The organism is Gordonia sp. AC31, from assembly GCF_031844505.1.
GTDB classification, from domain to species: domain Bacteria; phylum Actinomycetota; class Actinomycetes; order Mycobacteriales; family Mycobacteriaceae; genus Gordonia; species Gordonia hongkongensis.
Genome location: NZ_JAUZVK010000004.1, coordinates 286,812 through 342,883, shown reverse-complemented (window position 1 = coordinate 342,883; position 56,072 = coordinate 286,812). Strand labels below are relative to the sequence as shown.

Annotated in this window: 57 protein-coding genes and 4 tRNA genes (2 of these 61 cut by a window edge); 23 read left to right on the top strand and 38 right to left on the bottom strand. The window is 69.1% G+C overall.

The window, feature by feature from the left end:
* The 18 genes from ruvB to Q9R39_RS07475 form a co-directional block, all read right to left on the bottom strand.
* On the bottom strand, positions 1-940 hold the 5' portion of the coding sequence (gene ruvB / locus Q9R39_RS07560; protein WP_058250271.1) for a Holliday junction branch migration DNA helicase RuvB. 149 nt of this gene lie to the left of the window's left edge; only the first 940 of its 1,089 coding nucleotides appear in the window; its start codon is at positions 938-940; its stop codon lies beyond the left edge, outside the window.
* Positions 941-1,534, bottom strand: a complete 594-nt coding sequence (ruvA, locus tag Q9R39_RS07555; RefSeq protein ID WP_058250270.1) for a Holliday junction branch migration protein RuvA — start codon at positions 1,532-1,534, stop codon at positions 941-943.
* Entirely contained in the window at positions 1,531-2,100 is a 570-nt protein-coding gene (gene ruvC, locus Q9R39_RS07550; protein WP_058250269.1) for a crossover junction endodeoxyribonuclease RuvC, read from the bottom strand. The genes ruvA and ruvC overlap by 4 nt, the downstream gene beginning before the upstream one ends.
* A 101-nt stretch (positions 2,101-2,201) precedes the next feature.
* The gene (locus tag Q9R39_RS07545; RefSeq protein ID WP_058250268.1) at positions 2,202-2,957 is read right to left on the bottom strand and encodes a YebC/PmpR family DNA-binding transcriptional regulator; all 756 of its coding nucleotides are present in this window, start codon (positions 2,955-2,957) and stop codon (positions 2,202-2,204) included.
* Between the two features lie 156 nt (positions 2,958-3,113).
* Positions 3,114-3,734 (bottom strand): pyridoxal 5'-phosphate synthase glutaminase subunit PdxT, encoded by a 621-nt coding sequence (gene pdxT / locus Q9R39_RS07540; RefSeq protein ID WP_058250267.1) that lies wholly within the window; start codon positions 3,732-3,734, stop codon positions 3,114-3,116.
* Positions 3,731-4,585 (bottom strand): acyl-CoA thioesterase II, encoded by an 855-nt coding sequence (locus Q9R39_RS07535; RefSeq protein ID WP_058250266.1) that lies wholly within the window; start codon positions 4,583-4,585, stop codon positions 3,731-3,733. Before Q9R39_RS07535 ends, pdxT begins: the two co-directional genes overlap by 4 nt.
* Positions 4,586-4,648: 63 nt before the next feature.
* Complete coding sequence (locus Q9R39_RS07530) at positions 4,649-5,140, bottom strand: LuxR C-terminal-related transcriptional regulator (RefSeq protein WP_058250265.1); 492 nt, start codon at positions 5,138-5,140, stop codon at positions 4,649-4,651.
* 170 nt (positions 5,141-5,310) lie between these two features.
* Positions 5,311-6,081 (bottom strand): FHA domain-containing protein, encoded by a 771-nt coding sequence (locus tag Q9R39_RS07525; protein WP_058250264.1) that lies wholly within the window; start codon positions 6,079-6,081, stop codon positions 5,311-5,313.
* Positions 6,082-6,092: 11 nt separating this feature from the next.
* The gene (locus Q9R39_RS07520; protein WP_058250263.1) at positions 6,093-6,959 is read right to left on the bottom strand and encodes a PP2C family serine/threonine-protein phosphatase; all 867 of its coding nucleotides are present in this window, start codon (positions 6,957-6,959) and stop codon (positions 6,093-6,095) included.
* Between the two features lie 131 nt (positions 6,960-7,090).
* Positions 7,091-8,002 carry a pyridoxal 5'-phosphate synthase lyase subunit PdxS gene (pdxS, locus tag Q9R39_RS07515; RefSeq protein WP_058250262.1) on the bottom strand — a complete coding sequence of 304 codons (912 nt, stop codon included), beginning with the start codon at positions 8,000-8,002 and terminating at the stop codon, positions 7,091-7,093.
* 96 nt (positions 8,003-8,098) lie between these two features.
* The gene (locus Q9R39_RS07510) at positions 8,099-8,644 is read right to left on the bottom strand and encodes an NUDIX hydrolase (protein WP_058250261.1); all 546 of its coding nucleotides are present in this window, start codon (positions 8,642-8,644) and stop codon (positions 8,099-8,101) included.
* A complete protein-coding gene (locus Q9R39_RS07505) occupies positions 8,644-9,768 on the bottom strand; it encodes a glycosyltransferase family 4 protein (RefSeq protein WP_058250260.1) in 1,125 nt (374 codons plus the stop codon). The genes Q9R39_RS07510 and Q9R39_RS07505 overlap by 1 nt, the downstream gene beginning before the upstream one ends.
* A 19-nt stretch (positions 9,769-9,787) precedes the next feature.
* Positions 9,788-10,711, bottom strand: coding sequence for a phosphatidylinositol mannoside acyltransferase (locus tag Q9R39_RS07500; RefSeq protein WP_311277268.1), 924 nt, complete (start codon positions 10,709-10,711; stop codon positions 9,788-9,790).
* On the bottom strand, positions 10,708-11,427 hold the full coding sequence (gene pgsA / locus Q9R39_RS07495; RefSeq protein ID WP_058250258.1) for a phosphatidylinositol phosphate synthase: 720 nt from the start codon (positions 11,425-11,427) through the stop codon (positions 10,708-10,710). Before pgsA ends, Q9R39_RS07500 begins: the two co-directional genes overlap by 4 nt.
* Positions 11,428-11,538: 111 nt before the next feature.
* On the bottom strand, positions 11,539-12,102 hold the full coding sequence (locus Q9R39_RS07490; RefSeq protein ID WP_058250257.1) for an HIT domain-containing protein: 564 nt from the start codon (positions 12,100-12,102) through the stop codon (positions 11,539-11,541).
* The gene (gene thrS / locus Q9R39_RS07485) at positions 12,095-14,191 is read right to left on the bottom strand and encodes a threonine--tRNA ligase (protein ID WP_058250256.1); all 2,097 of its coding nucleotides are present in this window, start codon (positions 14,189-14,191) and stop codon (positions 12,095-12,097) included. The genes Q9R39_RS07490 and thrS overlap by 8 nt, the downstream gene beginning before the upstream one ends.
* A 120-nt stretch (positions 14,192-14,311) precedes the next feature.
* Positions 14,312-14,812 carry a TIGR02611 family protein gene (locus Q9R39_RS07480; protein ID WP_083207463.1) on the bottom strand — a complete coding sequence of 167 codons (501 nt, stop codon included), beginning with the start codon at positions 14,810-14,812 and terminating at the stop codon, positions 14,312-14,314.
* Between the two features lie 77 nt (positions 14,813-14,889).
* Positions 14,890-16,287, bottom strand: a complete 1,398-nt coding sequence (locus Q9R39_RS07475) for a glycosyltransferase 87 family protein (protein WP_311277267.1) — start codon at positions 16,285-16,287, stop codon at positions 14,890-14,892.
* 148 nt (positions 16,288-16,435) lie between these two features.
* Between Q9R39_RS07475 and Q9R39_RS07470 the strand changes: the two genes are divergently transcribed.
* Positions 16,436-16,975 carry a hypothetical protein gene (locus Q9R39_RS07470; protein ID WP_211540505.1) on the top strand — a complete coding sequence of 180 codons (540 nt, stop codon included), beginning with the start codon at positions 16,436-16,438 and terminating at the stop codon, positions 16,973-16,975.
* A gap of 43 nt (positions 16,976-17,018) precedes the next feature.
* Here Q9R39_RS07470 and Q9R39_RS07465 read toward each other — a convergent pair whose 3' ends face one another.
* Together Q9R39_RS07465 and Q9R39_RS07460 are read right to left on the bottom strand one after the other, a co-directional pair.
* A complete protein-coding gene (locus Q9R39_RS07465) occupies positions 17,019-17,351 on the bottom strand; it encodes a hypothetical protein (protein ID WP_311277266.1) in 333 nt (110 codons plus the stop codon).
* 203 nt (positions 17,352-17,554) lie between these two features.
* Positions 17,555-17,629: transfer RNA gene (locus Q9R39_RS07460), tRNA-Val, on the bottom strand.
* Between the two features lie 253 nt (positions 17,630-17,882).
* Here Q9R39_RS07460 and Q9R39_RS07455 point away from each other — a divergent pair.
* From Q9R39_RS07455 to Q9R39_RS07445, 3 genes are all read left to right on the top strand, one after another.
* Positions 17,883-17,955, top strand: a tRNA-Gly gene (locus tag Q9R39_RS07455).
* A 22-nt stretch (positions 17,956-17,977) separates the two neighbouring features.
* Positions 17,978-18,051 (top strand) — tRNA-Cys (locus Q9R39_RS07450).
* A 21-nt stretch (positions 18,052-18,072) separates the two neighbouring features.
* Positions 18,073-18,147 (top strand) — tRNA-Val (locus tag Q9R39_RS07445).
* A 51-nt stretch (positions 18,148-18,198) separates the two neighbouring features.
* On the opposite strand, the gene Q9R39_RS07440 is transcribed toward Q9R39_RS07445, so the two are convergent.
* From Q9R39_RS07440 to Q9R39_RS07425, 4 genes are read right to left on the bottom strand one after another with little or no spacing between them, the layout of a single operon-like run.
* Positions 18,199-19,293: a CaiB/BaiF CoA-transferase family protein gene (locus Q9R39_RS07440; protein WP_311277265.1), complete on the bottom strand. Its 1,095-nt coding sequence runs from the start codon at positions 19,291-19,293 to the stop codon at positions 18,199-18,201.
* Positions 19,290-19,934, bottom strand: a complete 645-nt coding sequence (locus Q9R39_RS07435) for a TetR/AcrR family transcriptional regulator (RefSeq protein WP_058250245.1) — start codon at positions 19,932-19,934, stop codon at positions 19,290-19,292. The genes Q9R39_RS07440 and Q9R39_RS07435 overlap by 4 nt, the downstream gene beginning before the upstream one ends.
* Positions 19,915-21,525 carry a class I adenylate-forming enzyme family protein gene (locus Q9R39_RS07430; protein ID WP_058250244.1) on the bottom strand — a complete coding sequence of 537 codons (1,611 nt, stop codon included), beginning with the start codon at positions 21,523-21,525 and terminating at the stop codon, positions 19,915-19,917. The genes Q9R39_RS07435 and Q9R39_RS07430 overlap by 20 nt, the downstream gene beginning before the upstream one ends.
* Complete coding sequence (locus tag Q9R39_RS07425) at positions 21,522-22,160, bottom strand: nitroreductase family protein (protein ID WP_058250243.1); 639 nt, start codon at positions 22,158-22,160, stop codon at positions 21,522-21,524. Before Q9R39_RS07425 ends, Q9R39_RS07430 begins: the two co-directional genes overlap by 4 nt.
* Before the next feature lie 138 nt (positions 22,161-22,298).
* Between Q9R39_RS07425 and Q9R39_RS07420 the strand changes: the two genes are divergently transcribed.
* The 5 genes from Q9R39_RS07420 to Q9R39_RS07400 all read left to right on the top strand — a co-directional run bounded on the left by Q9R39_RS07420 (position 22,299) and on the right by Q9R39_RS07400 (position 28,216).
* Positions 22,299-24,245: an NAD(P)/FAD-dependent oxidoreductase gene (locus tag Q9R39_RS07420; RefSeq protein WP_311277264.1), complete on the top strand. Its 1,947-nt coding sequence runs from the start codon at positions 22,299-22,301 to the stop codon at positions 24,243-24,245.
* A 19-nt stretch (positions 24,246-24,264) separates the two neighbouring features.
* Positions 24,265-25,083 (top strand): sulfurtransferase, encoded by an 819-nt coding sequence (locus tag Q9R39_RS07415; RefSeq protein WP_058250241.1) that lies wholly within the window; start codon positions 24,265-24,267, stop codon positions 25,081-25,083.
* Positions 25,080-25,646: an N-acetyltransferase gene (locus Q9R39_RS07410; protein WP_396275646.1), complete on the top strand. Its 567-nt coding sequence runs from the start codon at positions 25,080-25,082 to the stop codon at positions 25,644-25,646. Before Q9R39_RS07415 ends, Q9R39_RS07410 begins: the two co-directional genes overlap by 4 nt.
* 89 nt (positions 25,647-25,735) lie before the next feature.
* Positions 25,736-26,758 (top strand): cell division protein ZapE, encoded by a 1,023-nt coding sequence (gene zapE / locus Q9R39_RS07405; protein WP_058250240.1) that lies wholly within the window; start codon positions 25,736-25,738, stop codon positions 26,756-26,758.
* A gap of 198 nt (positions 26,759-26,956) precedes the next feature.
* Complete coding sequence (locus Q9R39_RS07400) at positions 26,957-28,216, top strand: HNH endonuclease signature motif containing protein (protein ID WP_058250239.1); 1,260 nt, start codon at positions 26,957-26,959, stop codon at positions 28,214-28,216.
* A gap of 132 nt (positions 28,217-28,348) precedes the next feature.
* Here the strand turns inward: Q9R39_RS07400 and zapE (Q9R39_RS07395) are convergent, their stop codons facing one another.
* The gene (zapE, locus tag Q9R39_RS07395; RefSeq protein WP_058250238.1) at positions 28,349-29,362 is read right to left on the bottom strand and encodes a cell division protein ZapE; all 1,014 of its coding nucleotides are present in this window, start codon (positions 29,360-29,362) and stop codon (positions 28,349-28,351) included.
* Between the two features lie 35 nt (positions 29,363-29,397).
* Here zapE (Q9R39_RS07395) and Q9R39_RS07390 point away from each other — a divergent pair, with 35 nt between their 5' ends.
* The 4 genes from Q9R39_RS07390 (at position 29,398) to msrB (ending at position 33,685) form a co-directional block, all read left to right on the top strand.
* Positions 29,398-30,183, top strand: coding sequence for a pyrimidine reductase family protein (locus Q9R39_RS07390; RefSeq protein WP_058250237.1), 786 nt, complete (start codon positions 29,398-29,400; stop codon positions 30,181-30,183).
* A gap of 79 nt (positions 30,184-30,262) precedes the next feature.
* Entirely contained in the window at positions 30,263-31,873 is a 1,611-nt protein-coding gene (locus tag Q9R39_RS07385) for an alpha/beta hydrolase (RefSeq protein WP_078112451.1), read from the top strand.
* Between the two features lie 58 nt (positions 31,874-31,931).
* The gene (locus tag Q9R39_RS07380; RefSeq protein WP_311277263.1) at positions 31,932-33,212 is read left to right on the top strand and encodes a glycosyltransferase family 87 protein; all 1,281 of its coding nucleotides are present in this window, start codon (positions 31,932-31,934) and stop codon (positions 33,210-33,212) included.
* Between the two features lie 41 nt (positions 33,213-33,253).
* Positions 33,254-33,685, top strand: coding sequence for a peptide-methionine (R)-S-oxide reductase MsrB (gene msrB / locus Q9R39_RS07375; protein ID WP_311277262.1), 432 nt, complete (start codon positions 33,254-33,256; stop codon positions 33,683-33,685).
* Positions 33,686-33,706: 21 nt separating this feature from the next.
* On the opposite strand, the gene hemQ is transcribed toward msrB, so the two are convergent.
* From hemQ to hemE, 3 genes are read right to left on the bottom strand one after another with little or no spacing between them, the layout of a single operon-like run.
* Positions 33,707-34,402: a hydrogen peroxide-dependent heme synthase gene (gene hemQ, locus Q9R39_RS07370; protein WP_311277261.1), complete on the bottom strand. Its 696-nt coding sequence runs from the start codon at positions 34,400-34,402 to the stop codon at positions 33,707-33,709.
* A 57-nt stretch (positions 34,403-34,459) separates the two neighbouring features.
* Entirely contained in the window at positions 34,460-35,866 is a 1,407-nt protein-coding gene (gene hemG / locus Q9R39_RS07365; protein WP_311277260.1) for a protoporphyrinogen oxidase, read from the bottom strand.
* The gene (hemE, locus tag Q9R39_RS07360; RefSeq protein ID WP_311277259.1) at positions 35,866-36,930 is read right to left on the bottom strand and encodes a uroporphyrinogen decarboxylase; all 1,065 of its coding nucleotides are present in this window, start codon (positions 36,928-36,930) and stop codon (positions 35,866-35,868) included. The genes hemG and hemE overlap by 1 nt, the downstream gene beginning before the upstream one ends.
* A 93-nt stretch (positions 36,931-37,023) precedes the next feature.
* Here hemE and Q9R39_RS07355 point away from each other — a divergent pair, with 93 nt between their 5' ends.
* The 3 genes from Q9R39_RS07355 to Q9R39_RS07345 all read left to right on the top strand — a co-directional run bounded on the left by Q9R39_RS07355 (position 37,024) and on the right by Q9R39_RS07345 (position 39,520).
* The gene (locus Q9R39_RS07355; protein WP_058250234.1) at positions 37,024-37,650 is read left to right on the top strand and encodes a DUF3000 domain-containing protein; all 627 of its coding nucleotides are present in this window, start codon (positions 37,024-37,026) and stop codon (positions 37,648-37,650) included.
* Positions 37,647-38,936, top strand: a complete 1,290-nt coding sequence (locus Q9R39_RS07350; RefSeq protein ID WP_311277258.1) for an HRDC domain-containing protein — start codon at positions 37,647-37,649, stop codon at positions 38,934-38,936. Before Q9R39_RS07355 ends, Q9R39_RS07350 begins: the two co-directional genes overlap by 4 nt.
* A gap of 155 nt (positions 38,937-39,091) precedes the next feature.
* Entirely contained in the window at positions 39,092-39,520 is a 429-nt protein-coding gene (locus Q9R39_RS07345) for an SRPBCC family protein (protein WP_068969826.1), read from the top strand.
* A 320-nt stretch (positions 39,521-39,840) separates the two neighbouring features.
* Here Q9R39_RS07345 and Q9R39_RS07340 read toward each other — a convergent pair whose 3' ends face one another.
* The 4 genes from Q9R39_RS07340 to Q9R39_RS07325 all read right to left on the bottom strand — a co-directional run bounded on the left by Q9R39_RS07340 (position 39,841) and on the right by Q9R39_RS07325 (position 46,451).
* A complete protein-coding gene (locus tag Q9R39_RS07340; protein WP_311277257.1) occupies positions 39,841-40,980 on the bottom strand; it encodes a glutamate--cysteine ligase in 1,140 nt (379 codons plus the stop codon).
* Positions 40,981-41,021: 41 nt separating this feature from the next.
* Positions 41,022-42,980, bottom strand: a complete 1,959-nt coding sequence (gene dxs, locus Q9R39_RS07335) for a 1-deoxy-D-xylulose-5-phosphate synthase (protein ID WP_078112449.1) — start codon at positions 42,978-42,980, stop codon at positions 41,022-41,024.
* Between the two features lie 151 nt (positions 42,981-43,131).
* On the bottom strand, positions 43,132-44,439 hold the full coding sequence (locus Q9R39_RS07330; protein WP_311277256.1) for a TRAM domain-containing protein: 1,308 nt from the start codon (positions 44,437-44,439) through the stop codon (positions 43,132-43,134).
* Entirely contained in the window at positions 44,436-46,451 is a 2,016-nt protein-coding gene (locus tag Q9R39_RS07325) for an APC family permease (protein ID WP_078112316.1), read from the bottom strand. The genes Q9R39_RS07330 and Q9R39_RS07325 overlap by 4 nt, the downstream gene beginning before the upstream one ends.
* Positions 46,452-46,529: 78 nt before the next feature.
* Here Q9R39_RS07325 and Q9R39_RS07320 point away from each other — a divergent pair, with 78 nt between their 5' ends.
* Together Q9R39_RS07320 and Q9R39_RS07315 are read left to right on the top strand one after the other, a co-directional pair.
* A complete protein-coding gene (locus Q9R39_RS07320; RefSeq protein ID WP_058250313.1) occupies positions 46,530-47,198 on the top strand; it encodes a TrkA family potassium uptake protein in 669 nt (222 codons plus the stop codon).
* A gap of 22 nt (positions 47,199-47,220) precedes the next feature.
* Entirely contained in the window at positions 47,221-47,883 is a 663-nt protein-coding gene (locus Q9R39_RS07315; protein ID WP_058250226.1) for a TrkA family potassium uptake protein, read from the top strand.
* Here Q9R39_RS07315 and Q9R39_RS07310 read toward each other — a convergent pair.
* Together Q9R39_RS07310 and Q9R39_RS07305 are read right to left on the bottom strand one after the other, a co-directional pair.
* The gene (locus Q9R39_RS07310) at positions 47,864-48,490 is read right to left on the bottom strand and encodes a DUF3159 domain-containing protein (RefSeq protein WP_139104502.1); all 627 of its coding nucleotides are present in this window, start codon (positions 48,488-48,490) and stop codon (positions 47,864-47,866) included. The two genes, Q9R39_RS07315 and Q9R39_RS07310, sit on opposite strands and share 20 nt — an antisense overlap.
* 92 nt (positions 48,491-48,582) lie before the next feature.
* Positions 48,583-48,957: an OB-fold nucleic acid binding domain-containing protein gene (locus Q9R39_RS07305; RefSeq protein WP_004018839.1), complete on the bottom strand. Its 375-nt coding sequence runs from the start codon at positions 48,955-48,957 to the stop codon at positions 48,583-48,585.
* A 295-nt stretch (positions 48,958-49,252) separates the two neighbouring features.
* Here Q9R39_RS07305 and Q9R39_RS07300 point away from each other — a divergent pair, with 295 nt between their 5' ends.
* A complete protein-coding gene (locus tag Q9R39_RS07300) occupies positions 49,253-49,984 on the top strand; it encodes an alpha/beta fold hydrolase (RefSeq protein ID WP_065628891.1) in 732 nt (243 codons plus the stop codon).
* A gap of 24 nt (positions 49,985-50,008) precedes the next feature.
* Here the strand turns inward: Q9R39_RS07300 and Q9R39_RS07295 are convergent, their stop codons facing one another.
* Positions 50,009-50,899 carry a DUF3710 domain-containing protein gene (locus Q9R39_RS07295; protein WP_065628892.1) on the bottom strand — a complete coding sequence of 297 codons (891 nt, stop codon included), beginning with the start codon at positions 50,897-50,899 and terminating at the stop codon, positions 50,009-50,011.
* Between the two features lie 109 nt (positions 50,900-51,008).
* Positions 51,009-51,494 carry a dUTP diphosphatase gene (gene dut, locus Q9R39_RS07290; protein WP_065628893.1) on the bottom strand — a complete coding sequence of 162 codons (486 nt, stop codon included), beginning with the start codon at positions 51,492-51,494 and terminating at the stop codon, positions 51,009-51,011.
* Between the two features lie 22 nt (positions 51,495-51,516).
* Between dut and Q9R39_RS07285 the strand changes: the two genes are divergently transcribed.
* Positions 51,517-52,089, top strand: coding sequence for a DUF3093 domain-containing protein (locus tag Q9R39_RS07285; protein WP_065628894.1), 573 nt, complete (start codon positions 51,517-51,519; stop codon positions 52,087-52,089).
* Positions 52,090-52,186: 97 nt separating this feature from the next.
* On the opposite strand, the gene Q9R39_RS07280 is transcribed toward Q9R39_RS07285, so the two are convergent.
* Entirely contained in the window at positions 52,187-52,486 is a 300-nt protein-coding gene (locus Q9R39_RS07280) for a DUF4193 domain-containing protein (RefSeq protein WP_004018846.1), read from the bottom strand.
* Between the two features lie 410 nt (positions 52,487-52,896).
* Between Q9R39_RS07280 and cei the strand changes: the two genes are divergently transcribed.
* Positions 52,897-53,589: an envelope integrity protein Cei gene (cei, locus tag Q9R39_RS07275; protein ID WP_078112312.1), complete on the top strand. Its 693-nt coding sequence runs from the start codon at positions 52,897-52,899 to the stop codon at positions 53,587-53,589.
* Positions 53,590-53,643: 54 nt separating this feature from the next.
* Here cei and Q9R39_RS07270 read toward each other — a convergent pair whose 3' ends face one another.
* Positions 53,644-54,570 (bottom strand): inositol monophosphatase family protein, encoded by a 927-nt coding sequence (locus tag Q9R39_RS07270; protein WP_078112311.1) that lies wholly within the window; start codon positions 54,568-54,570, stop codon positions 53,644-53,646.
* 169 nt (positions 54,571-54,739) lie between these two features.
* Between Q9R39_RS07270 and ppgK the strand changes: the two genes are divergently transcribed.
* Together ppgK and Q9R39_RS07260 are read left to right on the top strand one after the other, a co-directional pair.
* A complete protein-coding gene (ppgK, locus tag Q9R39_RS07265; protein ID WP_058250218.1) occupies positions 54,740-55,558 on the top strand; it encodes a polyphosphate--glucose phosphotransferase in 819 nt (272 codons plus the stop codon).
* A 56-nt stretch (positions 55,559-55,614) separates the two neighbouring features.
* Positions 55,615-56,072, top strand: the 5' end (the start) of a protein-coding gene (locus Q9R39_RS07260; protein WP_211538848.1) for an RNA polymerase sigma factor. Its footprint extends 1,105 nt past the window's final position; only the first 458 of its 1,563 coding nucleotides appear in the window; the start codon lies at positions 55,615-55,617; the stop codon falls past the right edge of the window.

The following is a 56,072-nucleotide window of genomic DNA, read 5'->3' as shown; positions in this document are numbered from 1 at the left end:
CCGCGCGCACAAGGAACGGCTCGCAGACCTCCTCCACGGTCGCCGGTTCCTCGCCGACGGCCACGGCCAGCGTGGACACCCCGACCGGCCCCCCGCCGAAGGCGCGGATCAGGGCGTCGAGGACCGCCCGGTCCAGACGGTCGAAGCCGAGTTCGTCGACGTCGTAGACCGCGAGCGCCGCGCGGGCGACGTCCACGGTGATCGACCCGTCTCCCCTCACCTCGGCGTAGTCGCGGACCCGGCGGAGCAGCCGGTTCGCGATGCGGGGCGTGCCCCGCGACCGGCGCGCGATCTCGCCCGAGGCGTCGCCGCGGAGTTCCATGCCCAGGATCCCGGCCGAGCGGTGCAGCACCCGGACGAGTTCGTCGGGCTCGTAGAACTCCATGTGCGCGGTGAACCCGAACCGGTCGCGCAGCGGGCCCGTCAGCGACCCCGACCGTGTTGTCGCCCCGACCAGCGTGAAGGGTGCGACGTCGAGCGGGATCGAGGTCGCTCCCGGGCCCTTGCCGACCACGACGTCGACGCGGAAGTCCTCCATCGCGAGGTACAGCATCTCCTCGGCCGGGCGCGCGATGCGATGGATCTCGTCGATGAACAGCACGTCGCCCTCGACGAGGTTCGACAGCATGGCCGCGAGGTCGCCGGCCCGCTCGAGTGCCGGACCGGAGGTCACCCGGATGGCGGCGCCCATCTCCGAGGCGATGATCATGGCCAGCGACGTCTTGCCGAGCCCGGGCGGTCCCGACAGCAGGATGTGGTCGGGGGTGCCACCGCGGCCCTTGGCCCCGTGCAGGACCAGTTCGAGCTGTTCGCAGACCCGCGGCTGGCCGATGAAATCAGCGAGTGACCGGGGACGGAGACCGGCGTCGAGGTCGCCGTCGGAGCGCACCGGCATCGCGCTCACGTCCCGATCGTCGACGTCGTCCGGATCGCCGCCCATCTACGACGCCTTGCCGAGCAGTGACAGCGAGTGACGCAGCGCGGTGGACGCATCGGCGTCGGGATTCTCGGCGAGTACCGTCGTGACCGCCTTCTCCGCGGGGCCCGCGGTGAACCCGAGCCCGACGAGCGCCTCGGCGACCTGCTCGCGAATACCGCCGACGACGGTCACACCGGTCGACGCCTCTCCCGTGGGCCGGTCCACCTTGTCCCGCAGTTCGACGCACAGCCGTTCGGCCACGCGTTTGCCGATGCCGGGTACCGAGGTCAGTGACTTGGTGTCGGATTCGGCGAGCGCGCGTCGCAACGCATCCGGCTCGAGGACTGCGAGGGTCGCCATCGCGAGTCTCGGGCCGACGCCGGTGACCGTCTGCAGCAGCGCGAACAGCGCACGGGCGTCGGGTTCGGTGAAGCCGTAGAGCGTCATCGAGTCCTCGCGGACGATCATCGAGGTCAGCAGCGTCGCCTCGTCACCGCGGCGCAGCCGGGACAGCGTCGCGGGCGTCGCCAGCACGCGGTATCCCACTCCCCCGCAGTCGATCACGGCGTGGTCGAGCGCGATCTCGAGCACCGGTCCGCGGACTGACGCGATCATGCGCGACTCCCCTCTCGTGCCTGGGCCACCCGCGCGCGGTGCCGGGCCGCGGCGGCGTCGGCCTGCTTCTGTGCGGCTGCCATCCGCTCCATCATGGGTCCGCGCCAGCAGTGACAGATCGCGAGCGCGAGCGCATCCGCGGCGTCGGCGGGACGCGGCTTGGTCTGCATGCCGAGAATCCGGGTGACCATCGCGGTGACCTGAGACTTGTCGGCCCGTCCGCTGCCGGTCACCGCCGCCTTCACCTCCGACGGGGTGTGAAAGCGCACCGGTACGTCGCGCTGGGACGCCGCGAGCGCGATGACGCCGCCGGCCTGCGCGGTCCCCATGGCCGTGGACACCTGGTTCTGCGCGAAGACCCGCTCGATGGCCACCACGTCGGGCTGGTGAACATCGAGCCAGTGACACGCGGAGGTGTAGATCGCGAGCAACCGCTCGGCGAGTTCCATGTCACTGGGGGTGCGCACGACGTCCACGTCGAGGGCGGTCACCGTCCGCCCCCGACCCGACTCGACCAGCGCGATACCGCACCGGGTCAGACCCGGATCGACGCCCATGACGCGCACTCGTACCCTCCCAGGCATGGTGATCTGCGAACAGTTGTTCGAGATCTTATCGGGGAGGACGGACAAGTCCGGTGATCAACACACCGGAGAGGCGGCGGCTGTCAGTCGTTCTCGAGTTCGGCGAGGACCTCGTCGCTGATGTCGACGTTGCTGTAGACGTTCTGGACGTCGTCGGAGTCCTCGAGGGCGTCGATCAGCTTGAACACCTTGCGTGCGCCGTCGGCGTCCACCGCGACCTCGACCGACGCGCGGAAGCTGGCCTCGGCGGAGTCGTAGTCGATCCCGGCCTCCTGCAGCGCGCTGCGGACGGCGATGAGATCGCTTGGCTCGCTGACGATCTCGAAGGACTCGCCGAGATCGGTGACCTCTTCGGCGCCCGCGTCGAGCACGGCCATCAGGACGTCGTCCTCGGTCTGTCCGTTCTTCTCCAGCGTCACCACGCCCTTGCGGGTGAACAGGTAGGAGACCGAACCCGGGTCGGCCATGTTGCCGCCGTTGCGCGTCATCGCGGTCCGGACCTCGCCGGCCGCACGGTTGCGGTTGTCGGTGAGGCATTCGATGAGCACGGCGACGCCGTTGGGCCCGTAGCCCTCGTACATGATGGTCTGCCAGTCCGCGCCGCCGGCCTCTTCACCACCGCCGCGCTTGCGTGCGCGTTCGATGTTGTCGTTGGGGACCGAGGACTTCTTCGCCTTCTGGATCGCGTCGAACAGTGTGGGGTTACCCGCCGGGTCACCGCCGCCGGTCCGCGCCGCCACCTCGATGTTCTTGATGAGCTTGGCGAACATCTTGCCGCGCTTGGCGTCGATGGCCGCCTTCTTGTGCTTGGTGGTGGCCCATTTGGAGTGGCCGCTCATGTCCGTCGATTCCTTTCCCGGCGCCGGCACGTGCGGCGGGCCGTGGCCCGCATCCGGCGCACTTCTACCTGTATCCGGTCGCCCTGTTGGTGGTGCGCCCTGTTGGGTTGTTCCCGGCGTGCCGGGCTCGTGGTCTACCGCTGGTTCGGCACGATCTTACCGACGCACCATCTCCACGAAGTATTCATGTACGCGCCGGTCGCCGGTCACCTCCGGGTGGAACGACGTCGCGAGCACGTTCCCCTGACGCACCGCGACGATCCGCCCGGCCGCCGGGCCGCCGGGAACACGCGCCAGGACCTCGACCTCCGGGGCGACGGACTCGACCCACGGCGCCCGGATGAACACCGCGCGCATCGGCGCGGCGCCCTCGGCGTCGGTGATCCCGGTGAACTCCAGGTCGGTCTCGAAACTCTCCACCTGACGCCCGAATGCGTTGCGCCGCACCGTGACATCGAGGGCGTCCAGATGCCGTGCGTCGGGCCGGGTGTCGAGGATCGTGGAGGCGAGCATGATCATGCCCGCGCACGACCCGTACGCCGGGAGGCCGTCGGACAGCTTGTCCACCAGCGGGTCGAACAGGTCGAAGATGCCGAGCAGTTTGCTCATCGTCGTCGATTCACCGCCGGGGATGACGATTCCGTCGACCTCGTCGAGTTCGGCCGGGCGTCGCACCGCCACGGCGTCGGCGCCGGCCGCCTCGAGCGCGAAGACGTGCTCGCGCACATCGCCCTGCAGTGCCAGAACCCCGATCCGCGGCCGGTTCCCTTCGCTCACCGATCGGTCCGGGCGTGCTGGTCGTCGGGCATCACGCGGCCGGTGCGCGCCAGCCCCTCCTGGGTGACCGCCGCGACCAGGCGGCCCTGTCGATCGAAGATCCGTCCCTGGGTCAGGGCGCGACCACCGCCCGCCGACGGCGACGTCTGGTCGTAGAGGAGCCAGTCGTCCGCGCGGAACGGCCGCATGAACCACATCGCATGGTCGAGCGAGGCGACCTGCGGATTGGATTCGGGGTGGGGCACACGCGAGGACCCGAGCAGGGTCATGTCGCTCATGTAGGCCAGCGTGCCGACGTGGAAGACGGTGTCGTCGGGCAGCCGATGGCGGTAGCGGAACCAGACTCGTTGTTGCGCAGCGAAATACGACGATGTGACCATCTTCTCCGGGGGCACGATGCGCAGATCGAAGTTGCGCCACTCCTTGAACACCGCGCGCTCTTCCTCGGCCAGCTCGTCGAGGCGGTCGGTGAGCTCGTCCGGTTGCGGGGCCGGCGGCATCCGGTCCTGGTGCTCGTAGCCCTGGTCGGTGCGCACGTGGAACGACGCCGACATGGTGAAGATGGCCTCGCCGTTCTGGATGCCGGTCACCCGCCGGGTGACGAACGACCGTCCGTCGCGTATGCGGTCGACGAGGAACACCGCCGGACGATCCGGGTCACCGGGACGCAGGAAGTAACCGTGGAGGGAATGGACGTCGAACTCGTCGGACACCGTGCGGGTCGCCGACATCAGGGCCTGACCGGCGACCTGGCCGCCGAAGGTGCGCTGCAGGTGACTCGGGAACGCACCGCCGCGGTAGATGTCGGTCTCGATCTGTTCGACCTGGAGTATGTCCTCGATGGCTGCCACGCAGACCAGTATCGCGCACGGCGCCGGTGGGCACTCCCCTGCCCGCCGAAGCGCGGCCGGCGATCAGAGTTCGTCGAGGGTCATGATCCCGTCCTGGATGGCCCGGGCGACCAGCGATGCCTTCGTCGGGGCGGGACGGCCGATCTCGGCGTACTTGGCCCGGATCCGGGTGAGGTGGGTGTTGACCGTACCGAGCGAAATGTAGAGCTCCTGGGCCACAGCGGGTTTGGAGTCGACGAGCATCCAGGTGCGCAGGACCTCGACCTCGCGCGAGGTGAGATTCGGCTTGGCCCGGTCGGCCGTGGCCTCCGCGACCTCGGGGACCTCGGTGAGCGCGGGAACGGCGACCGCACGGTGCAGGTGGGGGTGTCCCGGACGATGGCCCAGGCCGAGCGGCTGACCCGCGCGCGGCGTCTGGATCTGGTGGCCGGGCAACGGCATCCGGCGAGCCGCCAGACGCGCCAGGGCTTCCTTCCGGCGGGCGATGGCCTCCGCGTCACGACGAGCGCTGACCGAGCGCAGGTGCTGGGGGGCCTGATGGGCGATCGCAGTCATGTGTGCTTCCTCTTCACTCATTCAACCGGTGGTCTTCCGGGTTCTCCCGGCGATGAGATGAAGATTATGGGCTGCGGCCCGGGTGGTCGATGGGGAGAACTCCCCTACCCGTGGGGAGAACTACCCACGGTGAAACCGCAGGTCAGCGACGTGCAGACGCGGCGGCTGACTCAGTCGGCCGCGTTTCGGGCCGCCTCGGCGTCGATGAGGGGGAGATCTTCTCGCGTGACGATGCGTGACGACACCGCGTACTCCACCAGTTTGGTCCGGCGGTTGCTCGCGAGTTTTCCGCCCCCACCGCGCATTCCGCTCACCCCGAGTTGATCGAGTTTGTCGCAGACGTTGTCGAGTTTGCGATTGAACTTGGTCAGCGGCCAGCCCAGCCGGCGCGCCGCCTGCGCCGACGACGGGATGGCACTCGAGCCGGTCCCCTCACGCCGCAGGATCTCCTCGGCCAGCACGATGATGAGCAGTTTCTGGCTCTCGGTAAGCGTCGGCACGCCCTGCGTCGTGTGCCCGCCGCTGTATTCCGGCCGCGTCACCGACTTCACCTGCGGTGCGCGGGCGAACAGACTCAGCTCGTAGGTCGTCGGGCCGGCGGTGAACACGATGGTCGTCTCACCGAAGACGAGCGGCATCCGCGCACCGGGGCCCAGGGTCGCCGAGAACCCGACGTCGCCCGCCGAGACGCTCGCCGACAGGTGCGTGCCGAGATTGGTGAGCCACCAGAGCCCGTTCTCGTTGTGTATCACCAGGAATCGGCGATGAAGATAGGGGTTGTCGTCGATGGACAGATCCGCTTCGCGGCCGATGAAGAACCGTCGGTCGGCGTCGAGCGCGATGCGCTCGCCGCAGTATTCGACGTAGGTCGCCCCGGCGTCCAGCGCGGCGTCGCCGGACTCTGCCGGGGATGTCTCGGCCCGGTCCTGACCCGTGGTCATCAGTCCTCCGATCAGCTCGGGTCGGGGGCCGGAGCAGCTCCGGCGGCCTCTCCCTGCGCCGAGTCGTCGAGCGCGGGCATCGTGAGGGTCGGCACCGACTCGTGGACACTCACGACGATGACGGTGACGTTGTCGTGCGCGCCGAGCGCCAGGGCGGCGTCGACGAGCCGTTCGGCCGCCTGCCGGGAGTCCTCCGCATTGCGCAGGATGTCACCGATCTCCTCGTCGGGCAGCTCCCCGGTCAGACCGTCGGTACACAGCAGCAGCACATCCCCCGGGAATGCCGGCGTACTCGAGTAATCGGCGACCGGGTCGACCATGCCCGCGCCGAGCGCACGCGTGATCACGTTGCGGCGCGGGTCGGTTCGGGCCTGCTCGGGCGTGAGGAATCCGGCGTCGATGAATTCCTGGACCTGCGAGTGATCGGTGGTGAGCTGGTTGAGCGACCCGTTCTGGAAGCGATAGGTCCGCGAGTCGCCGATGTTGAGCACCAGCCAGTGCGGGCTCTGCTCGTGGGTGACGAGCACGATGCCGGTGGCGGTGGTACCCGCGCGTCGCTCGGTCTCGGTGTCGATCTCGCCGATGCGCCGCTGGGCGGCGAGCAACAGATCGTCGAGTTGCAGTTGGGTCGCCTTGAGTTCACCCGCGCTGGTGGCCTCCGACAAGGTGAGCAGTGCGGCCTCGCTGGCCAGTTCGCCGCTGTCGTGCCCGCCCATGCCGTCGGCGAGCAGGTACATCCCCGGCAGCGCGAGTGCCGCGTCCTCGTTCGTCTCCCGGACTCGCCCCACATTGCACGCGGCGGACCACTCGAGCCGCAATTCACCCACGATGTGTGTGCCCGAGACCGAAGCGTCTCGAACGATGGTCGCCGCATCCATGATCAGCAGATACTACCGCCGCGAAGCCCCTGACCCGCCACGCATGTCGACTGTTCGGTCTCCGGCGTGTTGAGACGGGGCGCCGCGGCGGCCGGCGGTCGGTCTGACCACCTACGATTCGGACGAAGCGGTCACCAGCCGCGCTCGGCGAGGCGGTGCGGCTGCGGGATGTCGTCGACGTTGATGCCGACCATCGCCTCACCAAGGCCGCGCGAGACCTTCGCCAGCACGTCGGGATCGTCGTGGAACGTGGTCGCCTGCACGATCGCCGCGGCCCGCTGTGCCGGGTTGCCCGACTTGAAGATCCCCGATCCGACGAACACACCCTCGGCGCCGAGCTGCATCATCATCGCGGCGTCGGCCGGGGTGGCGATCCCGCCCGCGGTGAACAGCGTGACCGGCAGCTTGCCGGCCTCGGCCACCTCGACCACCAGCTCGTAGGGAGCTTGCAATTCCTTTGCGGCCACGTACAGTTCGTCCTTCGGCAACGAGGTCAGACGCCGGATCTCGTCGCGGATCTTGCGCATGTGGGTCGTCGCGTTCGACACGTCGCCGGTGCCGGCCTCGCCCTTCGAGCGGATCATGGCCGCGCCCTCGGTGATCCGGCGCAAGGCCTCACCGAGATTGGTCGCACCGCACACGAACGGCACGGTGAAGGCCCACTTGTCGATGTGGTTGCTGTAGTCGGCCGGGGTCAGGACCTCGGATTCGTCGACGTAGTCCACCCCGAGGCTCTGCAGGATCTGCGCCTCGACGAAATGGCCGATGCGGGCCTTGGCCATCACCGGGATCGAGACGGCGGCGATGATGCCGTCGATCATGTCGGGATCGCTCATCCGCGACACCCCACCCTGGGCACGGATGTCGGCGGGCACCCGCTCCAGAGCCATGACGGCCACCGCGCCGGCATCCTCGGCGATCTTCGCCTGCTCGGGGGTCACGACGTCCATGATCACGCCGCCCTTGAGCATCTCCGCCATGCCGCGCTTGACCCGGGCCGTGCCCTGGCCGACCTCGGGAACGGTCGCGCCGTTGTGACTCACTGAAGATCTCCTCGTGTCGCAGTCCCGACCTGCCGCGTTCGCGGCGGCGGTATGCCCACCAGTCTAGGTGAGGGGCCGAGGGCCCCCGACGAGGGATCAGTCCGCCTGGCCTGGGGTGACGCGCTCGATGATCTCGAAGTACTCCGGGGGTGCCGCGTGGCCGCCGAGCCGCAGCCATCGAACGGGCCGTCGTTGCGCGAGGGCCCTGGTGTCACGCACGGCGTCGTTGTAGAACCGACGCGCCATCATCACCCGCGTCTCGGCGTCGGCGAGTTCGACGACGAGGGCCGCGGACCGACGATTCGGGTCGGTGCGCGCCAGTGCGGCCGACAGCGCGTTCTCGGCGTCCTCACGTGCCGACGGCGCGGCCCGCTCGGCGCGATCGGCCAGCGTGGCGAGCTCTCGCGCCTGGGCGGCGACGCCGTCGTCGACGGACGTGCGGGAGTTCGCGGCGCCGTCGCCGGCGATCATCTCCGCTGACACCGCACGCACGACCACCGCGCGCCGGTCGAGGTTCGATTCGAGCGCCTGGCGGGCGAGATCGACGCGGACGTTGAGCCGGTCGAGGCGGTTGGCCGTGTGGTAGGCCCATCCCGCCACGAGCAGCACGGCCACCACGCCGAGGACGATCCAGGTGGCCATCAGTCCGACACCACGACCGGACCGGCTCCCACGGTGACGGTGTCGTAGACCCGGAGGATCTGGTCGGCCACCCGCGACCAGTCGTACTTGTCGGCCCGAATACGTCCGGCGGCGACGAGGTCGCCGCGCGCCTCCGGGTCGGCGAGGAGTTCGACGAGGCCGGCGGCGAGTTGATCGGGGGAACCCGTCTCGACGAGTCGCCCGGCCCGGCCGTCGTCGAGCACCCGCCGGAAGGCGTTCAGGGAGCTGGCGATCACCGCCGCCCCGGCCGCCATCGCCTCGACCAGGACGATGCCGAAGCTCTCGCCGCCGAGGTTGGGCGCGCAGTAGACGTCGGCGGAGGCCAGCGCCCGCGCCTTGGTCGCGTCGTCGACCTGCCCCAGGAACACCAGGTGTTCGGCGAGTGGACCCGCCCGCCGCCGCAGCGCCGCCTGGTTGCCGCCGCCGACGACCAGGACCCGCACGTACGGGAACCTCTCCACGACCGCGGGCAGCGCACGCATGAGCACATCGATGCCCTTGCGCGGTTCGTCGAAACGGCCGAGGAACAGAATCGTTCCACCCGGGTGCGGATACCCCTCGAGAGGCTCGGCGTCGGCGAAGGACGCGACGTTGATGCCGTTCGGGATCTCGACGGCATCGGAGCCGAGTGACTCCATCTGCCAGCGACGCGCGAGCTCGGAGACGGCGATCTTGCCCGCGATCCGTTCGTGATACGGCCGTAGGATTCCCTGGAACACGCTCAGCCACAACGATTTCGAGGTGGCGGTGTGGAAGGTGGTGACGATGGGCCCGGAGGCCACCATCAACGACAGCATCGAGATGCTCGGCGAATTCGGTTCGTGGACGTGCAGGACGTCGAATCCGTTCTCGGCGACCCAGCGACGCAAGCGCAGGTAGCCCTTGGGACTGAAATTCACCCGGGAGACCGAGCCGTTGTACGGGATCGCCAGCGCGGGCCCCGCCCGGACGACGTAGTCCGGCAGTTCGGTGTCGCGGCCGGCCGGGGCGAGCACGCTGACCTCGTGGCCCCGGTCGAGGAAGACGTCGGCGAGTTCGGTGACGTGGGCCTGTACACCCCCGGGCACGTCGAACGAGTAAGGGCAGATCATTCCGATTCGCATAGCACTCCCCTGGTCGTCGTCATGTCGGCGTCCCGTCCTGCTCCACGCGACCGCGCTGACGGTCGGTCCAGTCGCTCTCCCAGAGCGGCTGCAGCATGTGCCAGTCCGCCGGATGCGCGGCGATATTGACCGCGAAGGCGTCGGCGAGGGCCTGGGTGGCCGTTTCGATCCCACCGGAGACGTCGATCTGCTCCCCGCAACACATCCGGGAGTACGGCGCCTCCTCGAACCAGTGATGGACGGGCATCAGCGCGGCACCGGTCTCCATCGCCAGCCGTGCGGACCCCGCCGGCATGCGGGTTCGCTCGCCGAAGAAGGTCACCGGCACCCCGTGCCGGGCGATGTCGCGTTCGCCGAGCAGGCACACGATGCCGCCGGCGCGGAGCCGGTCGGCCAGCTGCCCGAACGGGGGTTGCTCGCCACCGCTCAGCGGGAAGATCTCGAAGCCGAGCGATTCCCGGTAGGCGACGAACCGGTTGAACAGTGACTCCGGCTTCAGGCGTTCCGCGACCGTCGCGAACCTGCTGTAATGGTGGACCAGCCAGACACCGGCCATGTCCCAGTTGCCGGTGTGCGGCAGCGCCAGGATGACTCCCTTGCCCCTCGCCAGCGCGGCGTCCAGTCGGGCCCGGTCCTCGTCGGGGAGCGTGACGGTGGACGTGACGGTCGCACGATCCTGCGTCGGCAGGCGGAACGCCTCGCACCAGTACCGGGCGTAGGAGCGCATGGCGTCGGCGACGAGGTCGTCGGGCACCTGCGCGGGTTCCACGCCCAGGACACGGGCCAGGTTGTGGCGCAACTGGTCCGGGCCACCGCCACGACGACCCGCGTAGCTGCCGGCACGGTCGAACAGACCCCGCGCGGCGCGTTCCGGAGCCCAGCGAACGGCGGCCCAGCCGGCCCGGTACCCGAGATCGGCGGCCATCGCGCCGAGATCGGTCATCGCTGTCCCGCGGGCGGGGTCTGACCGTCCGAGCCGGACGAGGGTTCGGCATCGCCGTTCTCGGTGTCTGAGGGCCCGGTGTCTGCGGGTTCCGAGGCGATGGGGATGAGGTCCCGCGCACCCGGCGACTGCGCGATCGACCACATCCGCTGCCCGACGGTGATGACACTGGCGACCGCGAGGAACCACATCGCGACGTGGATGGCCCACCACAGGCCGAGACCCGTGAGACCGGCGCCGACGAGCACGATGATCAGCCGGTCGGGCCGCTCGATGAGACCGCCGTCGCCGTACAGGCCGCTCGCCTCCGCGCGGGCCTTGGCATACGAGATGACCTGGGAGGTCACCAGACAGATGAGGGTCGCGACGAGGAGCAGGTCGTGGGGTTCGGTGACCGCGCACCACCAGGCGAGGCCGGCGAAGATGGCGCCGTCGGCGACGCGGTCACAGGTCGCGTCGAGAACGGCGCCGAATCGCGTGCCGCCGCCCCGGGCACGGGCCATCGCGCCGTCGAGCATGTCGAACATCACGAACAGCCAGATGACCAGCGTGCCCCAGAACAGCTCCCCCATCGGGAACAGCGTGAGGGCGGCTGCGACGCCGGCCAGCGTGCCGATCACCGTCACCGAGTCCGGCGTCAGCCCGGTCCGCAGGAGCGCCCGACCCATCGGGAGGGTCACCTTCGAGACCGATGCCCGACCCAGAATGCTCAGCATCGCCGAGTTCCTCCCCCATCTCGCGCCGCGTCGTGGCTCAGCGCTTCCCGATCGCTCTCGTCTGACATCGCCTCACCTGATCGCACCGGCACCCGATCGCTCACAGCGGGGTCAGTCGTCCAGCCGTTGCCAGGCGGTGGCCAGCAGTCCGCGAGTGTCCCGGAGCAACTGCGGCATGACCTTCGTCTCGCCGACGATGGTGATGAAGTTCGCGTCGCCCATCCATCGCGGCACGATGTGCTGGTGGAGGTGCTCGGACAACGAACCGCCGGCCGCGTAGCCGAGATTCAGACCCACGTTGAACGCGTTGGGGTTCGACACCGCCTTGATCGTGCGGATCATCCGCTGCGTGAACGCCATCAGTTCCGCGGACTCCGCGGCGGTCAGATCCTCGAGGTCGGCGACCTGCCGGTACGGCACCACCATGGTGTGCCCCGGGTTGTAGGGGTACAGGTTCAGCACCGCGTAGACGGTGTCACCACGCGCCACGATGAGACCGTCCTCATCGCTCATGGTCGGGATGTCGAGGAACGGGTGCCCCGTCTTCTCGGCCGGTTGCGGGTCGGCGATGTAGGTCATCCGGTGGGGACTCCACAGCCGTTGCAGGCGATCCGCCACACCGACACCCTCGTCTCGGATCTCGCCGGGCGCCTCACCGAACGCGGCGTCACTCATCGAGCGCCCCCGCCACCACGACCGTCTCCACCTCGCCGAGCGCGGCCTCGACCAACTCCTTGGTGGGCGACTCGTTGCGCCTGCTCCGGACCCACTCGACGATCACCGACACCGCATCGGCGACCGGTACGCCGTTGACCTGTGTGCCGTCGCGGAACCGGAAGCTCACCGCCCCGGCCTCGACGTCGCGTTCGCCGGCCAGCAACATGAACGGCACCTTGCCGGTGGTGTGGTTGCGGATCTTCTTCTGCATCCGGTCGTCGGAGGCGTCGACCTCGGCGCGGACACCGGCGGCGAGAAGGTCGGCCACCACATCAAATAGGTGTCCCTCGAACGCCTCCGCGACCGGGATGCCGACCACCTGGACCGGTGCGAGCCACGCCGGGAACGCGCCCGCGTAGTGCTCGGTGAGCACGCCGAAGAACCGCTCGATGGAGCCGAACTTCGCCGAGTGGATCATCACCGGCTGCTGCTTGGTGCCATCGGCGGCGGTGTATTCGAGGTCGAATCCGGCCGGCTGGTTGAAGTCGTACTGGATGGTCGACATCTGCCAGGTACGCCCGATCGCGTCCTTCGCCTGAACCGAGACCTTCGGTCCGTAGTAGGCGGCACCACCCGGGTCGGGCACGAGGTCGAGACCTGATTCGACGCACACCTCTTCGAGGATGGCGGTCGCGGCGGCCCACTGCTCCGCGGAACCGATGAACTTCGGCGAGTCGTCACGGGTGGACAGCTCGAGGTAGAACTCGTCGAGGCCGAAGTCGCGCAGCAGCCCGAGGATGAAATCGAGCAGATGCTTGATCTCGTCCTTGGCCTGTTCCGGCGTCACATAGCTGTGCGAATCGTCCTGGGCGAACCCGCGGACGCGGGTCAGACCGTGCACGACGCCCGACTTCTCGTAGCGGTAGACGTGACCGAACTCGAAGAGCCGCAGCGGCAGTTCACGGTACGACCGTCCGCGCGACCGGAAGATCAGATTGTGCATCGGGCAGTTCATTGCCTTGAGGTAGTAGTCCTGCCCCTGGCGGGTGATCTCCCCTGCCTCGTTGCGTTCCTCGTCGACGTGGATCGGCGGGAACATGCCGTCGGCGTAGTACGGCAGATGGCCAGACAGGTGGAACAGATGTTCCTTCGAGATGTGCGGGGTGCCGACGTACTGGAAGCCGTTCTCGATGTGCTTCGCGCGGACGTAGTCCTCCATCTCGCGCTTGATGATGCCGCCCTTCGGGTGGAAGACCGGGAGTCCCGAGCCGAGCTCGTCGGGGAAGCTGAACAGGTCGAGTTCGGCGCCGAGCTTTCGGTGATCGCGCTTCTCGGCCTCGGCGAGCATCTCCAGGTGTGCGTCCAGCGCCTCCGACGATTCCCACGCGGTGCCGTACACGCGCTGCAGACCGGCGTTGGCCTGATCGCCGCGCCAGTACGCCGCCGAGCTGCGGGTCAGCTTGAAGGCCGCGATGTACTTGGTGGTCGGGACGTGCGGTCCGCGGCACAGGTCGCACCAGATGCGTTCTCCGGTGCGCGGATTGAGGTTGTCGTAGACCGACAGTTCCCCGCCGCCGACCTCCATCACCTCGGCGTCGTCGGCCGCGCCCTTGTCGTCGATGAGTTCGAGTTTGAACGGCTCGCCGGCCAGTTCGGCGCGGGCCTCGTCCTTCGACTCGTACACCCGCCGCGAGAACCGCTGACCCGACTTGATGATCTGCTTCATCTTCTTCTCGAGGGCGGTGATGTCCTCGGGGGTGAAGGGTTCGGCGACGTCGAAGTCGTAGTAGAAGCCGTCCTTGATCGGCGGGCCGATGCCGAGCTTGGCCTCGGGGAACAGCTCCTGGACCGCCTGCGCGAGAACGTGTGCGGTGGAGTGCCGGATCACGCTGCGGCCGGCCTCGGTGTTCGCGGCGACCGGTTCGACATCGGTATCGGCGTCAGGTGCCCACGACAGGTCGCGGAGGTCCCCGCCCGCGTCACGGACGACGACGATGGCCTCCGGGCCCTTGTTGGGCAGCTCGGCCTCGCGCAGTGCGGTGCCCGCGGTCGTCCCAGCCGGCACACGGATCGTGGCGGGGCTGGTCACCTGGACGTCGTCGGGCACGGGGGCGCTCCTCGGGTTGGGGCGGACACGCGAAGACGCGTCCGGGTCGGACGTTTGCGACTCTGATGGTATCCGCGACGGGTCGTCGTGGAGTGCACCCCTACCTTGCGGCGTCGGAGATCAGCCGAAGATGGGACTCGCCAGCCAGCCGTAGTCGAGGCCGACCCACCCGGCGACGGTGTTGAGCGCGCCGAGAACCCACAGGGTGGCGATGACGATGGCACAGGTTGCGAGCCAGAAGACGGCCTGTACCGACCAGTGTTGCCGACCGATCCAGTCCATCCAGGCGTCGTATTTCGCCCGCGCGAACTTCAGCAACCGGTGCGCCCAGTCGAACTCGGACGCCAGGATGCCCAGTCCGAGGAACACGATGAGCCAGCCCGGGCCCGGGTACGGGATCGCGACGATTCCGCACAGCAGGACGATCGTGCCGATGGTCCCGACCGCGATGCGGTACATGCCGTGCCACTTCGGGTTGCTGCGCACGACGTAGCGACGATGGCGTGCGCGGATGCGCAGGCGATGCCGGAGAGACCCGCGGTCCGCGTCGGCCGACGTCCGCGCGCCGCTCGGTGTGGACGTCTCGTTCACTCCCGACTCGCTCGCCCCCGGTGTCGGCATCGTCTCCCACCTCGTTCATTCGGCCCGCTGCGCACTTCGGCCCGGTGTTCGTCTCGGCCTGGAAAGTGACGTCCAGGCTACGCGATGCAGGTGTGGGCCTCCGGCCTCGGCAGGGTGGTCGAGCGGCGCCGTCGCCTCCGCCGCGCGCCGTCGATCAGAGTCGCGGACACGGTGACCGCGAGAAGCAGCGGATAGCAGCCCGAATACAGCACGACGAGCAGATCGCCCACGACGGAGTCGTCACCGTTTCGCGGCATCATGAAAAGCCCCAACGCGATCGCATGGTCGGAGGTGAGGTACGGCCCGCTGTCCCACCAGTGCCGCCACCAGGTGAACGTCAGCGCAGCCACGCCGGCCGGCGCGAGCCAGTACCACCACGTGCGAGCCGCGCTCCCCCGCCGCACCACCAGATCCAGCGCGACGACGAACAGCGGCACGCACCAGACCCAGTGGTGTCCCCACGCGAAGGGCGAGACCGCACACATGGTCATGCCGACAATCGTGGCCGCGAGGAGGTCGCGACCGTCGCGGTGGGCAACCACCGCGGCGAGCAGTCCGAGCGCGGCGACGACCAGCGCAAGCGGGAGCCACAGCCACGTCGGCGCGACGAAGACGGGTCCGCCGGGTGCGGGCTCGGCGAACCGCCCGATGTCGAAGTGCGACAACATCTGCGACACGAATCCGCGCACCGACTGATTGGCCGGCGAGTCGGCCCGGCCGATGCGTTCGGTGTCCGTGAGGTGGCGGGTCCAGTAGGCCCACGAGTCGGCGGGGACGGCGAGGAATCCGATCATCACGGTCGCCGCGAACGTCGCCAGCGCCGTGGCTGCCGCGCGCCACTGGCAGGTCACGAGCAGGTAGACGACGGCGAACAGGGGCGTCAGTTTGATCCCGGCGGCGATGCCGATAGCCACTCCGCGCCATCGAGAGTGCGTCCGGAGGAACACCAGGTCGACGAGGATCAGGATCATCACCAGGAGGTTGACCTGTCCGAGCCAGATGGTGGTTCGGACGGGTTCGAGGGCGGTCGACGAGATCGCGAGCAAGGCGGCGAACGTGATCAGGCGACCGTCGGGCCGGCAGCGCAGGCTGCGAAGGCACATCCCGATCACACCGGTGAGCGCGGCGAAACCGATTGTCCACCAGACGATGTTGGCGACGGCCTCGGTGAGCAGAGCCAGCGGGACGAACACGACCGCGGCGAACGGCGGATAGGTGAAGTGCAGACGCCACAGGACGGGTGCGTCGTACAGCGGACCCGCGTCGAGCACGGTGGCAGCGCCCGCGCGATAGACGCGGGCATCGGTGGCGTTCTCGAAGAGCCCGTAGAACGGGTTGGTGATCGGGAACGCCGCGATGTGCCAGGCGATCACCCCGACCGCGACGACGGCCGCCACGACGGTCGCCGCCGTCGGGATCCGTGCGGGCACAGAACGAGACGACTCCGGCGATTCGACGGCAGTCTTCGCGGCCACGCGGCGAGCGTACGCCCTGTCTGTGAGCTGCATCACGCGCAACGCCGTGGGGCGTGGTCGGTTGTTCGGTGGACAGCTGGATCGCGACGGTCCGTGCCGGACTACCGTTGACCTCGGTGGGTGACGAGATCACCTTGGGGACGACACCATGTCATCACTACGAGCAACCCTCGGCGTCGTACTGGTCATCGCGGCATCGTCGACGCTGACCGTCGCATGCGTCGGGGAAGGCATCGAGCCGGTCGCGATGACGCGCGACACCTCGTCGAGAACTGCCGACGGTCCGGTTCCACCGATCCACATCGCACTCGAGACCCCGTCCGAGGTCGTGCGCCCGCGGCTCGACCCCTGGCCACTCCCCGACGACTCTGCGCTACGACCCGACCAGCGGCGAGTGGCCGACATACTCATCGATCTCTCGACCGGGAACGACGGCGACGAGCTCGCGCAGCGGTCGACCTGCCGCGTTCTCGACGGCATCCAGTCACCGCCGGCCGACGCGCCGGGCTGGCAGGCGCGCATCGTCGCCACGGTGACGATGCGACACGGTTACGCGCTCCTCGCCGCGCCGTTGCAGCGGTCCGCGGACGCCGCGGTCGTCGTGCTGGCCCGGGCTCTCGACGACGTCGATGCGGTTGCGGGACAGCCATACCGGCCCGTGTTCGTTCAGGGATGCAGTCCATACTGACGCAGGTCGGTGATGCCGAACGGACGAAACGCTGGTGCGGCGATTACCACTGCCACCGCAAACCGGCGCTGCTCGACTGGCGGCAGGTGGCGATGCCGTCGGTCTGGTAGACCATCGCGCGAGCACCGAGCTTCGGGCAGGGTGTGCCGATTCGGACCTTGGGCGCACTGGTTACTGCGTAGCTGCGCCAGAACCCATCGCCCTCCGGCGAGCAGTACAGCGTGCCGTCGGCAGAGTCCATGCCGTACTCGTGCTGATAACAGGGTCCGCCTTCGCGCTGAACCGAAGTCGGTGCCGCCGACGCCCCGCCGGCACCCGCTAGCAGTCCTCCGCTCAAAGCCATCGTGACGAGGATTCCGGTGATGAGTCGCTTCATCTTCCCTCCAAGCATGTGCCTGCGGCCGTGACCTCCCGATGACCCAACTGCCGCTGCCGCCGGATCGTAGCGCCGCGAGGCGAGGCGATCGGCAATTCCGAGGCACTGTTCATCCGATCGACCGAACCCCGGGTTCCGGCGAGACGAGCGGGTGAGATCGAACGAAAAAAGCCCCGCCGATGTCGGCGGAGCTTGTGGAACTGTGGTGGTCCCGGCTGGGATCGAACCAGCGACCTTCCCGGTGTGAACGGGACGCTCTTCCACTGAGCCACGGGACCGTGTCGGGCGCCTTCGGTCAGTGCCGGGGGCGCCTGCGCACGAGCCAGAAGATTACACGGGTTGCGCAGAAGTCCCAAATCACCGCGGTGGGCCACGTCACAAACGCCCCTACACGGCACGGGAGCGAATCACACGCTGGGGATTCACTCGCGGCCACGCCCCTGACCAGGCGATTTGGATAGTTCGGAAACCATCGCGTAAGTTTCTCTTCGCACCGCGAGCAGCACGATCCACAAGATCGCTCGTGGGCATGCGGATGTAGCGCAGCTGGTAGCGCATCACCTTGCCAAGGTGAGGGTCGCGGGTTCGAATCCCGTCATCCGCTCGGCGCGAGTCGACTCGCATCTGGTGGTGTGGCCGAGTGGTGAGGCAACGGCCTGCAAAGCCGTGTACACGGGTTCGATTCCCGTCGCCACCTCCACCGCTGCACAATTCCATACCCGCGCGATTAGCTCAGTGGGAGAGCGCTTCCCTGACACGGAAGAGGTCACAAGTTCAATCCTTGTATCGCGCACCACGACAAAACCCCCGGATCGCTCCGGGGGTTTTTCGTTGGCTCATCGGCGTCTCAGTTGCCCGCCGACCACTCGTCCACGATTTCCCCCAACGACGCCGCCGACGGACCTGAGGGCGCCGGCAGCACCGTCCGCGAGAACCGCGGTGCCGGTGCGGGGGCGATCGCGTCGTCGACGCGCACGAAGGAACTGCGTTGCACCGCGACCGGGTCTGCGGCGGCCTCGTCGAAGTCGAGAACTGGTGTCACGCAGGCGTCCACACCGTCGAACACACTCCCCCACTCGTCGCGCGTACGCGACCCGAAGCGGGCTTGCAGTGCCGCGCTGATCACCGGCCACGCGGCACGGTCCCACCGGTCGGGCAGGTCGCCGATGCCGAGGGTGTCGATCAGGTTCCGCCAGAACTTCTCCTCGAGCGCGCCAACGGCGACGAACTTGTCGTCGGCGCACCGGTACGTCGCGTAGAACGGCGCCGAGCCGTCGAGCAGGTTGCCCTGGTCCCGAGAACCCCAGCGTCCGGCGGCCTTCCACGACCACTGCAGCGCGCCGAGCAGTCCGGCACCGTCGACCATGGCGGCATCGATGACCTGGCCCCGGCCGGTCCGCGCGCGGTCGTGCAGAGCGGCCAGCACGCCGACGACGAGCAGCATCGATCCCCCGCCGAAGTCGCCGACGAGCGAGAGCGGTGGCACCGGCGGCGCACCGGCCGGACCCATCGCCTCGAGCACACCGGTGACCGCCAGGTAGTTGATGTCATGCCCCGCGCTCGCGGCACGATCCCCGTCCTGACCCCACCCGGTCATGCGCGCATAGATGAGTTGCGGTGCGTCGGAGCAGATCTCGGGACCCAGCCCGAGGCGTTCCATCACGCCCGGACGAAACCCCTCCACGACGATGTCGGCGCGCCGGATCAGGTCACGGATGCGGGCCACGTCGTCGGGGTCCTTGACGTCGGCGTCAACGGTGCGTCGCGACCGGTACAGACCGGCGTCGGCATCCGGGATACCGTCGGGCCCGGGCAGATCGGGGCCGGGCCGCCGGAGCCGGATGACGTCGGCGCCGAGGTCGGCGAGCAGCATGCAGGCATGCGGGGTCGGCCCGAGTCCGGGCATCTCGACCACCCGCACGCCGGCGAGTGGTCCGCTCACGACGTCGGACGATGGTGGAGAACACCACCGATCGTGAAGTCGACGTAATCGCGGACCAACTGGTCGACATCGTGAGAGTCGTTCAGCCACCAGCTGATCCCGTTCATCAGGTCCAGCACCGCGATCGCCGACTGGTGCGGGTCGCGGACCTCGAACAGCCCCAGTCGGGCGCCGGCGGCGATAACATCGCGAATTCGACGCTGGTAGTACTTCCGATAGTCGGTGACCACCCGTCGGTGCTCGGGTGTCAGCGCCGACAATTCGCGAAGAGCGACAAGGTGTTCCACCCGGTGCCGCGCCAGACGCCGGACGTGGGCCTCGATCAGGTTCGTGAGCCGTTCGACGGGACCGCCCTCGGCATCGAGCAGCAGCAGATCCTGTTGGGGGTCCTCGGTCATCCGCAGCGCGATGGCGTAGAGGATCTCCTCCTTGGACTGAAAATGGTTGTACAGGCTCGCGCCTCGCATACCGACCGCCTGAGCGATGTCACGCATCCCGGCGTTGGAGTAGCCGTGATCGGCGAAGTAGCGGGCCGCGGCCTCGACGATCTCGTCGCGGCGTCGGCGGGGCCGCCGCGCCGGGGGCGTCCGGTGTTCGTCGGTGGCCGCGTCGGCGTCGATCTCAGCCCTGACCGGTTCCATAGGCCTTCCTCAACTCGCGCTTGAGCAGTTTGCCCTGAGCGTCGGTCGGCAACGCGTCGACCACGTGGACCTCCTTGGGCACCTTGTACGATGCCAGGTCGGTCCGGCAGTACTCACGGATGTCGGCGCCGGTGTGTTCCGCGCCGGCGCGGAGCACCACGAATCCGGTGACCGCCTCCGACCAGTACGGGTCGGGCAGCCCGACGACGGCGGCGCGCTCGACGTCGGGATGTGCCTGCAGAACTCGCTCGACCTCTTGCGACGCGACGTTGAATCCGCCTGTCTTGATCATGTCCTTGCGCCGGTCGCGGAAGAACAGGTTGCCGTCGGCGTCGATGCGCACGATGTCACCGGTGTGCACCCAGCCACCCTCGAAGACCTGCGCGGTGCGCTCGGGGTCCTTGTGGTAGCCGAGCATGACCGACGGTGTGCGGCACAGGAGTTCGCCCTCTTCGGCGTCGTTGCCGTCGGCGTCGACGACCCGGACCTCCAGGTGCCCGACCGGTTTGCCGATCCAGGTCGGGTCCTGGTCCGGCACGTCCTCGAGCCGCCGGAACCAGCCGACGGAGCCGAGCTGGGTGAGTTCGGACTGTCCCCAGTAGGTACCCCAGACCGATTCCGGGGTCGCCGCGGCCCACGCGTCGACCGCGTGCGGCGACACCTGACCGCCGTAGGTCAGGCAGCGGCGCACCGAACCGACGGTGTCGGCTCCGAAGTCCGGGTGGTTGGCGAGCGCGATGAAGAAGGTCGGCGTCTGGGCCAGCACCGAGATCTTCTCGTCGCGGATCATCCGCAACGCCGTCGCCGGGTCGACCGCGGCCGGCAGCACCAGGGTGGCGCCCAGCAGCGTCAACGAGGTCAGCGAGCCGATCCCGGCGATCGTGTGGAACGGCATCACGTAGAGCCACACGTCGTCGTTGCGGCAGCGCAGCCCCCACGTGTACGCCGGCGAGGTGGAGATGAGGTAGTTCCGATGGGCGATCTCGACGCCCTTCGGCGTCGACTCGGTGCCGCTGGTGTAGACGATCATCGCGAGGTCGTGTTCGTCGACCTCGCAGTCGGGTTCGGAATCGTCAGCCGCCGCGACGGACTCGTCGAACGAGTTCCACGAGTTCGCCTCGTCGTCGCCGACGACGAGAACCGAGATGCCGAGACTGTCGGCGATGGGGCCGGCCAACGCGGACAGCGGCTGCTCGACGACGAGCACCGTCGGTTCCAGGTGCCGGAGCTGCTGGGCGACCTCGCCCTCCCGGAACATGGGACTGACGCCGGAATACGCGGCACCGACCTTGAGGGCGCCGTAGTAGGTGGCGACCGTCTCGACCCGGTTACGACTCATCACCGCAACGCGATCCCCGCGCCCGACGCCGAGGTCGAGCAGCACATGGGCGACCCGGTTGGCCATCGTGTTCAGCTCCGCGTACGACGTCGACGTACGTCCGCCTTCCGCGTCGTAGGCCACGATCGCCGGGGTCGAACCCTGGGACCGGGCCAGGCGACGCAGCTGGTCACCGATGGTGGCCCGGCCCAGCATCGAGGTCTGAGCGGGAGACAGGGCGCGCGTCGAGGGGTTCACGGCGGGGGCGCTCACGCGAACATCCGGTTGTCGAAGCGGTCGAGGAAGGCGATCTCCTCGACCGGGGTCCGGGACAGCTTGCGGGGGAAGTCGTCACGCGGATAGCCGACGGCGATGTGGGCGGCGGTGAGATAACCCTCGGGGATGCCGAGGAGGTTCTTCACCTCGTTCTCGGCGGCGCAGAGCAGGGTCGTCAGCGCAGTGGCCACGCCTTGCTGCCGGAGCGCAAGGGTGAGGTTCTGGACGCTCGGATAGATCGACGCCCCGCCGACGACGCTGAGCCTGCCCAGTTCGTGGTCGGTCGGGTGCAGTCCGTCCATCTCGGCGCACACCACGATCAGGGCGGGCACCTCGGCGAGGTGGTGCGCGAAATAGTTGGCGCTCTCCACGGTCTTGGGGATGGCGCCGACCTTCTTCGACCCCTCGACGACCGCGGCGTAGTAGCCCTCCCAGAACGGCAGGTACAGGTCGGCGAGAGCCTTCTTGGTCACCTCGTCGCGGACGACGACCCAACGGACGGGCTGGCGGTTGCCGCCCTGCGGGCCGAATCGCGCGTCGTCGAACGCCCGGTACAGCACCTCGTCCTCCACCGGGCGGTCGCTGAAGTAGCGGCAGGTGCCCGTCGTGCGCATTGCCTCGCTGAGATCCATGTCAATCCTCCGTGCTCACTAACCGTTGTTAGTATGACTGAGGACACAGTGACACAGCTCGTTTTCGCCGTCAAGGCCCGTCAGTCCGAGCAAAACGCGGTGTTGACGACGCACTACTAACAGTGGTTAGTTTTATCCATGACATCTGTTTCGCTGCGTCCGGAGACGCGACCGACCACAGCGGAGATCCGGGCAGCCGTGGCCGCGGGCAACATCCCGACCCTGCTCGCGGTCCTCGTGGAGATGACGGGTGACCACCGGTGGATGGCCGATCGATACCGCCCGACGCGGAGCCGAGGCATGGACGACAACTCCTCGGGCGGGCTCGGAGAGGACGTCCAGCAGAAGATCCGCGCGGCGGTCGTCGACGCCCTCGAGGACTGGTACGACCACGGCCGGCCCGCGCGGAAGCCGGCCGACGAGGCACTCGTCGCATCGTTGATGTCGTTCACCGCGGGCGAGCAGGTGGCCCCGGAATTCGCGCCGATGATGACCGAGATCGTCCGTGGCGACCTCCGGGATACGCATCTGCCGGCGTTGCCCGATGATCTCGCCACGTCGATGGACGCGCTGGTCATCGGCGCCGGTGTGGCCGGCATGCTGATCTCCACGCAACTCGCCGACGCCGGTGTCGAGCACACCGTGCTGGAGAAGAACGACGAGGTCGGCGGCTCGTGGTACGAGAACCGCTACCCCGGCGCCGGTGTCGACACGCCGAGCTATCTCTACTCGATCTCGTCCTTCGATCATCCGTGGTCGACACACTTCGGCAAGCGCGACGAGGTGCAGGGCTACCTGCAGGCCTTCGCCGACCGGCACGCGGTGCGCGATCGCGTCCGCTTCGGCACCGAGGTCCTCTCGGCCGCCTACGACGCCGAGACCCAGCGCTGGACGGTCCACGTCCGTAACCGCGAGGGCCACCAGGACACCCTGACCGCCCGGATCCTCATCAGCGCAGTCGGTCTCCTCAACCGCCCGAAGCTTCCCGAGCTCCCGGGAATGGGCGACTTCGCCGGTCCGATCTTCCATTCCGCACAGTGGCCGGATGAACTCGACGAGCCTGGCGCGCTCACCGGCAAACGGGTCGCCATCGTCGGGTCCGGTGCCAGCGCGATGCAGATCGGGCCGGCCATCGCCGATCGGGTCGGATCGCTGACGATCTTCCAGCGCTCGCCGCAGTGGATCGCGCCGAACGACGACTATTTCGCGCCGGTCGGCGACGACGTGCACTGGCTGATGGACAACCTCCCCGGGTACCGGGAGTGGTACCGCGCACGACTGTCGTGGATCTTCAACGACAAGGTCCACTCGACCCTGCGCATCGACCCGGAGTGGCCCGAGCCGACTGCGTCGATCAACGCCGTCAATCACGGTCACCGCGAGTTCTACCTGCGCTACCTGCGCAGCGAACTGGGTGACCGCGACGACCTCATCGACCTGTCGACTCCCGACTACCCGCCCTTCGGCAAGCGGATGCTGTTGGACAACGGCTGGTTTCGCATGTTGCGTCGGCCGAACGTCGGGCTGATTCCGCACGGCGTCGAACGGGTCACCTCCGACGGGCTCGTCGATGGCACCGGCACCGCCCACGACTTCGACATCATCGTCTTCGCCACCGGATTCCACAGCGACCGCTACCTCTACCCCATGGACATCGTCGGACGCAGCGGGCAGAACACCGTCGAGGCGTGGGGTGATCACGACGCGTACGCCTACCTGGGGATCACCGCACCCGACTTCCCCAACCTGTTCATCCTCACCGGGCCGAACACCGCACTGGGACACGGCGGCAGCTTCATCAGCATCCTCGAGTACCAGGTGCGCTATGTCTGCGACGCCCTGCGCGCAATGATCGAGAACCGGCTGGGCGCACTGGAAGTCCGGCGTGACGTCACCGAGGAGTACAACGACGCCGTCGACCGCGCCCACGCGCAGATGGTGTGGACGCATCCGGCGATGACCAACTGGTACCGCAACCCCGACGGACGCGTCGTCGCCGTCCTGCCGTGGCGGATCGTCGACTACTGGGCGCGGACGCGCAGCGTCGACCTCGACGATTTCGTCACCGAACCCCTCGACGACTGACGGGACTACCGTGGCTGTCATGACGCCCCTCATCTCCGCCACCGATCTCGCCGCCCGCCTCGGCGAGGAGAACCTCCGCATCGTCGACGCCACCGTCCATCTGACCTTCGATGCCGACGGCGCACACGTCGCCTCCGGTCGGGAGACCTATCTGGCCGGGCACCTGCCCGGCGCGGTTTTCGCCGATCAGATCACCGACCTCAGCGACCCCGACGGCGAGGCACCGTTCGCCGCAGCAGACTCCGCGCGTTTCGCCGATGCGGTCGGCCGCCTCGGCATCGGCGACGACTCCACCGTCGTCGTGTACGACACCGCCAACGGCATCTGGGCCACGCGACTGTGGTGGCAGTTCGGACTCGAGGGCTTCGACGACGTACTCGTCCTAGACGGCGGATACGCCGCCTGGACCGCGGCCGGCCTCCCGGTCGAGACCGGCGAGGTCACGACCACCCCGGCTTCGTTCACCCCGCGCCGCCGGCCCCAGCGGATCGTCTCCACCGACGAGGTCGCGGCCGCCACCGGCGAGTCCTCCGTCCTGCTGGTCAACGCGCTCGACCGGGAATCGTTCGCGGGCGGCCACATTCCCGGCAGTGTCAACGTCCCGTTCGCCGAACTGGTTGACGACGCGGGTCGGCTCCGGCCGCTCGAGGAGTTGCGCGAACTGTTCGCAGACGCCGGCGCCCTCGATCCGTCGGTACGCCCGGTCACCTACTGCGGCGGCGGGATCGCCGCCACCGCAGCGGCTTTCGCACTGCACAGCCTCGGACGCGACGACGTCGCGGTCTACGACGGATCGATGAACGCCTGGACCGCCGATCCGGCTCGCCCACTGTCGTGACCGATCCCGGTATCGCCGATGTCACCGTCGGGGTCGTGACCGACCCCGCAGCGGCGGCGGGAGTCGCCGAGGTCGCCGCCATCACGTTCCCGCTCGCGTGCCCGCCGCACGCCGCACCGGCCGACATCGAGAATTTCGTCGCCGACAAACTGCGGGAGAACACCTTTCGTGATCACATCGCCGATCCGACTGCAGATGTCCTGGTCGCGCGCGACGGTGTCGGCGGACCGATCCTCGGCTACGCGCTGGTGCTGCATGGCGATCCGACGCACCCCGACGTGTGTGCGGTCGTGACCGAGCGTCCGGTGAGCGAGATCTCGAAGATGTACGTGCTGCGCGACCATCATTCGCGGCAGGGCGCGACTCCGTCGCACCTGCTCATGGGTGCCGCGCTCGATCGCGCACGGTCGCACGGCAGCGCTCTGGTGTGGTTGGGCGTGAACCAACTCAACGTCCGGGCCCAGCGGTTCTACACGAAGATGGGCTTCGAACGCGCCGGCGTGAAGACCTTCACCCTCGGGGACAGCATCGAGCACGACTACGTGTTCACGCAGCGGCTGTGAGCCTTCGGTTCGATCGGACGTCGCACCTGGACTGGTGACTTCGGCCACGCGCTGTCAAGACACCACGCTTTCCGTGTGACCATTCGAGAGTGTCCGCAGAGCGTCATGCAGTAGTCACCGCGATCTCGGCGGCGGCCGCCGACGCCGGGATCGTGCTGGACCCTCAGCAACGGCTACTCGTCGATCGGCTCGCCGTCCTCGTTCCGGAGGGACGCCGGCGGACACGACGCTCGTCGGGCCCGCGCGGGCTTTATGTCCACGGTTCGGCCGGCCGGGGCAAGACGTGGCTGGCCGATGCCTTCTACAACGTGAGCCCCGTACCGAGGAAGACGCGGATCCATTTCCACAGCTTCTTCGAGGAACTCCATCGCCGAGTACACGAGCACCGGCACGACCCGCACTCGCTACGCCTGGGCATGGACGATGTCGTCGGCAACAGCGAGCTGTTGTACTTCGACGAGCTTCACGTGCACGACTCCGGGGACGCACGTCTCCTCATCCGATTGCTGGAGTACGTGCTCGCCCGCCGGATCACCGTCCTGGCGACGTCGAACTACGCCCCGGATGACCTTCTGCCGAACCCCATCTGGCATCACCTCTTCGAGCCCGGCATCACGCTGATCAAGAATCATTTCGACGTCCATCACCTGAACGGGCAGACCGACTACCGCACATCTCCCCGCGGGGACTCCGTCGGCTTCGCCGCGGGAACTTGGATCACAGTGCCGCCGTCAGGTCGCGTGTCCGAGACCACCCAGACAGTCGGGCTCACTGTTCGTGGGCGACGTTTCGAGGTCCACTCCGAGCGTGACGGGTGTCTGCAGGCCTCGTTTGCGCACTTGTGTGACGCGCCGGTGTCAACCATCGAGTATCTGACGTGGGCGCGAATGTATTCCCGATGGACGATCACCGACGTACCGACATTCGATGTCGCCGACGAGGAGGCGCAGCAGCGGTTCGTCAACCTTGTGGACATCCTGGTCGACGAGGACATCGCCGTCACGTTCACCTCGCCCCACTCCTTGCCCGACTTCTGCGCCGCCGCAACGGCCTACCGTCCCGATGCATTTCGTATGACCAGTCGTCTGCGGTTGATCCGCTCGACTCCGTAATCGCGGCGTTCCGCCGTCGTGGTCGAATCCCTGGCGTTTTCTTGAGTCGAACCAACTCAAGTTCGCGCCACATCACGGGACAACCGGATACTCCTGTGACTGAAGGTGCGTTCTCGTGGTAATCACGCCTCGATCCACACTCTCAGAGTGATTGCAGTGCAACAGTATTCATGTGCACAACCCCTGGCGCTCGCCAGGATGTTCGAGTACCTTGAAGGCATGACCGATCTCACACTGCTTCTCGATCAACTGGTCGACGCCGAGTCACCACCTGACGATCCCGCCGGGCGTGCAGCTTTCACCGAGCTGGAGACACTGCGGCTCCTGCGGAACGTGATCGATCACCGGATCGCCATGCGCTCAGCACAACTGGGGCGCCTACGGGTCGCTGAGCGAAACCACTCGACGCTACGGAGACTGCTGATCGAGATGGGCTTCGCGCCCGCTGTGGCCTCGCGAATCGTGCGGATCGTTGACAGACTAGAAGATCTACCCAAGGTTGCCGCCCACGCCGCCGACGGCCGTCTTTCCGCCGAGATCGTCGACGCCGTCGCCCGAGGCCTGGGTCACATCGAGAAGCGTTCGGCCACTGCGCTTGTCGACGACGACCGAGCCGCCTTCGAGACCGAGTTGATCACCCAGGCACTGTCCGGGGCCACGCCCGCAGAGGTGCTGCGACGTGCTCGAGCCCTCGGCAACACGGTTGCCGAGACCAACGGCGGAGTCCCGGCCGCCGAGGATCGGACACTCAATGCCGTCGTCCACAACGTCACCGACGATGGCCGGGTCGAGATCGCCGCCGACTTGACCAACGTCATCGGCGAGAAGTTCATCGCCATGATCGACGAGCGCTCCGTCCCGCGACCCGAACCCGACGGCGCCGGCGATCGCCGCTCGCCCGCAGAACGGCGCGCCGATGCGCTCGAACTGATCCTCGACCAGGCATGCCTGGGCGCCACCGTCCAGACCGCGGGAGCCCCACGCACACAACTGATCCTGACCATCCCCGCCGACGCCACCGACCTCGGCGCCCTGCCATGGACGGGCACCATCACCGACACCACCGCCCGCGCTCTCACGTGCGACGGCACCCTGACCGAGATCGTGGTCGACTCGGCCACCGTGCCCCTCGACATGGGTCGCGAGAAACGGGTCTTCCCACCGGAGTTGCGCAAGGCCGTGGTCGTCCGCGACGCGTGCTGCATCAAATGCGGTGCGCCACCCTCACATACCCAGGTCCACCATCTCGAGCACTGGGCGGACGGCGGAACGACCAGCCTGGACAACGGTTGCCTACTCTGCCAGCGATGCCACACGCAGGTGCACCATCATGGCTGGGACGTCGTCATGGGCTACGACCGACATCCGTGGCTGATCCCACCTGTCGAGGTGGACCCCAACCGAAAGCCGCTACCGGCCTACAACAGACGCACGATGCGCCTCGACGACGCCGCCTGAGTCACCGGACCTCACGACAACCTCGTCCACCTGCTGGTGGCACGTTCCTGCGCGGCCCCGAACCCGGGACCCTGCACGTACATTGAAAACTCCACAGTGTGTGGGCCGCCGACGACGGCCTCTACCCCGAAGTCAGGCCGCCGACTCCGCGAACCGCGAGAGAGCCAGCAGGCGCGACGTGGCGCGTAGGTACTTCTTGCGGTAACCGCCGGCGAGCATCTCCTCGGTGAAGATCTCGTCGAGCTTCGCGCCCGAGACGGTCACCGGGATGTGGGCGTCGTAGAGACGGTCGGCGAGCACCACCAGGCGCAGGGCGACCGACTGGTCCTCGGCCGGGTGCACCCCAGAGATGCAGACCAGGGAGACGCCGTCGACGAGGTCCTTGTACTTCGACGGGTGCAGGGTGCTGAGGTGGTCGCACAATGCGTCGAAGTCGTCGAGGGTCGCGCCGTCGGTGGACTCGGCGATCTCGGTCAGTTCGGACTCGCTGCGCGGCTCCGGCGCCGGCGGCAGATCGCGGTGACGATAATCGGGACCGTCGACGCGGATCGTCTCGAACACCGAGGACAGCTTGCGGATCTCCCGTAGGAAGTCCTGGGCGGCGAACCGGCCCTCCCCCAGCTGGCCGGGGAGCGTGTTGGAGGTGGCGACGATCGACACGCCCTTGGCGGTGAGTTCGGTCAGCAGCCGGGAGACGAGCATCGTGTCGCCCGGGTCGTCGAGCTCGAACTCGTCGATACACAGCACCGTGTGCTGCGAGAGCCGCTCGACGGCGTTCACGAAGCCCAGCGCGCCGACCACGTGTGTGACCTCGACGAACGTGGCGAACGACTTCGGTGCGGGCATCGAGTGGTAGATCGACGCCAGCAGGTGGGTCTTGCCGACGCCGAAGCCGCCGTCGAGGTACAGACCGACCCCTTGGGCCGGCGCCTTCCGGGAGAACAGGCCCTTCTTGCCCGAGCGCGCCTTCGACGCCCGCGCCACGAAGTCGCGCGCCTTGGCCACCGCCTCGGCCTGCGACGGCTCGTTGGGGTCGGGGATGTAGGAGTCGAAGCTCACGTCGTCGAAGGTCGACGGGGGCACCATCTCGTCGATGAGTGCGTCGGGCGAGGTCGCAGGGTTGCGATCGCAGAGTCGGGCCACCATGTGTGGAGAGTAGCCAGGCGCGGAATGATGAACGCATGTTCCACCTGCAGAAAGCGACCCAGGTCACATCCGAGGACGAGCTGGTCCGGCTGGCCGAGCTCTACTCGTACCCCCCTCGATCGTCCACGGATCCGGACGACGGCGCGCCGTTCGTGCGGGCGAACATGGTGTCGTCGATCGACGGTGCGGTCACCGTCGACGGCAAGTCCGGCGGTCTCGGCGGTCCCGGCGACAAAGCCGTGTTCCGCGTGCTGCGAGGGCTCGCCGACGTCGTCCTCGTGGGTGCGGGCACGGCGACCACCGAGGGATATGGGCAACCCGAGCCCGACGACGCCCTCGCCGCAGTCCGGCGATCGCTGGGGCAGGCGCCCGCCCCGGCACTCGCGCTCGTGTCCCGGTCGCTGTCGATACCGCCCGACTTCGAGCCCGTGTCCCACGAGAACACCGTCGTCCTCACCTGTTCGAGCGCGCCCGCCGATCGCCGGCGGGCTCTGCTCGATGCCGGCGCGACGCTGGTGGACTGCGGCGACGACACCGTGTCGACCGCGGCCATCCTGGAGCACTGCGGTGTTCGCGGATGGTCCCGGGTGCTCTGCGAGGGCGGTCCGAGTCTGCTCGGTTCGCTCGTGGCGGCCCATGCCGTGGACGAGCTGTGTCTGACCACGAGCCCGCACTTGGTCGGCGGGAGCGCCGGCCGCATCGCGGTCACCGACGAGGGGACGGCGGTCCTGCGCGCACTGCACCCGGCGTCGATCATGACCGACGACGATGGGTTCGTGTTCACCCGCTGGGTCCGCGACGGCCGCGCGTCCACCCGGTGAGCTGTCCGCTCTCTATCCGGGACTCACCCCGACACCCGGCTCGAGCGTCCTCGCGGATTCGTTGACTACGCTCGCGGACATGCCAAGAGCGCACACCCCGGCCGTCGGCGCAGCACCGAACTCCCGCCCGAGGGCTCTCGCGGGTGTGGTCGCCGGCGTGATCGCGGCGATAGTCCTGTCCTCTTGTGCCGTCGGTCCCGACCGTGGCCCCGACCTGATCCCGGGCGGCGGCGGTCAGGAGGGACCGGCACCGTCGTCGTCGACCGCTCCCCCCGCCCCCGCGCTCGCGGTACCGAAGACCGATCTCGAGTGGAGCGAGTGCGCCGCCGAGACGAGCGAACGATACGGGGTGCCCCGTCCGGACGGCGTGACGATCGAATGCGCCGAATACGACTCGCCCATCGACCGCGACCAGCCCGACGGCGAGGTCGTGTCGATCGCGGTGACGCGCGCCCGGACCGCGGACACCCCACCCGACGCTGCGCCGCTCGTCCTCACCTCCGGTTCCGATCTGCCGTCGTCGCGGACCCTGATGGTGATGACCGCCGGCCAGGGCCGGGCGTTCCTCTCCTCGCACCCCGTGGTCGCGGTCGACCACCGCGGCATCCCGCTCAGCAGCGACATCGACTGCATGACCCGACTGGAACGCACGACGATCGCCAACAACGGCCTCGTCGACCGCGCCACGACGACGGACGCGCGGATCTCGCGCCTGTCCACGGCCGCGTCATCGGCCTCGGACGGGTGCACGGAGACGCTCACCCCCTACCAACTGAGTTTCGGGGCCGCGAACGCCGCCGCGGACCTCGAGTCCCTGCGGCAGCGCTGGGGCGTCGAACATCTCGGGCTCATCGGCACCGGTGAGGGTTCCGACGTCGTGCTCACCTACGCGTCCCTGTACGGCGGACGTGCCGGGCGGATCATCCTCGACACCCCGACCCCGTTCGGCGCGAACGCCCGGGATCGCGCACAGTCCCAGGCGCGGGGCGTCCAGGTGGCGCTCCAGGGCTTCGCACAGCGGTGCTCGGCGTTACCGGGCTGCGCGCTCGGGTCCAACGGGGTCGCGACGATGACCCGCATGCTGGGCAAGGCACGGGCGGGCGACCTCGAGTCGCTCTCCGACACGGCCGCGCTCGAGGCGATCACCACGACCCTGGCCCTGGCGCCGGACCGCCCGCAATCGTTGCTCGACCTCGCAGATGCCATCGCAGCGGCCGACCGCGGACAGACCGCGGCGCTGGTCCGGCTCGCCGATCGCGCCGCGACCCTGCGGCTCCCCGACGGCGCCCTGGTGTCCCGCTGCAACGACGTGACCGGCCCGGTCGGACAGAACGAGGTGCCGGGTCTGGTGGACGCGTGGTCCAAGCAGAACCCCCTCACCGGCGCCAACAGCGCGCTGTCACTCGTCCGGTGCAACGGCTGGGCGTCGGGCAATCCGGTCCGGCCACCCACGTCGCTGCCCGCCGACCCGTTGATCCTCAACGGGACGCGCGACCCGATCAACGGTGGCGAGGGAGCCAATGCTCTGGTGCCGCTGTTCATGAACGCCGAGGCCGAGCCGGTGACCGTCACCTGGGACGGCCTGGGGTATTCGGTCCTGGGACGCAGTGCGTGCGCCGCCGAGGTCGTCGCGGAGTACGTCGATCGGGCACCGCTGCAGGGTCCGACCCAGCGAGGCTGCCCCACCTGAGTCCCCGGACCACGCCGCACTGTTCTGAGCTCGGCGGCGCGCGTAGTACGGTTCGCGGGTGGCCAATCTCGACAGGTATCTCTATCCCCCGATGAGTGCTCAGCGGATCATCCCGATGGTCCTGTGGCCGATCAGCCTGCTCATGGTCGTGCACCGCTCGGTGTTCCTCGGGGTCAACGGTGACCGCACCGACGACTTCAAACCGGTGTACGCCGCGGCCTACAACTTCCTCAACGGCCTGCCGGTCTACGGCGAGAACTATGCGACGGTCGACCCGCACTACCTCTACCCGCCGTCGGGCACCCTGCTGATGGCGCCGGTCGCCGTCATCGACTACGAGCGCGCGCGCTGGGCCTTCATCGCCGCGAGCGTCATCGCGTTGCTGATCTGCGCCTACCTGCTCACCCGGATGTTCGGGTTCGCGTTCAACTCGTGGGTCATGCCGACGGTCCTGTTCTTCTTCTTCAGCACCGAGACCGTCTCGCACACACTGATCTTCACGAACTTCAACTCGTTCGTGCTCCTCGGCCTGCTCGCCTTCCTGATGCTGATGCTCAGCCGGCACGACTGGTGGGCGGGCGTGCCGATGGGCCTCACCCTCGCGGTGAAACCGGTGCTGGCGCCGCTGATGCTGCTGCCGCTGCTCAACCGGCAGTGGCGGGTGTTCGCGCTCGCCATCGTGGTTCCGGTCGTCCTGACGATCGTCGCCTGGCCCCTGTCGGTCGACGCGAACGACTTCATCAGCCGGACCGTCCCGTACCTCGGCGAGGCGCGCGACTACTACAACAGTTCGATCGCCGGCAACGGCGCGTACTTCGGCGTCGCACCCTGGCTGGTACTACTGCTCCGCGTCGCCTTCGTCGCGATGGCCGCGTTCTCGCTGTGGTTCCTGTACCGCTACTACCGCAGGACCAACGAACTGCTGTGGATCACGGCATCGTCGGGGGTGCTGCTGTGCACGACCTTCCTCGTCGGTTCGCTCGGCCAGGGCTACTACTCGATGCTCCTGTTCCCGCTCCTGATGACGGTGCTGCTGCCCGGATCGCCGATGCGCAACTGGCCCGCCTGGCTCGGTGTCTACGGGTGCATGACCTTCGACGGTTTCTACTCCGACCGCTGGACGGCGTTCGGCTGGATGGTCGAGTACAACAAGGTCACCTGGGGTTGGTCACTCCTGATGATCGCGGTGTTCTGCTCGCTGCTGTTCCGCTATCTCGAGATGAGGTCCGACGGGGTGGCCGGCATGGTGCCGCCGGTCCGCTCGGAGACCGACGCGCCGAGCATCCCCGCCACCGAGACCACGACTTCCACGAGCGAGACCGTGGGCCTGTCGAAATAGTGCTGCCAAAGCCGGTCCGGCAGCGCGCTACCGTGGAGGACATGACCGACAGCACCCCGTCGACCGACGCCGAGAATCTCGCCGAACTCACCGACGAGCAATGGCGCCAGCGCCTGACGCCGGCCGAGTACCGTGTCCTCCGCCAGGCGGGCACCGAGGCGCCGTTCACCGGTGAGTACACCGACACCAAGACGGTCGGCATCTACCGGTGCCGCGCCTGCAACACCGAACTGTTCCGTAGCGAGCAGAAGTTCGAATCGCACTGCGGCTGGCCGTCGTTCTTCTCCCCGCTCGCCGGCGACAAGATCATCGAGGTCGAGGACAACTCGTTGGGCATGCGGCGCGTCGAGGTGCTCTGCGCGAACTGCAAGAGCCACCTCGGCCACGTCTTCGCCGATGAGGGCTACGACACCCCCACCGACCTGCGCTACTGCATCAACTCCATCAGCCTGACGCTGGAACCGGCCGAGTAGCGGCCGGTCCCTCGGCGCGGCTCAGGGCAGGGCGTCGATCAGCGCCGGCACCTCGACCCGCGGTCCGGTGAAGAACGGGGTCTCCTCGCGGACGTGCATCCGCGCCTCCGTGGCGCGCAGATCACGCATGAGATCGACGATGCGGTGCAGCTCCGGCGCCTCGAAGGCCAGCAGCCACTCGTAGTCGCCCAGCGCGAACGACGAGACCGTGTTCGCCCGCACGTCCTTGTACGCGCGCGCTGCCTTCCCGTGGTCGGCGAGCATCTTGCGACGTTCCTCCTCGGGCAGCAGGTACCACTCGTAGGACCGCACGAACGGGTACACGCAGATGTAGTTGCCGGGGTCCTCGCCCGCGAGGAACGCCGGGATGTGGCTCTTGTTGAACTCGGCGGGCCGGTGCAGCGCGACGTTGCTCCACACCGCGTTGCACGCTCGTCCCAGAACGGTCTCGCGACGGAACTTCGCGTAGGCGGCCTGGATCGGCTCGACGTCCTCTGCGTGCCACCAGATCATGAAGTCGGCGTCGGCGCGCAGACCCGACACGTCGTAGACACCGCGGACGACGACGCCGGTGTCCTCGAGGGACTTGAAGAAGTCCGCGGCGTCGGATTTGGCCTGATCGCGATCAGCACCCAGTTCACCTGGGCGGACCGCGAACACCGAGAACATCAGGTAGCGGATCGTCGAGTTGAGTTCTGCGTAATCCAAGCGGCTCATGGATGCCATCGTGCCACCGGCGCCCACCCGGCGACCAGGCAGGTCAGCGGAGTCGGGTCACGTCAGATCTGCCAGCAGTTCGGCCGCCGCGCGACCGGCCCGACCGATACAGGCCGGCACCCCGACCCCGGCATACGACGACCCGGCCAAGGCCAGACGCGACGGCCGCGCGGCCAGCACCTGCGACATCGCGGCGAGGTGCCCGGGCGCATAGACCGGCAGTCCGTCGTCCCAACGCTGGACGTATGCGTCGACGACCCGCGACGACACCGGTGCGACACCGGCGGCGCGGCACACCTCGTCGAGGTCTTCGAGTGCCTCACGACGCAGCCGGTCGTCGACGCCGGGTTCGGTCGTCTCATCCGGTACCACCGCACCGAACCTCCCGAACGACGCCCGCACCGAGACCGGCCGGTCCGCATCCGACAGATGCGCCCACTTCTGCGAGCTGAACGTGAAAGCCTTGGCGCGCAATCCTTCTCCGGTCCCCACCAGCACACCGGAGTGATCGGGCAGCTCGGTCCCCGGCGCGAGCGCGATCGACACCACCACCGACGAGGCGCCCCGGACCGCGCGCAACGGCGCAGACAGGTCCGGCGCGGACCGACCCAGGAGCTCCCCCGCCCGCCAGGCCGGCACGGCCAGGAGCACGGCGTCGTACGGTCGCGGGTCGCGAGCCGTACCGAAGTCGAGCACCCACCCGGCCCCCGACGGAGTGACATCGGTGACCGGACAGGAGATCTCGGGTTCGACGCCGGCCGCGGCCCGCAGGGCGTCGAGGAGGACCGCGTATCCGCCCACGAGGGCGCCGAAGACCGGCCCCGAGGCCCCGGCCCCCGCGGCGATGAGGTCGCCGACGGCAGCGGTGAGCGACGGGGCGCCCGCATCGAGGCGCGTGGCCAGCGCCGGTAGCGCCTCGCGGACCCCGATGTCGTCGGCGAGACTGGAGTACACACCGCCGAGCATCGGGTCGACGCTGCGCGCCACCACCGAGGGCCCGAACCTGTCGGCGACCAGCTGCCCGACCGACGTATCGGTCCCGGCTTCCCACCGCATCGGACGGTCGGGTTCACCGGACATGCGGTCGACGTCCTCGGGGTCGGCGAGACCGTCGACGACGGCCGGTCCGGCCGGGATGCCCATCAGCGCCGGACTGGGCAACGGATGCAACCGCTTACCCGACCACACCGCGGGACGGCGCGTCGTCGGCGAGACGATCCGGTCGGCGAGGCCGAGTTCGGTGACGAGTTCGAGCGCCTCGGGTCGCCGGACGATGAACGCCTCGGCCCCGACGTCGACGGCCCGACCGCCCACCGTCGTGGTGTGCAGGACCCCGCCCACCCGTCCGGAGGCCTCGAGCAGGTCGAGGTGCGCGTCGGGCCCGAGCGCACGACGAAGGCGGTAGGCGGCGGTCAGACCGGAGATCCCGCCGCCGACGATCGCGATCCGGACCCGCGGGGACATCAGAGGCCGTGGATCACTTCGACGGCCCGGGTCAGCACGTCCGGGTCGGTGCCGGGCAGCACGCCGTGTCCGAGGTTGAAGATGTGCCCGACCGCCCCGGCGGCGATCGCCCGGTCACCGTCGGCGACGACCCGGCGGACCTCGGCGTCGACGACGTCGGGGCCGGCGAACAGCAGGGTGGGATCGAGGTTGCCCTGCACGGCCTTACCCGGACCCACCCGGCGTACGGCCTCCTCGAGCGGCACACGCCAGTCGACGCCGATGACATCGGCACCGACATGCGCCATCGGGGCGAGCAGCTCACCGGTGCCGACGCCGAAGTGGATGCGCGGGACGCCGTATCCGGCGACCTCGGCCAGGACACGGGCGCTGTGCGGTGCGACGAAACGCTGGTAGTCGGCGGCCGACAGCATGCCCGCCCACGAGTCGAAGAGCTGGATCGCGTCGACCCCGGCCTCCAGCTGGACACGCAGGAACGCGATGGTGATGTCGGCGAGGCGCGCCATCAGCTCGGCCCACGTCTCCGGGTCGCCGTGCATCATCGCCTTGGTCCGCTCGTAGTTGCGGCTCGGCCCGCCCTCGATGAGGTAGGAGGCCAGGGTGAACGGCGCTCCGGCGAAGCCGATCAGCGCCACCTGGTCCCCCAGCTCGCCGAGCAGCAGTTCGATGGCCCGCGCGATCGAGCCGACCGCCGCCGGTTCCAGCCGCGGGATGCGCGACACCGCGTCGGGCGAGCGGACCGGCTCGGCGATCACCGGCCCGGTGCCCGCGACGATGTCGAGGTCGATGCCGGCGGCCTTGAGCGGCACCACGATGTCGGAGAACAGGATCGCCGCGTCGACGTCGTGCCGGCGGACGGGCTGCATGGTGATCTCGCAGACCAGTTCGGCGTCGAAGCAGGACTCCAGCATGCCGTGATCGGCGCGGATGGCCCGGTATTCGGGCAGCGAGCGACCGGCTTGCCGCATGAACCACACCGGACGGCGTGACGGGGTCGCGCCGGTGGCCGCGGCGACGAGCGGCAGGTTCGACCTATGGACCCGGGTACCAGTTGCGTTCGACATCACCGCTTACTCTGCCATGCCCCTCGATCTGCGCACGGGTGGTCCTCGGCGCGCCTCCGCCGTGGCCGGGCACCCCAGCCCTACGGTCGAACGGTGACCTCTTCGGGAGCTCCGGACGAGCCTGCTGATTTCCGCGCGGCGGTGGAGTCGCTGCATGCTGCCCGGGTGCGCCGCGAGATCGAGGTCGGACCGATCCGGCCGCCGCAGCGCCTGGCGCCGTACAGCTACGCCGTCGGTGCCGAGGTGCGCCCGCCCGAGGACCTCGACGTGGTGCCCACGGATTCGCAGGGCAGCGCCTTCGGGCGCCTCATCCTGCTGTTCGATCCCGCCGGACAGGACGCGTGGAACGGCACCATGCGCCTCGTCGCGTTCCTCCAGGCGGAGGTGGAGGCCGCCCTGGCCATGGATCCGCTGCTGCCCGAGGTGGCCTGGAGCTGGCTCAGCGACGCCCTCGGCGTCCCGGTGGGTGCGACCGCCACACCCGACGGTTCCGCCCACCGCGTGGAGGTGACCGCGCTCGGCGGCACCGTCACCTCCACGACGTCGGTCCGGTACGGCGACATCGCCGGACCTCCTCGCGCACATCAGCTCGAGGTGCGCGCCTCGTGGACCGCCCTGAGCTCGGACGGCCTGAACAACCACCTCGAGGCGTTCTGCGACGTGCTCGCCTCCGCCGCCGGCCTCCCCCCGGTCGGGGTCACCGAACTCGGCGCGACGTGAACGACTCCACCCCCGGGGATGCGGCCGAGAACCCGATCGAGCCGGACCCCGCGCCGGAGGTCACCCCGTTGCTCCGGCCGGCCGACGGCGTGCCCCCGGTACTGGCGACCGCCAGCGAATTCGCCGACGCGGCAGCCGCTCTGGCCGCCGGCGACGGGCCGATCGCCGTCGACACCGAACGCGCGTCGGGCTACCGGTACTCGCAACGCGCCTATCTGATCCAGATCAAACGACGCGGATCGGGGAGCTTCCTGCTGGACCCGATCGGTGATCCCGGCGCGCTGGCGCCCGTCATCGACGCGATGCGCGGACCGGAATGGGTGCTGCACGCGGCCGATCAGGACCTCCCGTGCCTCCGCGAACTCGGTTTCGAGTGCGTCGAGCTGTACGACACCGAGCTGGCCGGACGCCTCCTGGGCCTGGCGAAGGTCAACCTCGCCGCGATGGTGGCGGAGTTCCTCGGGCTGGGACTCCTCAAGGGACACGGCGCCGCCGACTGGTCGCGCCGCCCGCTGCCCGACGAATGGCTGAACTACGCCGCGCTCGACGTCGAGGTCCTCGTCGAATTGCGCGACGCCATGGACGCCGCACTCGCAGAGGCGGGCAAGGACGGCTGGGCGCGAGAGGAATTCGCGTACGTCCTGGGCCGGCCACCGGCACCGCCGCGCACCGACCGGTGGCGCAAGACGTCGAACGTGCACACCGTGAAGTCCACCCGCGCCCTCGCCGCGGTCCGCGAATTGTGGACCGCGCGTGAGGAACTGGCGCAGCGTCGGGATGTCGCGCCCGGACGTGTCCTGCCCGACACCGCCATCGTCAACGCCGCTACCGTGAACCCCCAGTCCATCGCCGAACTCACCAAGCTGCCGGTCTTCGGCGGCCCTCGTCAGCGCCGTCAGGCCGGGATCTGGATGTCCGCGCTGCAGCGGGCTCGCGAGATCCCTGACAGCAAGCTGCCCTCGCGGAAGTCGACCGGGCCGGGTCTGCCCCCGGTCAGCCGGTGGGATCAGCGCAATCCGGAGGCCGCGGCGCGGCTGCAGGCGGTCCGGCCGGTGCTCAAACAGATCGCCGAAGACCACACCCTGCCGGTGGAGAACCTCCTCGCACCCGATGTGGTGCGACAGCTGTGCTGGGACGGGTTGCCGGAACCGATCACGACCGAGGCGCTCGATGCACATCTGGCCGCCGCCGGCGCCCGCACATGGCAGCGGGCGCTCTGTGTGGAGGCCCTGACCGAGGCCCTCCTCGACGCCGCCCGACCTGGGCCGACGGCGGCCGCCGAGTAGATCGCCAAGCCCGACGAGACCCCCGGCCATCGCGCTGTGGCGCCGACCTTCGCGTACATTCGGGGGTCACGACCCGAATGCCATCACCCGAGTACGCGAGCCACCGGGAAGTCACCTCCGGTGAGCACACCACCTTCCGCGATGGGAGCAGATCCGTGGCCACAGTCTCCGTCGGCATCGACTCCGACCTCGAACCGAGCGCAGCATGGGCGCTCGCCAGCAACCTCTCGCGCTTCGACGAGTGGATGACCATCTTCGGCGGGTGGCGCTCGCCGGTCCCCGACACGATCGCCGAGGGCACCACCATCTCCTCCCTCATCAAGGTCAAGGGCTTCCGCAACGTCATCCACTGGACCGTCACCGACTACGACGAGCCGCGGCTCATCGCGCTCTCGGGAACCGGCCGCGGCGGGGTGAACATCGATCTGGCGATGAAGGTCGACGAGATCGCCGACGGTTCGCACTTCGATCTGTCGGCCGAGTTGTCCGGCGGTCTGCTCAACGGCTCGGTCGGCAGGCTCGTCGCCAAGATCCTGGAGTCCGATGTGCACAAGTCGATCTCGAACCTGGCGACACTGCGCTGAGTCGATCGGGGCCGACCTGACCCCTCTGCACCCTAATCCGAGGAACCACCAAACCGCTGGTCTGTGGGGTGCAAGCGACCCCCTCCCTCCGCTCCCTGAGGTGCGAGGAGCGCCAGCGACGAGCCACGAAGGGTTCGCGACGCATCTCACCAGGACCCTTCGTGACGGCCTCCGCAAGCTCCGGCCTCCTCAGGGAGCAGTAGTAGGGCTCGCCGCGAGCACACAGGTTTCTTTCGTAGTCCAGGACGGCCGTCAGGCCGCTGGTACTGAGGTGCGAGGAGCGCCTAGCGACGAGCCCCACGAAGGGCAGGCGTCCGTCGTCAGCCAGGCGGGTGCAGCGTCGCGGCCCGGACCACGGCGAGAGCCGATCCGGACTCCTCGAAGAGGCGCCGCTGGCGAGAGGCCCCGTTGCCCTGCAGACGCAGCCGGTCCAGCGCCTGCATGACGCCGTCCCGCTCACCGAGTCGGTCCAGCGCCGGCGCGAGCACGGTGAGGAGCTGTTCGACCCGCGTCCAGACCGGCACCAACGCGCCGGTCGTCGGGTCGAGCGCACGCCCGTCGACGCCGTCGTGGGCGGCGATCCAGTACGCGGCCGACAGCAGCGCCGGATCGAGGTCCGCGGCCGGGAACCGCCGGTCCCCCGCGCGCAGGTCGTCGAGGGCGGTCATCACCGCCGCACGGACGAGGGTGGCGAAGGTCTGTGTCTCCTCCACCCGCATCTGCACGTCCCCGACCCGCACCTCGACCGTTGGCAGGTGATCCGACGGCCGGGCGTCCCAGTACAGCATGTGCGGGTCCAGGATCGTGCCCGTGGCCACGAGGAGTTCGACCGTCTCGGCGAAGTGTTCGGCCGACCGCAGGTGCGGGGGCGGTCCCGCCGCCGGCCATCGCGACCAGAGCACCGAGCGCCAACTGGCGTGGCCGGAGTCGGCGTCGCGATAGATCGCCGAGTTCGCCGACAGCGCAAGCAGTATCGGTAACCACGGGCGCAGGCGATTGCACACCGCGACGGCGGTGTCGGTGTCCGGGACACCCACGTGGACGTGACAGCCGCTGATGCCCTGTTCGTGGGCCAGCATGCCGTACCGCGCGGCGATCGCCCGGTAGCGGCCGGTGTCGGTCACCGGAAACGACTCGGGCACGCGTGGCGGCACCCCGCAGGCCACCACGTCCACGCCCACGTCGTCGGCGGCCGCCGCCAGGATGCCCCGCAGCCGGTGCAGGTGGTCGCCGATCTCCTGACTCGTCGCCGCGGTCGGCGTGGCGATCTCCACCTGCGACGAGGTGAGTTCCAACTCGAGGTCGAGGCCGCGCGCGGATGCCGCGGCCGCCACCTCGCGGTTGCTCCCGACCGGCCGTCCGGTCTCCCGGTCGACGAGGACGAACTCCTCCTCGACCCCGAGGGTCGGCGCCGGAATGCCCCGGAAATCCCCGCCCGCGGAACCGTACTCGTCGTTCACACGGAGAAAATGCCCAGCGGCGGCATCGGTCAAACGGGACGTCAGTCCTCGGCGCGGCTCTCCGCCGGATCGGGCGTGTTCTCGATCGCCCGGTCCAGGCCGGGACCGGCCTGCATGCCCGAGACCGTCGCGGTGATCGACCGGGCGAGGTCCTGCGCGGTCAACCCGATATCGGCGAGGATCTCGTTGCGCGAGGCGTGTGCGATGAACTCCTGCGGGATGCCCTTGATCTGGACCGGGACGAGCACCTCCGCCGCCGACAGCGCGGCGGCGACCGCGGACCCGACGCCGCCGCTGGTGCACCCGTCCTCGAGCGTGACGACGAGCCGGTGGCGGCGCGCGACCTCGACCACCGAGGTGGGCACCGGCAGTACCCAGCGCGGATCCACGACCGTCGCATCGATTCCCTGACGGGCCAGGCGTTCGGCGGTGTCGACGGCCAGCCCGCAGAAGGCACCGACCGCGACGATGAGCACATCGCCGCCCGCCGGACCGAGGTCCCGGTCCGTCCGGTGCAGCACGTCGACACCGTCGTCGAGCCGCTCGACCGCCCGGATGTCTTCGGGGACAGCACCTTTGGAGAATCGGAGGGCTGTGGGGCCGTCGGCGACGCCGAGAGCCTCGTCGAACTCCTCGCGCAGTCGGACGGCGTCACGGGGTGCGGCGACCCGCAGGCCGGGCACCATCGCCATCAGCGAGAGATCCCACATGCCGTGGTGGCTGGGGCCATCGGGTCCGGTGATGCCGGAACGGTCGAGGACGAGCGTCACCGGCTGCTTCAGCAGCGCGACGTCCATCAGCAGCTGATCGAACGCGCGGTTGAGGAACGTCGAGTAGATGGCGACGACCGGATGCAGTCCGCCGAGCGCGAGACCGGCCGCCGAGGTCATCGCATGCTGTTCGGCGATGCCGACGTCGAACATGCGGTCCGGGTAGCGCTCGCCGAAGGGGGTGAGTCCCGTCGGCCCGGGCATCGCCGCGGTGATCGCGACGACGTCGGGACGGTTGGCGCCGGCGTCGAGCAGTGCGGCGGAGAACACGGCGGTCCAGTCCTGGGGTGAGACGCTCGTGGGCCGGCCGGTGACCGGGTCGATGATGCCGGTCGCATGCATGAGGTCGGCGACGTGGTTCTCGGCGTGGGCGTAGCCCATGCCCTTGCGGGTCACGGTGTGCACGATCACCGGGCCGCCAAAGTCGCGGGCCTGCCGCAGCGCCGACTCGACCGCGTCGATGTCGTGACCGTCGACGGGTCCGACGTACTTCAGTCCGAGATCGGTGAACATCGCCTGCGGGGCCAGGAGGTCCTTGAGCCCGCTCTTCATCCCGTGCAGGACGGCGTATGCCGGCTCCCCGACGACCGGCACCTGCTTGACGACGCGGCGACCCTCGTCGAGGAACTTCTCGTACCCGGGTTGCAGGCGCAGCCCCGACAGGTGACTTGCGAGTCCGCCGATCGTCGGCGCATAGGACCGACCGTTGTCGTTGACGACGATGACGACCCGGCGGTTGCAGGCGGCGATGTTGTTGATCGCCTCCCAGCACATGCCGCCGGTCAGGGCGCCGTCGCCGACCACCGCGACCACCGTGCGATCCGGCTGACCGGTCAGTTCGAAGGACTTCGCGAGCCCGTCCGCATACGACAGCGCCGCCGACGCGTGCGAGGACTCCACCCAGTCGTGTTCGGACTCCGCGCGCTCCTGGTAGCCGGTGAGCCCGCCGCGTTGGCGCAGCTGATCGAAGCCGTCCTTACGTCCGGTGACGATCTTGTGGACGTAGGACTGGTGGCCGGTGTCGAACAGGATCGGATCCGACGGCGAGTCGAAGACGCGGTGGATTCCGAGGGTCAACTCGACGACTCCGAGGTTCGGTCCGAGATGTCCGCCCGTGGCGGCGACCTTCTCGATCAGGAACGTCCGGATCTCGGCCGAGAGGACCTTCATCTCCTCGTCCGACAGCGGCCGGAGATCGGCCGGCGAGCTGATCCGGTCGAGCACACCCATCGTTTCCTCCATCACCGGCGTGACGCCAGGTCGGCTGTCGAGCCGGAGAACGTCCGGCACATGTCTGGTCAGTCTACGGAAGCATTCGTCGCGAGCCCGATCGACGGATGGCCGACACGTCGGGATCCCGGACCTCGCGAGCGCGCGTCGCTCAGCCGGCGGCGGCCGGAATGAGGCAGGCCACCGCCTCCACGTGGTGCGTCAGCGGGAATGCGTCGAAACCGCGTATGTCGACGACACGGAATCCGCGAGCGGCGAAGTATCCGAGATCACGTGCGAATCGGGCGGCGTCACAGCCCACGTGGACCACGATGCCCGGCCGGGCGTCGGCGATCGCCCCGATCACCCGTTCCCCGGCTCCGGTACGCGGGGGATCGAGGACGACGACGTCCGGCCGCGCGGTGAGGTCCGCGATACGGGCCGCGACCTCCCCGCGGTGGGTGTGTACCCGATCGCCGTCGCCGGCGAAGGCCTGTTCGGCGGCGTCGAGTGCGGCCGGATCCGAATCGACGATGTGCACCGTGTCCGGCGCACCGGCCGGGCCGTCGAGCAGTGCACCCGCGAACACCCCTGCCCCGCCGTACAGATCCCACGCCACACGTGGCGGTCCCCCGAGATGCGCACCGACGAAGTCGACGACGGTCTCGGCGTAGGCCCGCGGCGCGTCGCGGTGCGCCTGCCAGAATCCCGCGACGGGAATGTCCCACGACCGCCCGCCGACCCGCTGGACGGCCGTCGCCCCGCCTTCGACGACCCGCTGGGCACGAGGCCGTGCGTGCCGGGCGCGGTTCTGCTGCGCCCGGCGCCGGCTGTCGGCGCGGCCCCGCCGCGGCTCCGCCACGGGCGCGAGTTCGGTGATGTGGCGCGCGCCGTCGGCGTCGAGCACGACGGCGAGTTCGGAGTGCGGGGTGAAACCACGGTCGGCGAGTCCGTCGAGCATTCCCGGGGCGGGCTGGACGCAGGCCTCGGTGACGACGCCGCGGCCGCGGAACGCCGACTGCCCCGGGCGCCCCCGGCCGTCCACGGCCAGGCGGGTCCGGATTCGCCACCCCGTGTCGGCGTCAACGAGACGCCGCACGCCGTCGGTCGCCAGCTCGGTGCCGGCGACGATCGCGCCCGGTAGACGGCCCACGCGATCCAGGACATCGAGCAGCACAGCCTGTTTCAGGTCCCGCGCGTGATCGGGTGCCACGTGCGCGAGATCACAGCACCCGGCCCCGGCCGCGGCCGCCGGACACCGCGTCGCCACCCGATGCGGCGAGGCGTCGAGCACTTCCGTCACCTCAGCCCGCCAGTACGAGTCGTGCCGGTCGTCGGTGATGTCGGCGACCACCCGTTCGCCGGGGATCGCCCCGCGGACGAACACGACGCGGCCGTCGGCGCGGCCCACGGACTCACCGCCGTTGGCCGGACGGTCGACGGTCACCTCGACCCGTCGCGGTGTTGCCGGGCCGCTCACGGTCGCCGTTCGGGTTCGCCGAGCGCACGGCGGGTCTCCCCCGGCGCCCAGTACGCGCGGTCTTCCTTGCGCCGGTCCGACGAGGTGAGCTGCCACGGCACCGAGGTCACCATCACGCCGGGCTCGAACAGCAGCCGGCCCTTGAGGCGCAGCGCCGACTGGTTGTGCAGGATCTGCTCCCACCAGTGCCCGACGACATACTCCGGGATGAACACGGTCACGACGTCGCGCGGCGACTCACGCCGCACCCGGCGCACGTATTCGATGACGGGCCGGGTGATCTCGCGATAGGGCGAGGCGATGACCTTCAGCGGGACGGTGATGTCGCTGGCCTCCCACTCCGAGACGAGCTTGCGGGTGTCGCGGTCGTCGACGTTGACCGTGATCGCCTCCAGTACGTCCGGACGGGTGGCCCGCGCATACCGCAGGGCCCGCTTGGACGCCATGTGCAGGCTGGACACGAGCACGATCGAATGTGTGCGGCTGGGCAGGACGGCCTCGTCGTCGTCCTCGGCGCGGTCGAGTTCGCGCTGCACCGACGCGTAGTGGTGATGGATGAGTTTCATGATCACGAACAGCGAGACCATCGCGATCACGGCGATGTAGGCACCCTCGGTGAACTTGGTGATCAGGACGACGACCAGGACCGTCGCGGTCATCACCAGGCCGACCGTGTTGACCACCCGGGACTGCATCATCCGACGCCGCGCGCTCGGGTCGGTCTCGGTACGCAGCAGGCGGGTCCAATGCCGCACCATGCCCGTCTGACTCAAGGTGAACGACACGAAGACGCCCACGATGTAGAGCTGGATCAGGGACGTCACCTGCGCGCCGAACGCGACGACGAAGATGATCGCGGCGATCGCGAGGAACAAGATGCCGTTGCTGAACGCCAGGCGGTCGCCTCGGGTGTGCAACTGGCGCGGCAGGTAGCGATCCTGCGCGAGTACCGAGCCCAGGACCGGGAAACCGTTGAAGGCGGTGTTCGCGGCCAGCAGCAGGATCAGCGCGGTGACGGTGGCGACGAAGAAGAAGGCCGGCGGGAAGGAGTCGAAGACGGCATGGGCCAGCTGGGCGATCATGGCCTTCTGCTGGTAACCCTCCGGCGCCCCGATGAGGTCCTGCTCCGGGTTCATCACGTACTTCGCGCCGATCTTCTCCGCCAGCAGCACGATGCCCATCAGCAGGGTGATGGAGAACGCGCCCAGCAGCAGCAGCGTCGTCGCGGCGTTGCGCGACTTCGGCTTCCGGAAGGCCGGCACCCCGTTGCTGATGGCCTCCACCCCGGTGAGCGCCGCACAGCCCGAGGAGAACGACCGGGCGACGAGGAAGATCAGCGCCAGCCCGGTGAGGTTGTCCTGTTCGGGCACGATGCCGAAGTCGGCGGTCTCGGAATGGATGTCCTGCCCGAGCACGTAGATCTCGGTGAACCCCCAGATGAGCATGCCCAGGACACCGATGATGAACCCGTAGGTCGGGATCGCGAGCACGGCGCCGGACTCCTTGATGCCGCGCAGGTTGACCGCGGCGAGCAGCATGATCGCGCCGACGCAGAACCACACCTTGTGCTCTTCGACGAACGGGATCGCCGAACCGATGTTCTCCGCCGCCGACGTGACCGACACCGCCACCGTGAGCACGTAGTCCACCAGCAGGGCGCTGCCGACGGTCAGGCCCGCGTTGGGACCGAGATTGACGGTCGCGACCTCGTAGTCGCCGCCACCCGAGGGGTAGGCGTGCACGTTCTGGCGGTAGCTCGCGACGACCACGGCCATGACGACGGCGACGGCGATCGCCACCCACGGCGTGAACGCCAGCGCGCTGATGCCGGCGACGGACAGGACCAGGAAGATCTCCTGCGGCGCGTACGCCACCGAGCTCATCGCGTCGGAGGCGAACACCGGCAGGGCTATCCGCTTGGGCAGCAGCGTGTGACCGAGCGTGTCGCTGCGGAAAGGCCTGCCGAGCAGGAGGCGTTTCGTCGCAACGGACACCTTGGAGACGGTGGACACCAGGCAACCCTAGAGCGTTGGCGCCGAGGCGGGTAGGTTCGACTCGCGGCAGACGAGCCGCGTGTGGAGAGGAATGCCGTGCAGGTGGTCATCATGGGTTGCGGGCGGGTCGGATCCGCGCTCGCGATGTCGATGCAGAAGCGCGGACACGACGTCGCGATCATCGATCGGGATCCGAGCGCGTTCGTGCGGCTGAGTCCCGACTTCGCGGGCCGCACGATCACCGGGGTCGGGTTCGACCGCGAGATCCTCGTCAAGGCGGGCATCGAGCACGCCGACGCGTTCGCCGCGGTGTCCTCCGGGGACAACTCGAACATCATCTCGGCGCGGGTGGCCCGCGAGACCTTCGACGTCGAGCGCGTCGTCGCCCGGATCTACGACGCCAAGCGCGCCGAGGTGTACGAGCGACTCGGTATCCCCACGGTGGCGACCGTCCCCTGGACGACCGAGCGATTCGTCTCGGCGCTCGGCGAGACGACGACGATGGAGTGGCGTGACCCGTCGGGTTCGCTGGCGATCGCCCAGATCGACGTCGACGACTCGTGGATCGGGATCTCGGTCGGCAAGTTCCAGGAGCAGACCGGCGCGCGGGTGGCCTTCCTCAGCCGTGTCGGACGTCCGGTTCTCCCCGAGGCGAAAACCGTTCTGCAACAAGACGATGTGGTCTACGGGGCGGTCATGCTCGACAACCTCAAGAACGCCCGCGGCGTCGCCGCGCGGCCGTTCACCCAGAACGAGTCCGGATGACCCGGGCCGAAGGAGTCCCGAAGTGAAGGTCGCCATCGCCGGAGCCGGCGCGGTCGGGCGCTCGATCGCCCGCGAACTGCTGGTGAACGCCCACGAGGTCACGCTCTTCGAGCGCAACGCCGGCCACATCGACACCGACTCCGTCGTCGGCGCGGGGTGGGTGCTCGCCGACGCGTGTGAACTCGCCAATCTCGAAGAGGCGCAACTACAGACCTACGACGTCATGATCGCCGCGACCGGCGACGACAAGGCCAACCTCGTCGTGAGCCTGCTCGCGAAGACCGAGTTCGCCGTCAATCGGGTCGTCGCCCGCGTCAACGACCCGCGTAACGAGTGGCTGTTCGGCGAGGACTGGGGGGTCGACGTCGCAGTCTCGACCCCGCGCCTGCTCGCCTCCCTGGTCGAGGAGGCGGTGTCCGTCGGCGATCTGGTCCGGTTGATGACGTTCCGTCAGGGGCAGGCCAACCTCGTCGAACTCACCCTGCCGTCGAACACTCCCCTCGCCGGCAAGCCCGTCCGGAAGCTGGAACTGCCGCGCGACGCCGCGCTCGTCGCGATCCTGCGCGGCGGCCGCGTCATCGTCCCGCAGCGCGACGACCCCATCGAGGGCGGCGACGAACTGGTCTTCATCGCGCCCACCGAGGCCGAGCCCGCCCTCTACGAGGCTATGCAGATCGCGCGGTGACGTCCGCGTCCGGCGGGGTGCCGGCGCGCGCCGCCTCGGCTCGCTGCGCCCGGCGGACCAGGAGGATCGTCGCGAGCACCACGAGCGCGGTCAGCGGCCACCCCATCGCGATGCGCGCGAACGCCAGCCACCCGGTGGCCCCGTCGTCGTACAGTTCCGACTGCGTCAGATAGCGCGCCGCGAAGAGCACCGCCCACAGTGCGGTGGCGATGTCGTAGGCGCGGAGGATGGACCGCTGCTTGCGCCAGCCGGAACCCTCGCCGTTGATCAGATGCCAGGCCACCCCGATGAGGGGCCACCGCACCAGGATCGAGCCGGCGAACACGATCGCATAGACGAGGGTGCTCCAGATCCCGAAGAGGAAGTAGCCCTTGGCATCCCCCACCCGGTCGGCGATGAAGACGCAGATGGCGACGCCGAGCAGACCCGAGATCGCGGGGGTCAGGGGTTCGCGGCGCACGAGCCGTACGACGAAGAGCAGCGCCGCCACGCCGAGAGCCGCGTAGATGGCGGTCCGGAGGTCGAAGAAGGAGTTGACGGGGACGAACACCACCACGGGCACGGTCGAATAGACCAGGCCGGAGACGCCACCGATCTGTTCGAGCACCGTGGGCGCCGCCTGCTCGGGTGCTGACCGTCCGGGTGCCGACGGTTCGGCGTCCGGCTGTCTCGAGGCCGGATGCTCGGGGACCGGACCGGTCACTCGTCGACGCCGTGCAACTCGTAATAAGGGTTGTAGATCACCTTGTGGCCGTCCTGCTCGGCGAGCCGGCCCCGGACGGTGACCTTGCGGCCGGGCTCGATGCCGGTGATGCGGTTACGGCCCAGCCACTTCAGCATCACGATGTCGGAGCCGTCGAAGAACTCGGCCTTCACCCCCGCCTTGGCCGACCGCGAACAGGTCTCGACCGCACGCAGTTCGCCGTGCATGGTGACCTCGTCACCGCGGCAGCACTCGGATGCGCGCTGGGCACCTGTCGCCTTGGATTCCTCGGCGATCTTCTCTGCGTCGGCGTCACCGAGATCTTCGGTCAGCCGACGGGTCAGTCGTTTGAGATAGCCGGCAGTGGGCATCTCGACCCTCCCAATGGATTTCGGCCGGCACCGCAGGGCTGTACAGAGCGGTGTCCGTGGGTCGCCGAACGAGTGATCGGTGACCTGCCCGCCAGCGTAGACCTCGGCCTCGGCCAGTGACAACGTCGGCGACCGCGGGGCCATTCCGTGGTCGCCGGACCCCCGCTGTCCAGGTCTGCGCGGGGACCTCCGGACACCCTAGTGGTGTGTCTCGGAAACAAGCGAATGGTCCCCGGCGCCCCACCGGATACCGGCCACCTCTTTTCGAGACACACCACTAGGGGATGATGCCCTGATGCCTGGCACCGACGGTCCGCACCGCCCTCGCCCGACGGCTCTGGTCGGCATCCCCGGAACGGGCTCCGACGCCGATCACGTGACCCGTTCCTTTCAGCGCGCCGCAGCGGACCTGGGAGTCGAGCTCATCGCGCTGGACCCGACGACGCCGTTGATCGACGGCCACCTCCGCGGGCTGGAGCGGGCCGCCGGAGCCCACCGCTCGATCCTCGTGGGCGGGGTGTCGATCGGGGCCGCGATCGCGCTCGAGTGGGCCCTGCAGGACACCGACCGACGCTGCGCCGGGGTGCTCGCCGCGCTGCCGGCATGGAGCGGCGACGCCCACTCGGCACCCGCGGCCGCGAGTGCCGGCGCCACCGCCGATGCACTCGAACGCGACGGACTCGAGGCGACCATCGCGGCGATGGCGAGCAGCAGCCCGGACTGGCTGGCCGCGGAACTGACCCGGTCGTGGCGGGGTCTGTACCCGGGCCTCGCCGGCATGTTGCGCGAGGCGGCTCGTCATCGGGCGCCGACGCCGGCCGAGATCGCCGGGCTCACGGTGCCGCTGGCCATCGTCGCGGCCGCCGACGATCCGGTCCACCCCATCGCCGTCGCCCGCGAATGGCATGCTGCCGCGCCGCAATCGACCCTCGTCGAGATCGCGCTCGACGACTGGGGCCACGATCCGGGTGTGCTGGGAGACGAGCTCCGGGCCGGGCTTGTCGCACTCACCGACCCGCCGGGGTGATCGGAGCCCGGTCTGGCCGGAGCTTCAGCGGCGGCGGCGGAAGCGCTGCATCGCCGAACCCGACGACGGCGGCAACGGCTCCTCGTCGACCTCGGGATCGGCGGGAGCCGCGGACTCCACTTCCCGGGCGGCGGCCGCCTCCGGCTCGTCGCGGTAGGCGTTCTCCCCATAGACGGTGGCGTGGGCGACCTGATCGAGCGCACCCCCGGCAACGGGTACCGAATCGTCGGTCGCGTCCTCGGTGGTCGCGGCACCCGGGCCCGCGTCCTGTGCGGTGGGGTTCTGGGCGGAGGGGTCCGGGGATTCTTGTCCGGCCGGGGGGCCGGCGAACATCTGCTGCTGGGCGGCCGCGACCTGCTCGGCGAGCACCGGCGGCAACACGACGGGCAGCGGATCCCGCGGGGGGAACGGCTCGGACCCGCGTCGGACCACCGTCTCGGCCAGTACGGCGCGGCTCAACCGTGCGAGGTCGTCCGCATGCTCGGTGGGTCCGCTGCCCACGCACCGGACGAGCCAGCGCGGGCCGTCGACCCCGATGAACCGGTGGGTCGCACCGTCCGTCTCGGCGACCACCTCACGCCCCCAGTGCCCGTCTTCGACACTCGTGGCCGCGCCGTCGTCGCGGAGGGAAGCGGCCAGCTCACGGACCACCTCACGCCACATCCCGGGGGACTTGGGTGCGGCGAAGGCGCTCACCGAGATCCGGCCGATGGGGGTCACCAGGTACACGTTCTGCGGCTGGTGGGCCTCGGACATCTCGACGGTGACCTGTCCGCCCTCGACCACCGGGACCAGCACCGATCCGAGGTCCAGATGGGAGTTCTCGAGCTCCTGCGGCCGGGTCGCCAGTGCGTCGATGTCGTAGGGGCCGCGCGCCTGACCGACCCGCAGCTCCTCTGATCCGTCCTGTGCCATCGCGTCACTCCTCGTTCGTCACCGCCGGCGACAGCGATCCGCCGGACACACGGGAAACACTAATCGACTCCCGTCGGGGAGAGCCCCGGGCGACGGTTCACCGCAGCGGTCAGGCGAGAATCGCCGATCCCCCGCTCGATCCGTACCCGCCGTCGCCGCGTGCGGTGTCGTCGAGTTCGTCGACCTCGACGAAGTCGGGCAGCTCGACGCGCTGCACGATCAGCTGGGCTATGCGGTCTCCCCGCGAGATGGAGATCGTCTGCTCCGGATCGTGGTTGATCAGACAGACCTTGATCTCCCCGCGATAGCCCGCGTCGATGGTGCCGGGGGTGTTCACGACCGACAGGCCGGCCCGGGCGGCCAGTCCCGACCTCGGGTGGATCAGCCCCACGGTGCCGATCGGCAACGCCACGGCGATCCCGGTCCCGACGAGTTGACGGCGTCCGGCGGGCAGTTCGAGATCGATCGTCGAATAGAGATCGACCCCCGCGTCCCCGGGGTGCGCCCTGGTCGGCAGCGGTAGGTCGGGATCGAGGCGTCGGAGCGCGATCGGCGCCGGGTCAGCGGGGTGCGCAGGGGGGAGATCTGAGGCCACGCAGGCAGACTACGCTGGTCACGTGACCGCAGATCATTCGCCCGAGCGCCCCGGAGGACCCTCGGACGCCTCCCCCGCACCCACCGGGCGGAACGCCGGCGTCACCGACTCGACCGCCGATCTGTTCGACGAGCGCCTGTACGTGCCGTGGTGGTGGTGGTTGGCAGCCGTGGTCCTCACCGGCGTGGTGGGCTACGAGATCCAGCTGTCGGCGCGCGGGAGCGCCTGGAGCATCATCGGATACGTGGCCACCGGCGTGCTGTGCGTCGTGATGCTGTGGTCGATGAGCCGTACCCGCATCCGGGTGACCGCGGATCGGGAGCTGCATGCCCACCGTGCGGTCCTGCCGCGCGCCGTCGTCGCGCGGGCGGCGACGGTCCCGGCGACCGCGAAGAGCGCCGCACTCGGGCGGCAGCTCGACCCGGCGGCCTATCTCGTGCACCGCTCCTGGGTGAAGACGATGGTCCTCATCGTGCTCGACGACCCCGACGACCCGACTCCGTACTGGCTGGTCTCGACACGTCGGCCGGCCGAACTCCTCGCGGCACTGGGCGTCGACGACGCCGCGGCCGACCGTCCCGCACCCACCGCCTGACCCGGGCACGACTCTCTACCCGAGACACGACGAAGGGGCCGCGCCGTATTCGGCGTCGGCCCCCTTCATCAGCTGTGACAGCTGGACTCAGTTCATCTCATGCGCAGTCGACGCAGATGAGCGAGCTTCCGTTCTCCTCGGCCAACCGGCTGCGGTGGTAGACGAGAAAGCAGCTGGTACAGGTGAACTCGTCGGCCTGCTTGGGGATGACACGCACCGACAGTTCCTCGCCCGAGAGATCGGCACCCGGGAGTTCGAAGGACTCCGCGGTATCACTCTCGTCGACATCCACTGCCGAGGACTGCGCCTCGCTGCGTCGGGCCTTCAGTTCTTCGAGCGAGTCCTCGTTGAGGTCCTCGGTCTCCGTCCGTCGTGGCGCGTCGTAATCTGTAGCCATTCTGTGCCTAACTTGTCGAGAGTGTGAGGGGCGCTCACGGTGACGGCGCTGACGTCGCCACCCGGTGTTATTGCGCACGACTCCGCCGGGATTGTCTTACCGATGGGGTCACTGCAACGTCGTCTCGGGCGAGATTCGTACCAGAGGATCAGACGTATTGCGTGATTTCGATCACGGTTTCATATCGGGCGCACCCCGGGTCTGGAAGCGCGGGCGCCCGAAGCATAGTCGACACGCTATCGAAGGTCAATACCCGGGGCCCAACTCGTCGGTAAGTTTCGGTTCGGCGCCCGATCCATGCCCCGGCACACCCCAGTCGTACCGCTCCCGGCGAGGCTCGCGGGGCACTGCGGGGTCACCCTCTACAGTGATCCGAGGTCACGCAACGCCCAGTGAGGAGTCAGTCCACGGTGGTGTCGAAGATTACGGTCGGCTATCCGACCGACGAGCAGGGCCGACCCTACCGTCGGCGGCGCTACGCACCGGCGATCGTCACGGTCGTCGTCCTGATGGTCGTCGGCGTGGTGGTGTGGGCGGTTGCGCTGGGCGGCGGCGAGTCCGAATCCGTTCCGACAGCGTGCAATCAACCGACTCCGCCGACGTCGATGGAAGCGGGCGCGCCACCTCCGCCGGCCCCGCCGACCCTCACCGTCGTCGGACGGGACGAGATGCTCGGAGTCGCTCCGGCCCCGCTGTCGACCTTCGGCGTCCGCGTCCTCAACGCCTCCGACGAACGAGGCGCGGCCCGCACGGTGTCCGACGACCTGACCGCGCAGGGGTTCAGCCCGGTGCCGGACACGCCGTACGCCGATGACCCGGTCTATCCCAATCGGGATCTCAACTGTGTCGCACAGATCCGATTCGGGCCGGCCGGTCGCGCGGCGGCGGCGGCCACGTGGCTGGCGTTCCCGTGCGCCCAGCTGGTCGACGACGGCCGGCGCGGTACGGCCGTCGACGTCGCACTCGGGGTCCACCACTCGGGTGGCGAGATGTCGCAGGACGCGCAGGCTGCCCTGGAGGCGCTGCGGTCGGCGGATCCGAAGAACCCGGCGAGTGGTGTCGACCCGGTCCTCGTCGAGGCCGTGCACTCCGCCCCCTGCTGACCTCCGCACGCCGTGCGGCGGCCGCCGACCCCATGGCGAGACGCGGGAGGGCCGTCAGGTGAGCGGGCTGCGGGCGTCGAATTCGTCGAGCAGCGCGAGGAATTCGTCGGCCACCCCGGGCGCGACAGCGACGGTGATGTGACCCTCGTCGGCCCGTGAATCCGGTGGCGGAGTCTGGACGACGGCGCCGGCCTCGGCGGCGATCAGCCCGCCGGCGGCCCAGTCCCACGGGCTCAGACCGTGTTCGTAGTGAGCGTCGACCGCGCCGGACGCGACCATGCAGAGGTCGAGGGCCGCGGCGCCGATGCGTCGGACGTCGCGGACACGAGGGAGCAGTTCGGCGACGATGCGTCCCTGCTTCCGGCGGCGCGCCGCGTCGTACCCGAAACCCGTTGCGACGAGCGCCAGTTCGGCCCTGTCGACCGGATTGCAGCGGAGCGGCCGGCGTACCCCGGCGGAGTCCGCCGCCCACGCTCCCCCGCCGAGGGTCGCGCCGTACGTGACGTCGCGGGCGACGTCGACGACGACCCCGGCGACCGACTGTCCGTCGACCTGGGCCGCGATGGACACCGCATAGGCCGGCACGCCGTACATGAAGTTGACGGTCCCATCGATCGGATCGACCACCCATCGGACACCGGTAGGCACCGCCCGGCTCCCGCCGTCCTCCTCGCCCAGCACCTCGTCGTCGGGGCGCGCCTCACGGAGCAGGGAGCGGATCAGGCGTTCGGTCTCGGTGTCGGCGAGGGTGACCGGATCGGTTTCCGTCGACTTCGTCGACACCGGCTGCACCGTCGACTTCGTCGACACGGACTGCACGGTGGAATCCACCGCGGCGGGCTGCGGCGGCTCACCGTGTCCCGGTGTCGCACCGAACAATTCGGGCCGGCGGCGACGTACGTGCGCGGCGGCCTCCCGGGCCACGGCGCCGGCGACCGCGGCGAGCTCGTCCACCGGAATTGTCTGATCCACGCCCTCCATGTGAGCACATGGCCGGTGCGCACCACCGATCGCGGTGACCGATCTCTCCCCCTGCGTGGTCGAATCGTGTCGACATGCGTTGCGATGACGGGCGTTGCGCCGGTCGCGTGAATAGGCTGGTCTCGGATTGCCCCCACCCTCAGACACCGACCCGGACAGGGAGCCCGCCATGACCGACACGTCCGTCCCCGGATCGTCCGACTCCGATGTCGCCGGCCCCGATGATCCGACACCTCCGACGAACCTCGGTTTCGGGGTCGACGTCGGCGGTTCCGGGATCAAGGGCGGCATCGTCGATCTCGACACCGGTGAACTCGTCGGCGAACGGTTCAAGGTGCTCACCCCGCAGCCCGCGACACCCGAGGCCGTGGCCCGGGGCGTCGCCGAGGTGGTCGCGCATTTCGACTGGACCGGCCCGGTGGGTGTCACCCTCCCCGGGGTCGTGACCGACGGGATCATGCGTACGGCGGCGAACATCGACAAGGCCTGGATCGGCACCGACGTCTACGACCTCTTCAGCGGACACCTCGGCGGTAGGCAGGTGTCGGTCCTCAACGACGCCGACGCCGCGGGTATGGCCGAGGACGCGTACGGCGCGGGCAAGGGCGTCGCGGGGGTCGTGATGCTGCTGACGTTCGGAACCGGTATCGGGTCGGCGATCCTGATCAACGGCACCCTCGTGCCCAACACCGAGCTCGGTCACCTACAGGTCGGCAAGAAGGAGGCCGAGCACCAGGCGTCTTCGCGTGTCCGCGAGGAGAAGGGCTGGTCGTACGAGAAGTGGACCGAGAAGGTCTCCGAGGTCCTCGAGACCTACGAGGCGCTGTTCTGGCCGAATCTCTTCATCGCCGGCGGCGGTATCAGCCGCAAGTCCGACAAGTGGATTCCGCTGCTGACCAACAAGACGCCCGTGGTACCGGCGACGCTGTTGAACACCGCCGGCATCGTCGGTGCGGCCATGGCAGTGGCCCAGGGGCTGAAGACGTGACGCCGCGCAGGGCGTGACCAGGGCTTTGACACACCGGGGACGGCGATGTCGTTACAATGGTCGTCACCGGTCATTCCAACCGAGAAACCAAGACCTCGTCCACGGCGGCTCATGCTGCCGTGTCGCGTCTGGTGACAGACGACAGAAGACACCACAGAAGACAGTTCGAAAGGTTGTACGTGGCAGCCATCACGACCCACCAGGGTGATGCAGAGGCCGAGTCGACGGAGTCGACCCCAGCCGCGACCGACGCCCCGGCGAAGCGAACCGCCAAGAAGGCTGCGAAGAAGACCGCTGCCCGCAAGGCCCCCGCCAAGAAGGCCCCGGCGAAGAAGGCCACCAAGAAGGCGGCACCGAAGAAGGCCGCCAAGAAGGCCGCGTCCGCGGAGGGTTCCGGCGACGATCCGAACGCCGAGCCCGACGACCCGGACTCGATCGACGACATCGACGGTCCCGACGCCGAACTCGAGGACGTCGAGATCGACGACGACCTGGAGGTCGACGACGACGACTC

What these genes read in the sequence shown, in the direction of transcription:
- Q9R39_RS07300 (WP_065628891.1), top strand. Translation starts at nt 49,253, where the DNA reads ATGCCTGGCACCGACGGTCCGCACCGCCCTCGCCCGACGGCTCTGGTC.
- Q9R39_RS07420 (WP_311277264.1), top strand. Translation starts at nt 22,299, where the DNA reads ATGACATCTGTTTCGCTGCGTCCGGAGACGCGACCGACCACAGCGGAG.
- Q9R39_RS07545 (WP_058250268.1), bottom strand. Translation starts at nt 2,957, where the DNA reads ATGAGCGGCCACTCCAAATGGGCCACCACCAAGCACAAGAAGGCGGCC.
- Q9R39_RS07465 (WP_311277266.1), bottom strand. Translation starts at nt 17,351, where the DNA reads ATGAAGCGACTCATCACCGGAATCCTCGTCACGATGGCTTTGAGCGGA.
- pgsA (WP_058250258.1), bottom strand. Translation starts at nt 11,427, where the DNA reads ATGCTGAGCATTCTGGGTCGGGCATCGGTCTCGAAGGTGACCCTCCCG.
- Q9R39_RS07425 (WP_058250243.1), bottom strand. Translation starts at nt 22,160, where the DNA reads ATGGATCTCAGCGAGGCAATGCGCACGACGGGCACCTGCCGCTACTTC.
- hemG (WP_311277260.1), bottom strand. Translation starts at nt 35,866, where the DNA reads ATGTCCCCGCGGGTCCGGATCGCGATCGTCGGCGGCGGGATCTCCGGT.
- Q9R39_RS07295 (WP_065628892.1), bottom strand. Translation starts at nt 50,899, where the DNA reads ATGGCACAGGACGGATCAGAGGAGCTGCGGGTCGGTCAGGCGCGCGGC.
- Q9R39_RS07305 (WP_004018839.1), bottom strand. Translation starts at nt 48,957, where the DNA reads ATGCCCACTGCCGGCTATCTCAAACGACTGACCCGTCGGCTGACCGAA.
- Q9R39_RS07510 (WP_058250261.1), bottom strand. Translation starts at nt 8,644, where the DNA reads ATGGCCACCTGGATCGTCCTCGGCGTGGTGGCCGTGCTGCTCGTGGCG.
- Q9R39_RS07490 (WP_058250257.1), bottom strand. Translation starts at nt 12,102, where the DNA reads ATGAGTGACGCCGCGTTCGGTGAGGCGCCCGGCGAGATCCGAGACGAG.
- msrB (WP_311277262.1), top strand. Translation starts at nt 33,254, where the DNA reads ATGACCGACAGCACCCCGTCGACCGACGCCGAGAATCTCGCCGAACTC.
- Q9R39_RS07280 (WP_004018846.1), bottom strand. Translation starts at nt 52,486, where the DNA reads ATGGCTACAGATTACGACGCGCCACGACGGACGGAGACCGAGGACCTC.
- Q9R39_RS07415 (WP_058250241.1), top strand. Translation starts at nt 24,265, where the DNA reads ATGACGCCCCTCATCTCCGCCACCGATCTCGCCGCCCGCCTCGGCGAG.
- Q9R39_RS07390 (WP_058250237.1), top strand. Translation starts at nt 29,398, where the DNA reads ATGTTCCACCTGCAGAAAGCGACCCAGGTCACATCCGAGGACGAGCTG.
- Q9R39_RS07270 (WP_078112311.1), bottom strand. Translation starts at nt 54,570, where the DNA reads ATGGAGGGCGTGGATCAGACAATTCCGGTGGACGAGCTCGCCGCGGTC.
- Q9R39_RS07385 (WP_078112451.1), top strand. Translation starts at nt 30,263, where the DNA reads ATGCCAAGAGCGCACACCCCGGCCGTCGGCGCAGCACCGAACTCCCGC.
- zapE (WP_058250238.1), bottom strand. Translation starts at nt 29,362, where the DNA reads ATGGTGGCCCGACTCTGCGATCGCAACCCTGCGACCTCGCCCGACGCA.
- hemE (WP_311277259.1), bottom strand. Translation starts at nt 36,930, where the DNA reads ATGTCGAACGCAACTGGTACCCGGGTCCATAGGTCGAACCTGCCGCTC.
- Q9R39_RS07480 (WP_083207463.1), bottom strand. Translation starts at nt 14,812, where the DNA reads ATGCCGACACCGGGGGCGAGCGAGTCGGGAGTGAACGAGACGTCCACA.
- Q9R39_RS07500 (WP_311277268.1), bottom strand. Translation starts at nt 10,711, where the DNA reads ATGACCGATCTCGGCGCGATGGCCGCCGATCTCGGGTACCGGGCCGGC.
- ppgK (WP_058250218.1), top strand. Translation starts at nt 54,740, where the DNA reads ATGACCGACACGTCCGTCCCCGGATCGTCCGACTCCGATGTCGCCGGC.
- Q9R39_RS07505 (WP_058250260.1), bottom strand. Translation starts at nt 9,768, where the DNA reads ATGCGAATCGGAATGATCTGCCCTTACTCGTTCGACGTGCCCGGGGGT.
- hemQ (WP_311277261.1), bottom strand. Translation starts at nt 34,402, where the DNA reads ATGAGCCGCTTGGATTACGCAGAACTCAACTCGACGATCCGCTACCTG.
- ruvA (WP_058250270.1), bottom strand. Translation starts at nt 1,534, where the DNA reads ATGATCGCGTCAGTCCGCGGACCGGTGCTCGAGATCGCGCTCGACCAC.
- Q9R39_RS07530 (WP_058250265.1), bottom strand. Translation starts at nt 5,140, where the DNA reads ATGACTGCGATCGCCCATCAGGCCCCCCAGCACCTGCGCTCGGTCAGC.
- dxs (WP_078112449.1), bottom strand. Translation starts at nt 42,980, where the DNA reads ATGGGTGTGCTCGACCGGATCAGCTCGCCGGCCGATCTCCGGCCGCTG.
- Q9R39_RS07400 (WP_058250239.1), top strand. Translation starts at nt 26,957, where the DNA reads ATGTTCGAGTACCTTGAAGGCATGACCGATCTCACACTGCTTCTCGAT.
- Q9R39_RS07520 (WP_058250263.1), bottom strand. Translation starts at nt 6,959, where the DNA reads ATGGATGCGGCGACCATCGTTCGAGACGCTTCGGTCTCGGGCACACAC.
- Q9R39_RS07435 (WP_058250245.1), bottom strand. Translation starts at nt 19,934, where the DNA reads ATGGAACCGGTCAGGGCTGAGATCGACGCCGACGCGGCCACCGACGAA.
- Q9R39_RS07525 (WP_058250264.1), bottom strand. Translation starts at nt 6,081, where the DNA reads ATGACCACGGGTCAGGACCGGGCCGAGACATCCCCGGCAGAGTCCGGC.
- Q9R39_RS07470 (WP_211540505.1), top strand. Translation starts at nt 16,436, where the DNA reads ATGTCATCACTACGAGCAACCCTCGGCGTCGTACTGGTCATCGCGGCA.